The organism is Kitasatospora sp. NPDC029312 (genome assembly GCF_055569215.1).
The window spans coordinates 1-54,215 of record NZ_JBVHXY010000002.1 but is presented as its reverse complement, the minus strand read 5'-3'; the positions used below and the strand labels follow the sequence as shown (position 1 = coordinate 54,215).

Annotated in this window: 54 protein-coding genes (1 of these 54 running past the window's edge); 26 read left to right on the top strand and 28 right to left on the bottom strand. The window is 73.7% G+C overall.

Annotation, left to right across the window (positions count from 1 at the left end; translation table 11 throughout):
- Both ACZ4WV_RS01810 and ACZ4WV_RS01805 read right to left on the bottom strand, forming a co-directional pair.
- Positions 1-741, bottom strand: partial view of a DUF3492 domain-containing protein gene (locus tag ACZ4WV_RS01810; protein WP_465741752.1) — the beginning only. Its footprint begins 1,335 nt before the window's first position; only the first 741 of its 2,076 coding nucleotides appear in the window; its start codon is at positions 739-741; the stop codon falls past the left edge of the window.
- 145 nt (positions 742-886) lie between these two features.
- A complete protein-coding gene (locus ACZ4WV_RS01805; protein ID WP_465741750.1) occupies positions 887-1,789 on the bottom strand; it encodes an alpha/beta fold hydrolase in 903 nt (300 codons plus the stop codon).
- Between the two features lie 221 nt (positions 1,790-2,010).
- Here ACZ4WV_RS01805 and ACZ4WV_RS01800 point away from each other — a divergent pair, with 221 nt between their 5' ends.
- The 3 genes from ACZ4WV_RS01800 (at position 2,011) to ACZ4WV_RS01790 (ending at position 3,497) form a co-directional block, all read left to right on the top strand.
- A complete protein-coding gene (locus ACZ4WV_RS01800; protein WP_465741748.1) occupies positions 2,011-2,670 on the top strand; it encodes a TetR/AcrR family transcriptional regulator in 660 nt (219 codons plus the stop codon).
- A 135-nt stretch (positions 2,671-2,805) separates the two neighbouring features.
- Entirely contained in the window at positions 2,806-3,033 is a 228-nt protein-coding gene (locus ACZ4WV_RS01795; RefSeq protein WP_465741746.1) for a DUF3107 domain-containing protein, read from the top strand.
- Between the two features lie 137 nt (positions 3,034-3,170).
- Entirely contained in the window at positions 3,171-3,497 is a 327-nt protein-coding gene (locus ACZ4WV_RS01790; RefSeq protein ID WP_465741744.1) for a hypothetical protein, read from the top strand.
- A 6-nt stretch (positions 3,498-3,503) separates the two neighbouring features.
- Here ACZ4WV_RS01790 and ACZ4WV_RS01785 read toward each other — a convergent pair whose 3' ends face one another.
- Positions 3,504-4,241 carry a ferritin-like fold-containing protein gene (locus tag ACZ4WV_RS01785; RefSeq protein ID WP_465741742.1) on the bottom strand — a complete coding sequence of 246 codons (738 nt, stop codon included), beginning with the start codon at positions 4,239-4,241 and terminating at the stop codon, positions 3,504-3,506.
- A 709-nt stretch (positions 4,242-4,950) separates the two neighbouring features.
- Between ACZ4WV_RS01785 and ACZ4WV_RS01780 the strand changes: the two genes are divergently transcribed.
- The 5 genes from ACZ4WV_RS01780 (at position 4,951) to ACZ4WV_RS01760 (ending at position 10,450) form a co-directional block, all read left to right on the top strand.
- Positions 4,951-6,942, top strand: coding sequence for a DEAD/DEAH box helicase (locus ACZ4WV_RS01780; protein WP_465741740.1), 1,992 nt, complete (start codon positions 4,951-4,953; stop codon positions 6,940-6,942).
- A gap of 178 nt (positions 6,943-7,120) precedes the next feature.
- Positions 7,121-7,999, top strand: coding sequence for an alpha/beta fold hydrolase (locus ACZ4WV_RS01775; protein ID WP_465741738.1), 879 nt, complete (start codon positions 7,121-7,123; stop codon positions 7,997-7,999).
- Between the two features lie 432 nt (positions 8,000-8,431).
- Positions 8,432-8,590 (top strand): hypothetical protein, encoded by a 159-nt coding sequence (locus ACZ4WV_RS01770; protein WP_380615731.1) that lies wholly within the window; start codon positions 8,432-8,434, stop codon positions 8,588-8,590.
- A 308-nt stretch (positions 8,591-8,898) separates the two neighbouring features.
- Positions 8,899-9,537: a DUF6758 family protein gene (locus ACZ4WV_RS01765; RefSeq protein WP_465741736.1), complete on the top strand. Its 639-nt coding sequence runs from the start codon at positions 8,899-8,901 to the stop codon at positions 9,535-9,537.
- Between the two features lie 52 nt (positions 9,538-9,589).
- Positions 9,590-10,450 (top strand): PHP domain-containing protein, encoded by an 861-nt coding sequence (locus ACZ4WV_RS01760; RefSeq protein ID WP_465741734.1) that lies wholly within the window; start codon positions 9,590-9,592, stop codon positions 10,448-10,450.
- Positions 10,451-10,611: 161 nt separating this feature from the next.
- On the opposite strand, the gene ACZ4WV_RS01755 is transcribed toward ACZ4WV_RS01760, so the two are convergent.
- Positions 10,612-11,253: a suppressor of fused domain protein gene (locus ACZ4WV_RS01755; protein ID WP_465741732.1), complete on the bottom strand. Its 642-nt coding sequence runs from the start codon at positions 11,251-11,253 to the stop codon at positions 10,612-10,614.
- A 427-nt stretch (positions 11,254-11,680) separates the two neighbouring features.
- On the opposite strand from ACZ4WV_RS01755, the gene corA reads away from it, so the two are divergent.
- Entirely contained in the window at positions 11,681-12,802 is a 1,122-nt protein-coding gene (gene corA / locus ACZ4WV_RS01750) for a magnesium/cobalt transporter CorA (protein ID WP_465741730.1), read from the top strand.
- 49 nt (positions 12,803-12,851) lie between these two features.
- Here the strand turns inward: corA and ACZ4WV_RS01745 are convergent, their stop codons facing one another.
- Positions 12,852-13,790 carry a DMT family transporter gene (locus ACZ4WV_RS01745; protein ID WP_465741728.1) on the bottom strand — a complete coding sequence of 313 codons (939 nt, stop codon included), beginning with the start codon at positions 13,788-13,790 and terminating at the stop codon, positions 12,852-12,854.
- A 139-nt stretch (positions 13,791-13,929) separates the two neighbouring features.
- On the opposite strand from ACZ4WV_RS01745, the gene ACZ4WV_RS01740 reads away from it, so the two are divergent.
- The 4 genes from ACZ4WV_RS01740 (at position 13,930) to ACZ4WV_RS01725 (ending at position 17,768) form a co-directional block, all read left to right on the top strand.
- Positions 13,930-14,469, top strand: coding sequence for a hypothetical protein (locus ACZ4WV_RS01740; protein WP_465741726.1), 540 nt, complete (start codon positions 13,930-13,932; stop codon positions 14,467-14,469).
- A 170-nt stretch (positions 14,470-14,639) separates the two neighbouring features.
- A complete protein-coding gene (locus ACZ4WV_RS01735; RefSeq protein ID WP_465741724.1) occupies positions 14,640-15,926 on the top strand; it encodes a magnesium transporter MgtE N-terminal domain-containing protein in 1,287 nt (428 codons plus the stop codon).
- 37 nt (positions 15,927-15,963) lie between these two features.
- The gene (locus tag ACZ4WV_RS01730) at positions 15,964-16,551 is read left to right on the top strand and encodes a DUF1003 domain-containing protein (protein ID WP_465742158.1); all 588 of its coding nucleotides are present in this window, start codon (positions 15,964-15,966) and stop codon (positions 16,549-16,551) included.
- 56 nt (positions 16,552-16,607) lie between these two features.
- Complete coding sequence (locus ACZ4WV_RS01725; RefSeq protein ID WP_465741722.1) at positions 16,608-17,768, top strand: Mrp/NBP35 family ATP-binding protein; 1,161 nt, start codon at positions 16,608-16,610, stop codon at positions 17,766-17,768.
- A 96-nt stretch (positions 17,769-17,864) separates the two neighbouring features.
- Here ACZ4WV_RS01725 and ACZ4WV_RS01720 read toward each other — a convergent pair whose 3' ends face one another.
- The 4 genes from ACZ4WV_RS01720 to sigE all read right to left on the bottom strand — a co-directional run bounded on the left by ACZ4WV_RS01720 (position 17,865) and on the right by sigE (position 21,028).
- On the bottom strand, positions 17,865-18,545 hold the full coding sequence (locus ACZ4WV_RS01720; protein WP_465741720.1) for a hypothetical protein: 681 nt from the start codon (positions 18,543-18,545) through the stop codon (positions 17,865-17,867).
- Between the two features lie 221 nt (positions 18,546-18,766).
- A complete protein-coding gene (locus ACZ4WV_RS01715; RefSeq protein ID WP_465741718.1) occupies positions 18,767-19,204 on the bottom strand; it encodes a sec-independent translocase in 438 nt (145 codons plus the stop codon).
- A gap of 127 nt (positions 19,205-19,331) precedes the next feature.
- Complete coding sequence (locus ACZ4WV_RS01710; protein WP_465741716.1) at positions 19,332-20,300, bottom strand: anti-sigma factor family protein; 969 nt, start codon at positions 20,298-20,300, stop codon at positions 19,332-19,334.
- Entirely contained in the window at positions 20,297-21,028 is a 732-nt protein-coding gene (gene sigE, locus ACZ4WV_RS01705; protein ID WP_465742156.1) for an RNA polymerase sigma factor SigE, read from the bottom strand. The genes ACZ4WV_RS01710 and sigE overlap by 4 nt, the downstream gene beginning before the upstream one ends.
- A gap of 286 nt (positions 21,029-21,314) precedes the next feature.
- On the opposite strand from sigE, the gene ACZ4WV_RS01700 reads away from it, so the two are divergent.
- On the top strand, positions 21,315-21,947 hold the full coding sequence (locus ACZ4WV_RS01700) for an O-methyltransferase (RefSeq protein ID WP_465742154.1): 633 nt from the start codon (positions 21,315-21,317) through the stop codon (positions 21,945-21,947).
- A 108-nt stretch (positions 21,948-22,055) separates the two neighbouring features.
- Here ACZ4WV_RS01700 and ACZ4WV_RS01695 read toward each other — a convergent pair whose 3' ends face one another.
- Positions 22,056-22,223, bottom strand: a complete 168-nt coding sequence (locus tag ACZ4WV_RS01695) for a DUF3117 domain-containing protein (RefSeq protein WP_014137929.1) — start codon at positions 22,221-22,223, stop codon at positions 22,056-22,058.
- Between the two features lie 294 nt (positions 22,224-22,517).
- Here ACZ4WV_RS01695 and ACZ4WV_RS01690 point away from each other — a divergent pair, with 294 nt between their 5' ends.
- The gene (locus ACZ4WV_RS01690) at positions 22,518-23,318 is read left to right on the top strand and encodes an enoyl-CoA hydratase-related protein (RefSeq protein ID WP_465741714.1); all 801 of its coding nucleotides are present in this window, start codon (positions 22,518-22,520) and stop codon (positions 23,316-23,318) included.
- Positions 23,319-23,321: 3 nt separating this feature from the next.
- On the opposite strand, the gene ACZ4WV_RS01685 is transcribed toward ACZ4WV_RS01690, so the two are convergent.
- Together ACZ4WV_RS01685 and ACZ4WV_RS01680 are read right to left on the bottom strand one after the other, a co-directional pair.
- The gene (locus ACZ4WV_RS01685) at positions 23,322-23,912 is read right to left on the bottom strand and encodes a DNA-3-methyladenine glycosylase I (protein WP_465742152.1); all 591 of its coding nucleotides are present in this window, start codon (positions 23,910-23,912) and stop codon (positions 23,322-23,324) included.
- A 77-nt stretch (positions 23,913-23,989) separates the two neighbouring features.
- Positions 23,990-24,415: a DivIVA domain-containing protein gene (locus ACZ4WV_RS01680; RefSeq protein ID WP_465741713.1), complete on the bottom strand. Its 426-nt coding sequence runs from the start codon at positions 24,413-24,415 to the stop codon at positions 23,990-23,992.
- 180 nt (positions 24,416-24,595) lie between these two features.
- On the opposite strand from ACZ4WV_RS01680, the gene folP reads away from it, so the two are divergent.
- Positions 24,596-25,408: a dihydropteroate synthase gene (folP, locus tag ACZ4WV_RS01675; RefSeq protein WP_465742150.1), complete on the top strand. Its 813-nt coding sequence runs from the start codon at positions 24,596-24,598 to the stop codon at positions 25,406-25,408.
- A gap of 43 nt (positions 25,409-25,451) precedes the next feature.
- Here folP and ACZ4WV_RS01670 read toward each other — a convergent pair whose 3' ends face one another.
- Both ACZ4WV_RS01670 and dapE read right to left on the bottom strand, forming a co-directional pair.
- Positions 25,452-26,261 carry an LOG family protein gene (locus ACZ4WV_RS01670; RefSeq protein ID WP_465741711.1) on the bottom strand — a complete coding sequence of 270 codons (810 nt, stop codon included), beginning with the start codon at positions 26,259-26,261 and terminating at the stop codon, positions 25,452-25,454.
- A 110-nt stretch (positions 26,262-26,371) separates the two neighbouring features.
- A complete protein-coding gene (dapE, locus tag ACZ4WV_RS01665; protein ID WP_465741709.1) occupies positions 26,372-27,448 on the bottom strand; it encodes a succinyl-diaminopimelate desuccinylase in 1,077 nt (358 codons plus the stop codon).
- A gap of 145 nt (positions 27,449-27,593) precedes the next feature.
- Here dapE and ACZ4WV_RS01660 point away from each other — a divergent pair, with 145 nt between their 5' ends.
- Together ACZ4WV_RS01660 and ACZ4WV_RS01655 are read left to right on the top strand one after the other, a co-directional pair.
- Positions 27,594-28,664, top strand: coding sequence for a VldE C-terminal domain-containing protein (locus ACZ4WV_RS01660; RefSeq protein WP_465741707.1), 1,071 nt, complete (start codon positions 27,594-27,596; stop codon positions 28,662-28,664).
- A gap of 308 nt (positions 28,665-28,972) precedes the next feature.
- A complete protein-coding gene (locus ACZ4WV_RS01655; RefSeq protein WP_465741705.1) occupies positions 28,973-29,782 on the top strand; it encodes a hypothetical protein in 810 nt (269 codons plus the stop codon).
- A gap of 135 nt (positions 29,783-29,917) precedes the next feature.
- On the opposite strand, the gene dapC is transcribed toward ACZ4WV_RS01655, so the two are convergent.
- Both dapC and fdxA read right to left on the bottom strand, forming a co-directional pair.
- Positions 29,918-31,066 carry a succinyldiaminopimelate transaminase gene (gene dapC / locus ACZ4WV_RS01650; RefSeq protein WP_465741703.1) on the bottom strand — a complete coding sequence of 383 codons (1,149 nt, stop codon included), beginning with the start codon at positions 31,064-31,066 and terminating at the stop codon, positions 29,918-29,920.
- A 20-nt stretch (positions 31,067-31,086) separates the two neighbouring features.
- Positions 31,087-31,413, bottom strand: coding sequence for a ferredoxin (gene fdxA / locus ACZ4WV_RS01645; RefSeq protein ID WP_030287402.1), 327 nt, complete (start codon positions 31,411-31,413; stop codon positions 31,087-31,089).
- Positions 31,414-31,547: 134 nt separating this feature from the next.
- Here fdxA and ACZ4WV_RS01640 point away from each other — a divergent pair, with 134 nt between their 5' ends.
- Together ACZ4WV_RS01640 and ACZ4WV_RS01635 are read left to right on the top strand one after the other, a co-directional pair.
- On the top strand, positions 31,548-32,558 hold the full coding sequence (locus ACZ4WV_RS01640; protein WP_465741701.1) for a GNAT family N-acetyltransferase: 1,011 nt from the start codon (positions 31,548-31,550) through the stop codon (positions 32,556-32,558).
- Positions 32,559-32,589: 31 nt separating this feature from the next.
- The gene (locus tag ACZ4WV_RS01635; RefSeq protein ID WP_465741699.1) at positions 32,590-33,498 is read left to right on the top strand and encodes a transglutaminase family protein; all 909 of its coding nucleotides are present in this window, start codon (positions 32,590-32,592) and stop codon (positions 33,496-33,498) included.
- Positions 33,499-33,502: 4 nt separating this feature from the next.
- Here the strand turns inward: ACZ4WV_RS01635 and ACZ4WV_RS01630 are convergent, their stop codons facing one another.
- A complete protein-coding gene (locus ACZ4WV_RS01630) occupies positions 33,503-34,132 on the bottom strand; it encodes a response regulator (RefSeq protein ID WP_465741697.1) in 630 nt (209 codons plus the stop codon).
- Positions 34,133-34,241: 109 nt separating this feature from the next.
- Between ACZ4WV_RS01630 and ACZ4WV_RS01625 the strand changes: the two genes are divergently transcribed.
- Positions 34,242-34,745: a GNAT family N-acetyltransferase gene (locus tag ACZ4WV_RS01625; RefSeq protein ID WP_465741695.1), complete on the top strand. Its 504-nt coding sequence runs from the start codon at positions 34,242-34,244 to the stop codon at positions 34,743-34,745.
- Between the two features lie 54 nt (positions 34,746-34,799).
- Here ACZ4WV_RS01625 and ACZ4WV_RS01620 read toward each other — a convergent pair whose 3' ends face one another.
- The 5 genes from ACZ4WV_RS01620 to ACZ4WV_RS01600 all read right to left on the bottom strand — a co-directional run bounded on the left by ACZ4WV_RS01620 (position 34,800) and on the right by ACZ4WV_RS01600 (position 40,504).
- Positions 34,800-35,150, bottom strand: a complete 351-nt coding sequence (locus ACZ4WV_RS01620) for a hypothetical protein (RefSeq protein WP_465741693.1) — start codon at positions 35,148-35,150, stop codon at positions 34,800-34,802.
- Between the two features lie 60 nt (positions 35,151-35,210).
- A complete protein-coding gene (locus tag ACZ4WV_RS01615) occupies positions 35,211-36,476 on the bottom strand; it encodes a sensor histidine kinase (protein WP_465741691.1) in 1,266 nt (421 codons plus the stop codon).
- An 8-nt stretch (positions 36,477-36,484) separates the two neighbouring features.
- Complete coding sequence (locus ACZ4WV_RS01610; RefSeq protein ID WP_465741689.1) at positions 36,485-37,207, bottom strand: ABC transporter permease; 723 nt, start codon at positions 37,205-37,207, stop codon at positions 36,485-36,487.
- Positions 37,204-38,169 carry an ABC transporter ATP-binding protein gene (locus tag ACZ4WV_RS01605; RefSeq protein WP_465741687.1) on the bottom strand — a complete coding sequence of 322 codons (966 nt, stop codon included), beginning with the start codon at positions 38,167-38,169 and terminating at the stop codon, positions 37,204-37,206. Before ACZ4WV_RS01605 ends, ACZ4WV_RS01610 begins: the two co-directional genes overlap by 4 nt.
- A gap of 181 nt (positions 38,170-38,350) precedes the next feature.
- Complete coding sequence (locus tag ACZ4WV_RS01600) at positions 38,351-40,504, bottom strand: S9 family peptidase (RefSeq protein ID WP_465741685.1); 2,154 nt, start codon at positions 40,502-40,504, stop codon at positions 38,351-38,353.
- A gap of 313 nt (positions 40,505-40,817) precedes the next feature.
- Here ACZ4WV_RS01600 and ACZ4WV_RS01595 point away from each other — a divergent pair, with 313 nt between their 5' ends.
- The 5 genes from ACZ4WV_RS01595 to ACZ4WV_RS01575 all read left to right on the top strand — a co-directional run bounded on the left by ACZ4WV_RS01595 (position 40,818) and on the right by ACZ4WV_RS01575 (position 46,886).
- Positions 40,818-41,012 (top strand): DUF2304 domain-containing protein, encoded by a 195-nt coding sequence (locus tag ACZ4WV_RS01595; protein ID WP_465741683.1) that lies wholly within the window; start codon positions 40,818-40,820, stop codon positions 41,010-41,012.
- 31 nt (positions 41,013-41,043) lie between these two features.
- Positions 41,044-41,997 (top strand): N-acetyl-1-D-myo-inositol-2-amino-2-deoxy-alpha-D-glucopyranoside deacetylase, encoded by a 954-nt coding sequence (gene mshB / locus ACZ4WV_RS01590; protein ID WP_465741682.1) that lies wholly within the window; start codon positions 41,044-41,046, stop codon positions 41,995-41,997.
- A complete protein-coding gene (locus ACZ4WV_RS01585; RefSeq protein ID WP_465741680.1) occupies positions 41,994-42,449 on the top strand; it encodes a DUF6113 family protein in 456 nt (151 codons plus the stop codon). The genes mshB and ACZ4WV_RS01585 overlap by 4 nt, the downstream gene beginning before the upstream one ends.
- 238 nt (positions 42,450-42,687) lie before the next feature.
- Entirely contained in the window at positions 42,688-45,033 is a 2,346-nt protein-coding gene (locus ACZ4WV_RS01580) for a peptidoglycan binding domain-containing protein (protein ID WP_465741678.1), read from the top strand.
- 134 nt (positions 45,034-45,167) lie between these two features.
- On the top strand, positions 45,168-46,886 hold the full coding sequence (locus tag ACZ4WV_RS01575; RefSeq protein WP_465741677.1) for an ABC transporter family substrate-binding protein: 1,719 nt from the start codon (positions 45,168-45,170) through the stop codon (positions 46,884-46,886).
- Between the two features lie 28 nt (positions 46,887-46,914).
- Here ACZ4WV_RS01575 and ACZ4WV_RS01570 read toward each other — a convergent pair whose 3' ends face one another.
- The 6 genes from ACZ4WV_RS01570 to ACZ4WV_RS01545 form a co-directional block, all read right to left on the bottom strand.
- Positions 46,915-47,964, bottom strand: a complete 1,050-nt coding sequence (locus ACZ4WV_RS01570) for an ABC transporter ATP-binding protein (protein ID WP_465741675.1) — start codon at positions 47,962-47,964, stop codon at positions 46,915-46,917.
- A 178-nt stretch (positions 47,965-48,142) separates the two neighbouring features.
- Positions 48,143-49,267, bottom strand: coding sequence for an ABC transporter ATP-binding protein (locus tag ACZ4WV_RS01565; protein ID WP_465741673.1), 1,125 nt, complete (start codon positions 49,265-49,267; stop codon positions 48,143-48,145).
- Positions 49,257-50,309 carry an ABC transporter ATP-binding protein gene (locus tag ACZ4WV_RS01560; protein WP_465741671.1) on the bottom strand — a complete coding sequence of 351 codons (1,053 nt, stop codon included), beginning with the start codon at positions 50,307-50,309 and terminating at the stop codon, positions 49,257-49,259. The genes ACZ4WV_RS01565 and ACZ4WV_RS01560 overlap by 11 nt, the downstream gene beginning before the upstream one ends.
- 16 nt (positions 50,310-50,325) lie before the next feature.
- On the bottom strand, positions 50,326-51,240 hold the full coding sequence (locus tag ACZ4WV_RS01555; protein ID WP_465742148.1) for an ABC transporter permease: 915 nt from the start codon (positions 51,238-51,240) through the stop codon (positions 50,326-50,328).
- Positions 51,241-51,316: 76 nt separating this feature from the next.
- Positions 51,317-52,243, bottom strand: a complete 927-nt coding sequence (locus ACZ4WV_RS01550) for an ABC transporter permease (RefSeq protein ID WP_465741669.1) — start codon at positions 52,241-52,243, stop codon at positions 51,317-51,319.
- A gap of 156 nt (positions 52,244-52,399) precedes the next feature.
- A complete protein-coding gene (locus ACZ4WV_RS01545) occupies positions 52,400-54,025 on the bottom strand; it encodes a peptide ABC transporter substrate-binding protein (protein WP_465741667.1) in 1,626 nt (541 codons plus the stop codon).
- Positions 54,026-54,215: the final 190 nt, after the last annotated feature.

The window sequence follows — 54,215 nt, the reverse complement described above, 5'->3', positions numbered from 1 at the left end:
CCCCGGTGGGGAAGACGGTGGCAGCACCCCCGCCCCCGAGGGTTGACCGACACAGGGGCGTGGGGGGCCTGGTTTCCTTCGGTTGGGGGTTCCCCCCCCCCCCCCCCCCCAGGTCCGCTCCAGGATCCGCCGGGCGTGGCCGGAGGCGAGGAAGGCGGGGAGCGTGCCGTCCTCCCGGGCCAGCGCGGCCAGCCGGTACAGGCCGGGGCCGAAGGCGGCCCGCTGCCCGGGCAGTACCAGGGCCCGCAGGAGTTCCTCGTACGCCGCGGCGTACCGGCGTCTGCGCCGGGCGCCCGGAGCCCGCCCGCGCGGGGGGCGTCCCCACAGCGCCAGGTCGTGCGCCCCGTGCCAGGCGGGCGAGAGCCGCTCGGCGTGGTCGAGGCCTTCGGGGCCGGTCAGCAGGTACAGCTCGAACTCGTGCTCCGGCAGGCCCTCGGCCAGCCGGTCGCACCAGGCTCCGGCACCACGCCTCGGATGCGGTCGGGCACCCTCGGTGAGCAGGGCGACGCGCACGGAAGACCTCCTTCTGCCTCGGAGAGGGGCGGCGACGGCGGCCCCCGTCTGGGCCGGCCGTCCCCTCGCACCGCTGGGGCGCCCCTCGGGAAGGGGCCGCGGGAGCCGCGGGGCCGTACGCCGGGACGCTCGCCCGGGCCGTACGCCGCGTGCTCCGGCGTCAGCGCCCCTCCCCCACACCTGTTCGGTCCGGCAGCAGAAAGGTAGGACCGGCCCGGGGCGATCCATCGGTCACATGCCTGGCTGCCACCTGAACGAGTGAACCACCGTGACCTCGCCCCGAATCGGGGCGTTACGAGGCGCTATACGGGCGCGCCCCGGCGCGTCGGCAGGCGGGGGGCCCGTGCGTTGGCAAGCAGGGTTACCTCCCGCGTCAGCGGCCCGCGTGCGCGATCAGCTCGCGGACGGCGCGGGCGACCGCGTCGGGGTGCTCCAGCATCGCCACGTGGCCGGAGTCGGGCAGCACCAGCAGCCGGGCGTCCGCGAAGGCGGCGCAGGCGCGCCGGGCCGAGCGGTAGCCGACGAGCTTGTCGCGCAGCCCGTACACCAGCAGCACCGGCGCCTCGACCTGCTCGGCCTGCCGCCACAGCGCCTGGTCGCCGCGCTCGGTGTAGGCCGAGACGATGCCGCGGGCCGAGCCGATCAGGGCCGGCATCGCGTGCGGCAGCTCCAGCCGGCGCCGGTACTCGGCCACCGCCTCGGCCCGGGCGGCCGGGCTGAGCGCGGCCGGGTCGCCGTAGACCAGCCGCAGCAGGTCCTCGGTGGCCGCCTCGACGCCGTGCCGGCCGGCGGGCATCCGGCGCAGCAGGGCGGGCACGCCGGGCAGCGCGAGCAGGCCGGTGGACCAGGCGGAGCGCTGCGGGGGCAGTTCGGGCAGCGCGGGCGAGACCAGCGTGAGGCTGCGGACCAGGTCGGGGCGCAGGGCGGCGAGGCGGACGGCGACGGCGCCGCCGAGCGAGTTGCCGAACAGGTGGACGGGGCCCCGCCCGGCGGCCTCCAGGTAGCCGATGACGGCGCGGACGTGGCCGGAGAGGCTGAGGTTGCCGTCGGCGGGCGGCTTGGAGCGGCCGAAGCCGGGCAGGTCGACGGCCTCGCCGTCGACGAGACCGCTGAGCCGGTCCATCAGCGCGGTCCAGTTGGCGGCCGAGCCGCCCAGGCCGTGCACGAAGAGTCCGGGCTCACGCCCGTCCGGGCCCGCCGTCTCGGCGGGGCGGTGCACCGCGAGCACCGCGCCGGGGACCTCGACCGTACGTACCTGCTGCTCAGCGCTGCTCATGGTGGACGATGGTAATGAGCCCCGGCCGGGGGCGGCGGGGGGTGGTCCGGCCGTTCCGTGCCTCGTCACACCCCTGCCGAGGCCGAGGTCAGCGCCGTATTGTGGGCTCCTGACAAGCGGGTCGAGCAGCTTTTCTCGCCTTCGCCGAACGCGGGCGCGGTTACCGAAAAGTAGAATCGGCCCTCTTGCCAGCCCCGAACAACCCCGAAGTGAGGAGCGCCGTGACGGCCATCCAGGAGGCGCAGGAGCGCCCGCGCGGTGCCCGCCTGCCGCGAAGCGCCCGCCGTGAACAACTGCTCGGTGCCGCCCAGGAGGTGTTCGTCGCGCAGGGCTACCACGCGGCCGCCATGGACGACATCGCCGACCGCGCCGGGGTCAGCAAGCCGGTGCTCTACCAGCACTTCCCCGGGAAGCTGGAGCTGTACCTGGCGCTGTTGGACAAGCACTGCGACGCCCTGGTCGAGTCCACCCGCGAGGCGCTGGGGACGACCACCGACAACAAGCTGCGGGTGGCCGCGACGATGGAGGCGTACTTCAACTACGTCTCCAGCGAGTCGGGCGCGTTCCGGCTGGTCTTCGAGTCGGACCTGACCAACGAGCCCGCCGTCCGCGAGCGGGTCGAGCGGGCCTCGGAGGCCAGCGCGACGCTGGTCAGCCAGGTGATCCAGGAGGACACCGACCTGCCGGAGTCGGAGTCCAAGCTGCTGGCCGCCGGGGTCTGCGGGCTGGCCCAGATCACCGCCCGGTACTGGCTTTCGCAAGGGCTGGAGATCCCTCGCGACGAGGCGGTGCGGCTGGTCGCGAGCCTGGCCTGGCGCGGGCTGAAGGGCTTCCCGATGCATCCGGGCGACCAGGCCGGGGAGGCCTCCGCGCAGCGGTGACGATCCGCTGACCTTCGCCTGGCCGGTGATCGGGTGCTCTATGGTGAAGCCGTACGGCGCGGTCGCCGCGAACGCCTGTCCCAGGTGGTCTTGGTGCCCGCGCGTGGAGGCTGCAACCCCGGAGGGACGGAAGCCGTGGAGGTCAAGATCGGCGTGCAGAACGCGCCGCGCGAGATCGTGATCGAGAGCTCGCAGACTGCCGATGAGGTCGAGAGCGCGGTCGCGAAGGCGCTGGAGGGCTCGACCAAGCTCTTCTCGCTGACCGATGAGCACGGCCGTCGCGTCATCGTCCCGGCCGAGCGCCTGGCGTACGTGGAGATCGGCGAGCAGGCCGTTCGGAAGGTCGGCTTCGGCACCCTCTGAGGCGCCGACCGAGCAGGTCGTCCCGGTGCCCCGTTCCCGTCAGGGAGCGGGGCACCGTCGCGTGTACGGCCGGGTGGGCCGGGGTACGGCGACAGGTGCGGCGCCGGTGCCGCGCACCCGTCCCCGGGGAGGCTGCCTTGCTGGTCGAGTCGCTCGTCTTCGCCCTCGTCGGCCTGGTCACGGGCGCGACCGCGGTGCTGGGCCTGCCCGGCTACTTCCGGGCGTCCCGTCCGCTGGTCACCGGCACGGCACTGGCGGCGGCGCTGTTCGGCGGGGTGCTCGCGCACTTCTGCCTGGACGCGCGCTACCCGGTGGTCGCGGTGGCCTTCTCGGCGCTGGCTTCGGGCGTGGTCACCTCGCTGCTGGCCCGGCCGGACCTCGCTCCCGGGCGGGCTCCGGCGCACCGGCACCGCCCGCACCGGGCCCGCGCCCACCGTGCGCCGCGGCGGCACCGGCCGGCCTGACGGCCGTCAGGAGGCGAGGCCGAGCGCGGCCATCCGCCGGGTGTGGGCCTCGGTGATCCGGTTGAACATCTTGCCGACCTCGACCAGGTCGAAGCCCTGCACCTGGACGCCGCCGACCAGCAGGTTGGACAGCGCGTCCCGCTCGGCGACCACCCGCTGGGCCTGGCTGAGCGCCTCGCCCATCAGCCGTCGGCCCCAGAGGGCGAGCCGCCCGCCGGCCCGCGGGTCGGCCTCGATGGCCTGGCGGACCTTGTCGACGGCGAACTGGGCGTGGCCGGTGTCGGACATGACGCCGAGGACCAGCTCGCGGGTGTCGTCGTCCAGCCGGACGGCCACCTCGCGGTAGAAGTCGGTGGCGATGGCGTCGCCGACGTAGGCCTTGACCAGGCCCTCCAGCCAGTCCGAGGGGGCGGTCATCCGGTGGAACAGCTCCAGCGGCTCGACGAAGGGGCGCATGGCCTCCTGCGGGTCGGCGCCGACCTCGGCGAGCCGGTCGTGCAGCCGCTGGTAGTGCTGGAACTCGGAGGAGGCCATCCGGGCCAGGGCCGCCTTGTCGGCGAGGTCCGGCGCCAGCTTCGCGTCCTCGGCGAGCCGCTCGAAGGCGCTCAGCTCGCCGTACGCGAGGGCGCCGAGCAGGTCCAGCACCGCCGCCCGGTAGCCCGGGTCGGCCGAGCACGTCGCCCAGTCGCCGATCGAACCGGCCGCGCCGGCCGCGCCGTCCTGCGTCTCACCATGGGTCTCCATGACCCGCCACCTTAGTGCGGGCCGGGCGCCCGCCCCACCACCCGGCGCAGCCGGGTGACCGCCCGCCGGGCCCGGTCAGGGGCCCGCGCCCGGGGGTGGTGCCGGGGGCGATGTCAGACTCGTCACGTGTTCGAGTCGTCGCCTGACTGTATGGTGGTACGGAGCCCCGTCGTGCTCGCTCGGTCCCACCGCCGTCTCGGTGGCCCGCGCAAGCCCGCTCCCTAGCGTCACCGTCCCTCGGACGTGTCCGCACCGGAGGCACGGGTACTCACGTACGCGGATGCCCGGTCGGAGAGCCGATCGGCTCCGACCATGGCTTGGACTTCAAGCCTTGGCACCGCATCAGTGGCCGAGCGAGGGCCGCCGAGACCACGCCCGCAGGCGCAGGTCCCGCGCAGGTCCCTCACGGGAACCCTCCCCGACGCCGCCGGCGACGCGCCCCGCACCGGGCCGCGCGCACCGGCCGGCCGCAGGGACCGGCGCGGTTGTGCGTCCGCGCAGCTGTCATCAGGGCCGCCAAAGGCCCGTACGCAGCCGCGCGGCTGCCCGCCCGCCGCTCGCTCTCGGCCCCTCCGAAAACGGAAGAGGCAGCACCCTGTCCACCACCGCTGAACCCATCAAGACGACGTTCCGGGACCTGGGGATCCTCCCGGAGACCGCCGAGGCGCTCGAGGCCGTCGGCATCGTCCATCCCTTCCCGATCCAGGAGATGACCCTCCCGGTCGCCCTGACCGGCCACGACGTCATCGGCCAGGCCAAGACCGGCACCGGCAAGACCCTCGGCTTCGGCCTCCCGCTGATCGAGCGGGCCGTCGTGCGCGCCGACGTGGACGCCGGCCGGGCCACCGAGGAGCAGCTCACCGAGTTCCCGCAGGCGCTGATCGTCGTTCCGACGCGTGAGCTCTGCACCCAGGTCACCAACGACCTGCAGACCGCCGGCAAGGTCCGGAACGTGCGCGTCTTGGCCGTCTACGGCGGCCGCGCGTACGAGCCGCAGGTCGAGGCGCTCGCCAAGGGCGTCGACATCGTCGTCGGCACCCCCGGCCGACTGCTGGACCTCGCCGGGCAGAAGAAGCTGAACCTGTCGCAGGTCCGCGCGCTGGTCCTGGACGAGGCCGACGAGATGCTCGACCTGGGCTTCCTGCCGGACGTCGAGAAGATCATCACCATGCTGCCGGCCAAGCGGCAGACCCTGCTGTTCTCGGCCACCATGCCGGGCCAGGTGATCAACCTCGCCCGCCGGTACATGAGCCAGCCGACCCACATCCGGGCGACCGCCCCGGACGACACCGGCACGACCGTCGCCAACATCGAGCAGCACATCTTCCGTGCCCACTCGCTGGACAAGGTCGAGATGGTCTCGCGCATCCTGCAGGCCGACGGCCGCGGGCTGGTCATGATCTTCTGCCGCACCAAGCGCACCGCCGCCGACGTCTCCGACCAGCTGACCCAGCGCGGCTTCGCGGCCGGCGCGGTCCACGGTGACCTCGGCCAGGGCGCCCGCGAGCAGGCCCTGCGGGCCTTCCGCAACGGCAAGGTCGACGTGCTGGTCTGCACCGACGTCGCGGCCCGCGGCATCGACGTCGAGGGCGTCACCCACGTCATCAACTACCAGTGCCCCGAGGACGAGAAGACCTACCTGCACCGGATCGGCCGCACCGGCCGGGCCGGCGCCTCCGGTACGGCCGTCACCCTGGTCGACTGGGACGACATCCCGCGCTGGCAGCTGATCAACAAGGCGCTCGACCTGCCGTTCAACGAGCCGGAGGAGACCTACTCCACCTCCGCGCACCTGTACGAGCTGCTGAAGATCACGCCGGGCATCAAGGGCGTGCTGCCGCGTTCGGAGCGCACCCGGGCCGGGCTCGGCGCGGAGGAGATCGAGGACCTCGGCGAGACCGGCGGACGGGGCGCCCGCTCCGGCCGCGGTCGCGGCGGGCGGGCCGACTCGGGCCGCCCGGCGGTCGAGACCCCGGCGGAGGAGAAGCCGCGCCGCACCCGTGAGCGCCGCCGCACCCGCCGCGGCGACACGGTCGGCGCCGAGGGCGAGGCCGCTCAGGTGACCGAGGGCGCCGCCACCGGCGCGTCCGTCGAGGCCGCCGAGGGCGAGGCCGCGCCGCGCCGTCGTCGCCGCCGTTCCCGCGGGGGCGCCGCCGCCGCCGAGGGCGCCGTGCCGGCGACCGAGGCCGTGGCCGAGGCCGCCCCGGCGGCTGCGGCCGTGGGGACCGTCGCGGCGGTCGAGGCCGTCGCGTCCGTTGCCGAGCCGGTCACCGCACCGGTCGCCGAGGAGAAGCCGCGCCGCACCCGCACCCGCAAGCCGAAGGCGGAGGCCGTCGAGGCCGTCGTCGAAGCGGCCGTCGAGGTTCCGGTCGAGGCCGCTCCGGCGGAGAAGCCGGCGACCCGCACCCGGACCCGCAAGCCGAAGGCGGAGGCCGCGGAGGCCGCCGTCGAGGTTCCGGTGGAGGAGAAGCCCGCCACCCGGACCCGCTCTCGCAAGCCGAAGGCCGAGACCGTCGAGGCCGCTGCCGAGGCCGTCGAGGCCCCGGCCGAGAAGCCCGCGACCCGGACCCGGACCCGCAAGCCGAAGGCCGCGGCGGAGATCGCCCCCGAGGCTCCGGCCGTCGACGCCCCGGCCGCCGAGGTCCCGGCTCCGCGCAAGCGCACCCGCACCCGCAAGGCCGCGGTCACCCCGGAGAGCTGACCGACCCACCCCCGAGGGGGCGGCCGGGCCCACCACGGCCCGCCCGCCCCCTCGGGCGTTCGCGGCCGCACCTCGGGGCACCGGGGCCCGGCGACGCGCAGGTCCGCGCTGGTGCGGCGGGCGCCGGTGTCCGCCTTAAGCTCGGGGTTGTCGGCCTGTCCTGGGAGGGAAGCGATCCATGAGCACTCCGCCGTTCCTCACGTTGCCGGCCTGTGCGCGGGCCGAACGGATCACGACGCCGCGGGGGGAGTTCGCGGCGCTGCGGGCGGAGCCGGGCGGGGCGGTGCGGGGGTCGGCCTTGCTGGTGCCGGGGTTCACGGGCAGCAAGGAGGACTTCATCGGGCTGCTGGAGCCGCTCGCCGCCGCCGGGTACCGGGTGACGGCCGTGGACCAGCGCGGGCAGTGCGAGACCGGCGGGCCGGACGACCCGGCCGCCTACGAGGTGGCCGCGCTGGGCGCGGACGTGCGGGCGCTGACCGGGGTGCTGGCGGCCGAGGGCGGACCGCTGCACCTGCTGGGGCACTCCTTCGGCGGCCAGGTGGTGCGGGAGGCGGTACTCGCGGCCGCCGGGCAGGGGCCGCTGCCCTGGCGTTCGCTGACCCTGCTGTCCACCGGTCCGGGCGCGATCGACCCGGCCGAGGCGGCCCGCACCAAGCTGCTGCTGGACGCCCTGCCGGTGCTGAGCCTGGAGGAGATCTGGCAGGTCATGCGGCAGATGGACGAGAGCAGCGGGGAGCCCAAGGCCGCCCTGCCACCGGAGGTCGCGGAGTTCCTGCACCGCCGCTGGGTGGCCAACGTGCCCCGCGCGCTCGCCGTGACCGGCGGGCACCTGGTGGCGGCGCCGGACCGGGTGGAGGAGCTGGCCGCGGTGGTCGCCGGGGTGCTGCCGGTGCTGGTGCTGTCGGGAGTGCGGGACTACGCGTGGCCGGTGCCGGAGCAGTCCGGGATGGCGGAGCGGCTGGGCGCCCGCCGGGTGATCATCGCGGACGCGGGCCACTCCCCCAACGCGGAGCAGCCGGCCGCCACCGCCGAGGCGCTGGTCGCGTTCTGGGCCTGAGCCGCGTTCCGGGCCTGAACCGAGTTCCGGTCTGAGCCGCGCTCTGCCTGGCGCGGGGCCCGGCTGACCAGGCTTGGCGAAGTGGTATGAACCACTTTCGGAAGTCCGACCGTCTTCAACGCGGGACAAAAGTCGTTAGTTACGGTAATCTTTGATTCTGTCCGGGAATCATCGCCGGTGCTCTCACCGGAGCCGATCAAACGAAACCCGGACGTTACGGACGGGCAACGGCCCAGTAGCACCGCCACGACACCGTGGCCGCACCAGGCAATGGACGCACCGCGCAAGCAGGGGGAGCACTTGCCGCAGCAGGCCGCCGCACGCACCACGCGACCGATCCGGCAGTTCCGCCGGATCCGCACGACCCCGAAAGAGCTGATACCGACTCAGCCGCAATCGCCCCGCCCGACGGGGCCAGGAAAGGAGACGCCCATGACCAAGCCCATGCGCTTCGAGATCCTCCGACTGGACGACACCGACGGCTCCGCCACCGACCGGCTGATCGCCGACGCCGAGACCGTCCGCGAGTACGTCGAGGCCGCCGCCCGCACCGGCGAGCGCCTGCTCATTCGCCCGTGCCCGACCGTCTGACCCAGCGCGGCGCCTCTGACCGAGAGCCCTCACCCGCCGCCGACGAGCCGGGCACGTCCGACCCCGAGGTCCCGATACCCGACTGACGCCCCGTCACCGAATTCGCCGTTGACGGGGCGTCAGTGCGTCCGGGCCTGACCGCGGGGACGTTTGCCGCCGCCCGGGACGGGACATCCCCCAACGGGAACCGCTCGCGCCGCGCCCACTCCGCGTCGGCCGGGAGTCCGCCACCGACAGGTGCCGCCGTGGCCGTCCGTACGGGTGATCGTCCTTGACGCGGCGGTCCGGAGGGAGGAGCGTTGTCGGCTATGAGGGGCGAGCCAAGTTGCCCGAGGTGCGCCGGTCGGGTCCGCGCCCCCGGTCTGTTCTCAGACACCTGGCAGTGCGACCGGCACGGAGCCGTTCACCCGATGCAGCCGGTGCTGCCCCCCAGTGTGGAAGCCCTGGGCGTGGCCGTCGCCCGCTCGCAGGTCCCGGTCTGGCTGCCCTGGCCGCTCCCGGTCGGCTGGCTCTACACCGGCATCAGCCACGTCGGCGACGACGTCTCGGGCGCCCGGGCCACCGCCGTCGCCTGCTCGGGACCGGCGCCGCTCGGCGGCTTCGGCGAACTGGTGCTGGTCGCCGAGGAACTGGGCGTCGGGCTCGGCGCCCGTTACGCCGGACTGCCCGGGCCGGACCCGGGCGACTCGGTCGGCCTCTACAAGCCCGCCGACGCCAAGCTGATGGCCGCCGGGCGCCCCACCCCCATGTTCCACGTCCCGGACGCCCCGGCCGACCGCGCGGTGTTCGTCGGCGAGGCCCGCGGGCTCTGGCTCTGGGCGGTCGCCTGGCCCGAGCAGTCCGCCCTGGTGATGTACGACGAACTGGTGATCACCGACCTGCGCGAGGCCGGCGCCGAGCTGGACCTGCTGCCCTGCGGGGCGCTCTCCCCCCGGCTGCTCGGCTGAGCGGCCGCAGTCCTATCCTGGGCGGCACCCACGAGCCTCAGGAGTCCGCCCCGTGCGCATCGACCTGCACGCCCACAGCACCGCCTCCGACGGCACCGACAGCCCGGCCGAGCTGGTCGCGGCGGCGGTGGCCGCCGGCCTCGACGTGGTGGCGCTCACCGACCACGACACCGTCGCCGGCCACGCCGAGGCCGCCGAGGCGGTGCACGCGCTGCCGGACGCCACCCGGCTGACCGTCGTCCCGGGCGCCGAGCTGTCCTGCGTGGTGGACGGCATCAGCATGCACCTGCTGGCGTACCTGTTCGACCCGCAGGAGCCGGAGTTCGCGCGCGAGCGGGAGCTGGTGCGCACCGACCGGTTCCGGCGCGGGCGCGCGATCGTGGAGCGCTGCCGCCTACTCGGCGCGGACATCAGCTGGGAGCAGGTGCAGCGGATCGCCGGGGCCGGCTCGGTCGGGCGCCCGCACATCGCCAGCGCGCTGGTCGAGGCGGGCGTGGTGGCGACCGTCTCGGACGCCTTCACCCCGGAGTGGCTGGCCAACGGCGGCCGGGCGGACGTGCGCAAGCACGAGACCGACCCGGTCGAGGCGGTCCGGCTGGTCCGGGCGGCCGGCGGAGTGCCGGTCTTCGCCCACCCCGGCGCGGACAAGCGCGGCCGGACGGTCCCGGACCGGGTGATCGCCGACCTCGCGGCGGCCGGGCTGGCCGCCCTGGAGGTCGACCACACCGACCACGACGAGGACACCCGGCGGCGGCTGCGCGCCCTGGCGGGCGAGCTGGGCCTGCTGGTCACCGGCTCCAGCGACTACCACGGCAGCCGCAAGACCGTGCGGCTCGGCGAGTACACCACCGATCCGGCGGTGTACGAGGCGCTGCTGGCCCAGGCCACCGGGGCCAAACCGATCGAGCACTGAGCCCGCGGGGCACTGAGCCCGCGGGGCGCCGGGCTGGCGAGGCGCTGGCTCGGCGGGGCGCTGGGCGGCCGCCCGCGCGACCGGCCACCACGCCGCGCTCCGGCGTACCGGTGCGCGGGGCGGGCACCCGCAGCCGCCCGCACGCCCCTCCTGAGCGGTCGTCAGTCCAGCCGGACGCCGCGCCGGTCCGGATCGCGCAGGTCGGTGCCCTGGTCCAGCCAGCGCTCCCGGAGCGCGGCCGCGCCGTGCACCCGCTTCCAGCCCGCCTCATTGGGCGTCATCGGCAGCAGCGGCAGGAAGCGCACCGGCTCGGCGGGCTCGGCCAGTTCGAGGTCCTCGATCAGACCGCCCGGCTCGGCGGCCAGCACCGAGGTGAAGGGGGCGCCGTCCCAGAGCGGGGCGCCGAGGTCCAGCGAGCCGCCCGGGGCCACCACGAGGCCCTCGACCTGCGGGGTCGCCGCGAAGGTGGCGAGGCTGCGCAGCACGCTGTCGTGCCCGCCGCGCACGGTCAGCACCAGTTCGACCCGCGGTCCGCGCACCTGGTCGGCGACCGGCGCGGTCGGGTCGGCCATCGGCGCGGCGGACATCCCGAGCGTGGCGTAGCGGACCAGGCCGTCGGCGTCCGGGCCGAAGCGCAGCACCTCGATCCGGTCGGCGCCGAGGAAGGTGACGGCGGCACGGCCGCTCGGCTCGCCGAAGGTGGAGATCAGCCGGGCCTCGACGGCGGCGAGCACCGCCTCCCGGGAGAGTTCCGGGGAACTGCCGCCGTGGGGGCCGCCGAAGGACGGGAAGTCATGCGCCATGCCGGTGAGCGTAACCCGCCGGGGTGTCCGGGTTTCGTGGGGGCGGTGCGGTGGGCCGTGCCGCCAAGGACCGTAAAGGGCGGTGGAACGGCGGGGCGCCGATGCCCGGTCAGATGTTAGGGTGAGCGACTGGCCACCGGGATCGTTCGTTTCCCGGGGCGGCGGCGCGAAGGAGGTGGTTGCGGTGGATACCGGCCGACCATGCAGTACCGGCAGCTCTGCCCGGCCCCGACTTCCCCGTATTCCCCGCCTCGCGGGCCCCACCGGCTGATCCAGCCGTAGTGGCCCCGGGCGCGGACCGACGGCGGACGGACCGGCCGGGAGAGCACCCTCGTCCCTTCACCGGTGTTCCTCGCCGTCGCACCACGGCCCTGCTTCCCGCGTTCCCGTGCCGCCGTGCGACGGCTCCTGCCCCAGGGAGCCTGCCATGTCGATGATCAACAGCCTGCGTGCCGCCGTCCGGACCAACCGCCGTCGGGACGTCGTCGGCCCATACGACGCCGTGCCGGAAGGCGGCAGCTCGGCGATCGTGGACTGCGCGGTGTACCAGCACGGCCGGCGCCATGGTGAGACGTGCAGTCCGCGCGACGCCGCTCGCCGGGTCAAGGCGGCGCACCGACTCCCGGACACGGTGGGCTCGTTCAGCTGGATCGGGTTGCACGAGCCGACCGAGGCGGAGTTCGAGGGCATCGCCCAGCGGTTCGGGCTGCACCCGCTCGCGGTGGAGGACGCGGTGCACGCGCACCAGCGGCCCAAGGTGGAGCGCTACGACGACGTGCTCTTCGCCGTCTTCAAGACCATCCGCTACGTCGAGCACGACCAGCTGACGCCCACCAGCGAGGTGGTGGAGACCGGTGAGCTGATGGTGTTCGCCGGGCGGGACTTCGTGATCACCGTCCGGCACGGCGGCCACGGCTCGCTGCAGGAGCTGCGGCACCGGCTGGAGGCGGACGCGGACGAGTCCGGGCTGCTGGCCAAGGGGCCGTCCGCGGTGCTGCACGCGATCGCCGACCACGTGGTGGACAACTACCTGCTGGTCGCCGAGCGGCTGCAGAACGACGTGGACGAGATCGAGTACGGCGTCTTCTCGGCCAAGGGCGGGCGCAGCGCCGATGTCGGCCGGGTCTACCAACTCAAGCGCGAGGTCCTGGAGTTCAAGCGCGCGGTGGTGCCGCTGCTGCGTCCGATGCAGCAGCTGTCGGAGCCGCTGCAGAGCCTGGTGGGCCCGGACATCCAGAAGTACTTCCGGGACGTCGCGGACCACCTGGCCCGGGTGACGGAGCAGGTGCACGGCTTCGACGAGCTGCTGAACTCGCTACTGCAGGCGAACCTGGCGCAGGTGTCGGTGGCGCAGAACGAGGACATGCGGAAGATCACCGCCTGGGCGGCGATCTTCGCGGTGCCCACCATGATCACCGGTGTGTACGGGATGAACTTCGACTACATGCCGGAGCTGCACAGCCCGTACGGCTACCCGACGGTGCTCGGCGCGGTCACGCTGATCTGCGTGGGGATGTACCAGGGCTTCCGGCGCAACGGCTGGCTGTAGCGCTCGCCGAGGCGGACGCCGCCGCGCCCGACCGCTGCCGTCCCGACCGCTACCTGCGCCCGCCGCGGGCGACCAGCACCAGCCCGAGCAGGATCAGCACCACCGCCGGGTAGGCGGCCGCCGGGGGCCACTGGCCGAGCCAGAGGGCGGCGATCAGGGCGGCGCCCGGGGTCTCGAGCAGGATCGCGGTGGAGGTGATCGACGGGCCGAGGTTGCGCACCACCCGGTTGCTGAGCGAGTGCCCGAGCAGTTGGGCGGTGGCCATCAACAGCACGATCTGCCACCAGGCTCCGGCCGACCAGCCGGACAGCGACGTCCCGGTGACCAGGCAGATCGCCAGCAGGCCGACCGCCGTGGTGGCGTAGCAGACCAGGGTGTACCCGGTGGTGCTGACGGTCTTGCGGACCTCGGCGCCGAGCAGCATGTAGCCGGCCGCGGCCAGCCCGGCGGCGAGGGCGAGGGCGTCGCCGAGCAGGGCGCGCGGGGAGAGCGAGAGGTCCACGCCGGTGAGCACCAGCACGCCGGCGAAGGCGACGACGGTGCCGAGCCAGACCATCCGCGGGGCGCGGACCCCGAACAGCCGCATCAGCAGGATGGTCCACAGCGGGGTGGTGGTCACCAGGGCGGTGGCGGAGGCCACCGAGGTCATCCGCAGGCTGGGCATCCAGAGCGCGAAGTGCACGGCGAGCAGCGCGCCCGCGGCGATCGCGAGCAGCAGCGCCCGTCGGCCGATGCCGCGCAGTTCGGCGCGGTGGCGCAGCAGCGCGTAGGGGCCGAGGACTCCGACGGACATGACGTTGCGCCAGAAGGCGATGGCCAGCGCGGGCGCGGCGGTGGCGCTGATCAGCGGGCCGGAGAGTGAGATGCCGCCGATGGAGACGGCGAGCAGCAGCAGGTCGACGGTGGGCAGCGGGTGCGCCGGCCGCGGGTCGGCGGCGGTGGGCGCGGGGGTGGCAGCAGGGGCGGTCGCGGGCCGGGCGGCGGGCACGGCGCTCCTTCGGGGGTCATGGGGGCGGGCGCTCATACGGTAAGGCCCGTGGCGCCGCAATGGAACTGTCTCCCGGGGGCTGAGACGCCTCGTGGACGCGGCGGGACGAGGGCCGCGGTGAAGCCGTACGCTGTCCGCCATGGACCGTACGCCCGCCCCCGCGACCGCCGACGACTTCCTCGACCAGGCCCTGCTGGAGGAGGCCGCGAAGAAGTCCGGGCTGCTCTGGGTGCGCGCGGACGGCCAGGAGCACGCCCGTCCGCTCTGGCACGCCTGGCACGACGGCGCGGTGGTGGTGGTCGGCGGGGGCGCCGAGCAGCCGCTGCACGGCCTGACGCCGGGCGCCGGGGCCGTGGTCACCGTACGCAGCAAGGACAAGGGCGGCCGGCTGACCGGCTGGGGCGCCGTCGTGGTCGAGCTCGCACCGGGCAGCGAGGCCTGGCTGGGCGCCGTGGAGGAGCTCAAGGGCAAGCGGCTGAACGCGCCCGACACCGACACCATCGCCGAGCGCTGGGCCCGCGAGTGCCGGGTGCTGCGGCTGGAGCCCGCCGGTGCGCTGACCGAGCGCCCGGGGGCGATGCCGGACGGCTCGCACGCGGCCCGGCCGATGCCCACCGGGGCGACCACCCGCCGCCCGATCCCGGCCGGTCTGCCCAAGCTGCTGTTCAAGCGCCGCTGACGGGGTTCGAGCGCCGCTGACGGCTCACCGAACCGTCGGCGGGAGTTGTCGTCCGCGATGCCCGCGGCCGCTACCGTGCCTCAGCGGGCCCGGTCCCCGGCACGCGGGTAGCCTTGGCCGCGGGCGTGCCGGGCACGCCTGACCAGGCGTCGAGCGATCAGAGGGAGTTCATGGCAGGGCCAGGGACCCGGGTCTTCATCTCCCACCTCTCCGCCATCGCGGTCTTCGACCCGAACGGCGATCAGGTCGGGCGGGTCCGGGACGTGGTGGTCTCGCTCCGGCTCGGCGGCCGCCCGCCGCGGGTGCTCGGCCTGGTGGTCGAGGTCGTCGGCCGGCGCCGGATCTTCCTGCCGATGACCAGGGTGACCAGCCTGGAGTCCGGCCAGGTGCTCACCACCGGCCTGATCAACCTGCGGCGCTTCGAGCAGCGCCCGTCCGAGACCCTGGTGCTCGCCGAGCTGCTGGACCGCACCGTCACCTGGATCAAGACCGGGGAGGAGGTCACCGTGCTGGACGTCGGCATGGTGCAGACCCGGCTGCGGGAGTGGGAGATCAGCAAGGTCTTCGTCCAGGTCGGCCGGGCCGGCCGGCTGCGCAAGGCCAAGGGCGAGCGGCTCACCCTGGACTGGCAGGACGTCACCGGCTTCGCGCTGCCCGAGCAGGACCAGGGCGCGGCCAATCTCCTCGCCACCTTCGAGCAGCTGCGCCCGGCCGACCTCGCCAGCGTCATGCACCACCTGTCCGCCAAGCGCCGCGCCGAGGTGGCCGCCGCGCTGCCGGACGAGCGGCTCGCGGACGTCATGGAGGAGCTGCCCGAGGACGACCAGGTCGAGATCATCGGCAAGCTGAAGGACGAGCGCGCCGCCGACGTCCTCGAGGCGATGGACCCGGACGACGCCGCCGACCTGCTCTCCGAGCTGCCCGGCGACGAGGCCGAGCGGCTGCTCCAGCTGATGGAACCGGACGAGGCCGAGCCGGTGCGTCGCCTGCTCTCGTACGAGGAGGACACCGCCGGCGGTCTGATGACCACCGAGCCGATCGTGCTGGAGCCGGACGCGACCGTCGCCGAGGCGCTGGCCCGGATCCGGGTCAGCGACCACAAGCCCGCGCTGGCCGCGCAGATCTTCGTCTGCCGCCCGCCGAACGAGACCCCGACCGGCCGCTACCTGGGCACCGTGCACTTCCAGCGGCTGCTGCGCGAGCCGCCGTACGTCCTGGTCGGCTCGCTGGTGGACGACGACCTGGACCCGCTGCCGCCGGACACCCCGCTGTCCCTGGTCACCAGCTACCTGGCGACCTACAACCTGGTGGCGGCGCCGGTGGTCGACGAGGCGGACCACCTGCTGGGGGCGGTGACCGTCGACGACGTGCTCGACCACCTGCTGCCCGAGGACTGGCGCGACGCCGCCCAGCACGCCCGCGACGACGAGAACGAGGAGGCGCCCGGTGGACGGTGACCGCAACGGACGGACGGACGACTCCGCCCGCCGCCGCCTGCAGGGCGAGCTGCGGGAGCTGCGCCAGCTGCGCGAGCTGCGCACCCGCGAGGGCGGCGGCCGGGACCGCCTGGAGACCGCGCCGATCACCGGCTCCGGCCGCACCCGGCTCGACCAGCCGCGCACCGCCCGGCCCGGCCTGCTCTCGCTGCCGTCCTACGACCCCGAGGCCTTCGGCGTGCTGTCCGAGCGGATCGCCCGCTTCCTCGGCACCGGGCGGTTCATCGTCTGGATGACGGTGGTGGTCGTCCTGTGGATCGGGTGGAACACCCTGCTGCCGGCCGCCGTGCGCTTCGACAAGTACCCGTTCATCTTCCTCACCCTGGCGCTGTCGCTGCAGGCCTCCTACGCGGCGCCGCTGATCCTGCTGGCGCAGAACCGCCAGGACAACCGGGACCGGGTCAACATGGAGCAGGACCGGGCCCGCAGCGACCGCAACATCGCCGACACCGAGTACCTGGCCCGCGAGGTCGCGGCGCTGCGGCACGGGCTCGGCGAGGTCGCCACGCGCGACTTCATCCGCTCGGAGCTGCAGTCCCTGCTCAGGGAGATGGACGAACGGCGGGACCCCTCCGGGACCTTGTGACGGGCGGCACGCTACCGACCGGTTAACGGGTTCACCCGGAGCCGTACCATCAAGGCATGGCCAACGAGACAGAGGTCGCGGCAGGCGTCACGGAGGAGTCCGTACGCGAGGCCCTGGCGACCGTCAACGACCCGGAGATCAACCGCCCGATCACCGAGATCGGGATGGTGAAATCGGTCGAGATCGCCGAGGACGGCGCGGTGCGCGTCGCGGTCTACCTGACCGTCTCCGGCTGTCCGATGCGCGACACCATCGTCACCCGCGTCCGCGAGGCGGTCGGCAGGGTGCCGGGCGTCACCGGCGTCGAGGTCGAACTCGACGTGATGAGCGACGAGCAGCGCAAGGAGCTCTCCCAGCTGCTGCGCGGCGGCGCGCCCGAGCGGGAGATCCCGTTCGCCAAGCCGGGCACGCTGACCCGCGTCTACGCCGTCGCCTCCGGCAAGGGCGGCGTCGGCAAGTCCTCCGTCACGGTGAACCTGGCCGCGGCGATGGCCGCGGACGGCCTGAAGGTCGCCGTGGTGGACGCCGACATCTACGGCCACAGCGTGCCGCGCATGCTGGGCGTCGAGGGCCGGCCGACCCAGGTCCAGGACATGATCATGCCGCCGCAGGCGAACGGCGTGAAGGTCATCTCGATCGGGATGTTCACCCCGGGCAACGCCCCGGTGGTCTGGCGCGGCCCGATGCTGCACCGCGCGCTGCAGCAGTTCCTCGCCGACGTGTGGTGGGGCGACCTGGACGTGCTGCTGCTGGACCTGCCGCCCGGCACCGGCGACATCGCGATCTCGGTGGCCCAGCTGGTCCCCAACGCGGAGATCCTGATCGTCACCACCCCGCAGATGGCCGCCGCCGAGGTGGCCGAGCGGGCCGGCACCATCGCGGTGCAGACCCACCAGAAGATCGTCGGCGTGATCGAGAACATGTCCGGGATGCCGTGCCCGCACTGCGACGAGATGATCGACGTCTTCGGCACCGGCGGCGGCCAGACCGTCGCGGACGCGCTCACCCGCACCGTCGGCGCGACCGTCCCGGTGCTCGGCTCGATCCCGATCGACGTCCGGCTGCGCGAGGGCGGCGACGACGGCCGCCCGGTCGTGCTCGCCGCCCCCGACTCCCCGGCCGCCGCCGCCCTGCGCGCCGTGGCCGGCAAGCTCGGCGGCCGCCAGCGCGGGCTGTCCGGCATGTCGCTCGGCCTGACGCCCAAGAACAAGTTCTGACGGGACGGCCGAGCGGGCACCCGAGCGCAGACGGACGACGGCCGAGCGGAACCTTCCGCTCGGCCGTCGTCGTGTCGTCGTCGCGTGGGCCCGGCCCTACGGGCGGGTGTAGCCGCCCAGGTCGGCCACGGTGGCGAAACCGACGCCGTAGGCGCTGACGCCGCGTCCGAAGGCGCCGAGCAGGACGCCGGGGGCCTCGCCCGCGAGCACCCAGCCGTACTCCGATTCGCGGTAGCGGAAGGACTGCGGCAGGCCGTTGACCGGCAGGCTGAGGGTGGACCAGGCGGGGCCGCCCAGGTCGTCGGCCAGGTCCCAGGCCAGGGAGCTCTGCTGGTCCAGCCAGTCCTGGCGCAGCGCGCGGTCCAGCTGGCCGGGCCAGGTCGCGGCGAGCAGGCCGGAGCCGGCCAGCCAGGCGGCGGAGGAGGCGGAGGTGGCCTCCAGGGTGCCGGTGTTGTCGGCGCTGCGGCGGCTGTCCCGGCGGGCCACCGTGACCACGACCGCGAACTTGCGGATGTCGCGCGGCTCGTACTGCTTGGCCGGGTCGTCGCCGTGCCCCAGGGTCCCGTAGTCGACGCTGCCGCCCGCCGCCCCGGCCCGGGGGCCTCCGGCGCCCGCCTGCATCAGGTACCGGCGGCCGGTCCACCCCTCGTCCAGCCCGTACCAGGGGAAGTCGGCGGACAGGTAGGGCAGCAGTGGGTCCGCCGGCCCGGCCTGCCCGCCGACCACCGGGCCGCCGGCCGTGGCCGTCGCCCCTCCCGCCTGACTCGTCGCGTCCATCCCCGGGCCTCCTCAAACGCACGTGTGCCTGCCGTGGCGCGCTCCCATGGTGGCGTACCTCGGCGTTCCCGGGGGCCGTTCCTGGTCCGCGGTGGCGCTGATGTGACGGACGGCTCAGCGGGAACAATCAGCACAATAGCGGCGCGGACGCCGCCGCCCCGCTCAGCCGGGCGGCCGGGCGGGGCGGGAGGCCACGTCGTCGCGGGGCGCGCGGGCGGCGCTCAGGTGGCGTCGGGGTCGAACGGGGGCCGCTCGCCGGTCTGGAGCGGGGCGCCGGTGGCGGCGGCCGCCGGGGCGGCGGTCTTCTCGAAGCTGACGCTGCCCGACCGGCCGTTCACGGGCGTCGCGGGCCGGTCGTCCAGGACGGAGCGGATGTCGAGCGAGTCCTTCATGTCCTTGAGGCCCAGCGGGTCCTCCTGGCCGCCCATGAGCTGCTTGCGGACGAAGGTCTTGGGGTTGAGGTCCTCGAACTCGAAGTCCTTGAACTCGGGGCCCAGCTCGCTGCGGATGTCCTCCTTCGCGTTGTCGGCGAAGGAACGGATCTTGCGGATGAAGCCCATGGTGTCCTGGATCAGCTTCGGCAGCTTGTCCGGGCCGAAGATGATGATCGCCATCACGATGAGGGTCAGGATCTCCAGCCCGCCTACGTCGCTGAACACCTTTGCTCCCTAGCTCGCCGGACGACCGTTCCTCCAGAGTAATGGCCACCGGTGGGTCCCTGGCCCACGCTGCGATGAAGCCGTGGTAAAGACCAGCCGGTGGCCGGGCCCCGAGACGGGCATGGGGCTACCGGATCTGCTGGCGCAGGGCCGCGACGCTGCCCGGGTAGCGCTCGGGCGGGGAGGACGGGCTCGCCCCGCGGGTGACGGCGACCGGGTGGGCCTGGAAGTCCACCGGGACCTGCACCGTCATCGGGACCAGGCCGCCGTGGCCGCCACCGCTGACCGGGCTGACCGTGGTGCCGTGCTGGTCCTCGCCCTGGGCGAGGCCGCCGACGCCGCCCAGCGTCACCGCGGCGACGGAGAAGGCGCCCGCGGCGGCGAAGACCAGGCGGCGCCCGCGCGCGGAGGGGCGGACGGCGGCTGCGGCGGGCTCCGGACGGGCGGCGGGCTCCGGACGGCCGGTGCGCCGGCCCATCAGCGGCCGCAGCATCGAGCCGCGCCCGAAGGCCCGCGGATCGACCCCGGGCACCGGGGAGCCGGCGCCGAGCGCGCCCGCGCCGAAGGAGGCGCCGGCGCCGCGGCCGAAGGAGCCGCCGGTGAGCCGGCTGCCGCCGAGCGTGCCGGTGGCGGCGACCCCGCCGCCGGGCAGGTCGTCGTCGTCGTGCCAGCCGGCGTCCGCCGGGCCGTCCTCCGGGAGGTTGCCGACGGCCATCAGCCGGGCCATCAGCGCGGCGGAGGGGCCGGGGGTGTCGGTGCGGGTCAGCAGGTGCTTGATGGCGCGGCCCTCGTCGGCCTCGGCCAGGCACTGGGGACAGGTGGCCAGGTGCGCCTGGACCCGCTCGCGCGAGTCGTGGCCGAGCTCGCCGTCCAGGAACGCGGACAGCCGCTCGCCGAGGTGGTGCTCCTCCGCGGCGGGCTCGACGGGGCGTACGGGCACCGCGCGCAGCGCCGTGTCGCCCGGCAGCGGGACGGCGGGCGGCAGCGGCTCGCCCGGGTCGTCACCGGCCCGGCGGCCCAGCGTCCAGCTCCGCCGGGTCTGGGCGCGGTCGGACGACTCCGACCGCTCCGGACCGGACCGGCTGGTTCCGCTCACCATCGCCTCCGTCCGCGCCCACCCGGCGCGGCCGCGACCTCGGCGGCCACGGCGCCGACCGGCACCGGCTCCTCCGAGCCGCCCCGGCGCTCACGCCCGGGGGCCTGGCCGGGGGCGCGGTGCTTGAGCGCGGCGCGCAAGTGCGAGCGACCGCGGTGGATGCGGCTGCGGACGGTGCCGAGCTTGACGCCCAGGGTGGCGGCGATCTCCTCGTAGGACAGGCCCTCGATGTCGCAGAGCACCACGGCGGCGCGGAACTCCGGGGCGAGGGTGTCCAGGGCCTGCTGCACGTCGGCGTCGAAGTGGGTGTCGCTGAAGTGCTGGGCCGGGCTGGGCTCGCGGGAGGCGAGGCGCTCGGCCGCGTCCTCGCCGAGCGCGTCGAAGCGGATGCGCTGGCGGCGGCGGACCATGTCCAGGAACAGGTTGGTGGTGATCCGGTGCAGCCAGCCCTCGAAGGTGCCGGGGGTGTAGGTGGACAGCGAGCGGAACACCCGGACGAAGACCTCCTGGGTGAGGTCCTCGGCGTCGTGCTGATTGCCCGTCAGGCGGTAGGCGAGGCGGTAGACGCGGGCGCTGTGCGCCTCCACGATCTCCTCCCAGGTGGGCGGAGTCCAGGTCTGCGCGTCGGGGCCTTCGGCGAAGGTCGCGAGGGCGGGGGCCTCGGTGGTACCGGCGGCCGGCGTCTCGGCGGCGGGCTGGTCCAGGTCGGAGTGCGCAGGCTGGTTCATCACGGGCTTCGGCGTACGGGCCGACGCGGTGCCGCGGAAGTGCCGCCGCACGGGGACGTCGCCCTCGGCCACACCTCCTCGGTCGGCTCTTCTGCCCAGCAGGGCCACCACCATATCCACCTCACCCGTCAAGCCCGGATAAAAGTGCCCGGGAGGTCTTCCGCACCCGGTCACGATGACAACGGCCCGCCGCAGTACGCGGTTCCCGCCCGGCCAGTAATCTGTGGCAGGAAATATCGACATCCCCGGCACCGGGCCGCCGCCCGGGGCTCCGAAAGAGGCAGCCATCAGCGAGTTCGGGCCCGCGCACGCGGCCCTCGCCGACACCTACGTGGGCGAGGACGCCGTGCTGACCTACGCCCGGGCACAGTCCGCGCGGACCGGGATACGGGCCATCGGCCCGAGCGGCGGCGCGTGCCTGCGGCTGCTGGCCGCGGCGCTCGACGCCAAGGCGGTCGCCGAGATCGGCACCGGCACCGGGGTGTCCGGCGTCTACCTGCTGCGCGGGATGCGGCCGGACGGCGTGCTCACCACGGTGGACTCGGAGCCGGTGCGCCAGCAGCTGGCCCGCGAGGCCTACCAGGCGGCCGGGTTCGCGGCCAACCGCTCCCGGTTCATACCGGGCCGGGCGCTGGAGGTGCTGCCCCGGCTCGCCGACGGCCAGTACGACCTGGTGTTCTGCGACGGCGATCCGGCCGAGTCCCGGGAGTACCTGCTGGAGTCGCTGCGACTGCTGCGCCCCGGCGGGATGGTCTGCTTCGAGGGGGTCTTCCAGGAGGGCCGGCTGGCCGAGCCGGAGCTCCAGGACCCGCAGACCGGCGCGGTGCGCGACCTGGTCCGGGACGTCCGGGAGAGCGAGGCGCTGGTGCCCGCGCTGCTGCCGGTCTCCGACGGGCTGCTGTGCGCCGTGAAGCGCTGAGACGGGCCGACGCCGCGGCCGGTCCGGGAACGCGCGGGCCCGGGCCGACGTGACGTCGTGCCCGGGCCCGGCGGTACGTCTCCAGGAGACGGCGACCACCCGCTGCGGTCAGCCGCAGGCCTTCTTCAGGGCTTCGCCCAGGGCGTCGGCCTCGTCAGGCGTGAGCTCCACCACGAGGCGTCCGCCGCCTTCGAGCGGAACGCGCATGATGATGCCCCGCCCCTCTTTGGTGACTTCGAGCGGGCCGTCACCCGTCCGCGGCTTCATGGCCGCCATGCTCGTTCCCCTTCCTGCAACCGCTCAGCTACGCACCGGCAGTCCGTCCACCGCCGGTATCGAACGCATTGATCGGAAGCCATTATCCCGCATGCCACGGCCTGATGACCAACATCACTCTCGGTGCAACCTCGGCCGGACCGGCTCCAACCGCCCCAATTGGCGTCATAAGCCCCGGCGCGGCGGCGGTGGCGACACCGCGGGAAGGTGCGATACCTCACACTCCCCAGCCCGCCCTCCGCTCCGGCATCCTGGCACGACCACCACGCGACGATCGCTGAGGAGCCCTCGCCCATGTCCGATTCCGTCCTGTACGAGCTGGACGGCGGCCTCGCCGTCATCACCATCAACCGCCCGGAGGCGATGAACGCGCTGGACGTCGCCACCAAGGTCGCGCTGCGCGACGCCGTGACCGAGGCGGCCGCGGACCGGGCGGTGCGGGCGGTGCTGCTGACCGGCGCGGGCGACCGGGCGTTCTGCGTCGGCCAGGACCTCAACGAGCACCTGGCGATGCTGAAGCGGGCCGACGAGACCGGCGAGGGCGCGCTGCGGACCGTCGCCGAGCACTACAACCCGCTGACCCGGGCGCTGGCCGGGATGCGCAAGCCGACCGTCGCCGCGGTCGGCGGGGTGGCGGCCGGCGCCGGCGCCTCGCTCGCCTTCGCCTGCGACTTCCGGATCCTGTCCGACCGGGCCGGCTTCAACACCGCCTTCGCCGGGATCGGCCTGACCGCCGACTCGGGCGCCTCCTGGACGCTGCCCCGGCTGGTCGGACACGCCAAGGCCACCGAGCTGCTGATGCTCCCCCGGACGGTCAAGTCCGCCGAGGCGATGGAGCTGGGGCTGGCCACCAAGGTCGTGCCGGCCGAGGAACTCGCCGCGACCGCGCGGGTCTTCGCCCGCGAGCTGGCCGAGGGCCCGACCGTGGCCTACGGCGCCATCAAGGAGTCGCTGGCGTACGGCGCTTCGCACTCGCTGGACGAACTGCTCGACAAGGAGGACGAGCTGCAGACCCTGGCGGGCGACAGCGAGGACCACCGGATCGCGGTGCGCGCCTTCATCGCCAAGGAGAAGCCGAAGTACGTCGGGCGCTGAGGCTCAGCGCCCCCGCCTTCCGCCGGTGCGGACGTGGCAGTCCGCCAGGTGGTCGTCGACCAGTCCGCAGGCCTGCATCAGGGCGTAGGCCGTGGTCGGGCCGACGAAGCGGAAGCCCTCCTTCTTCAGCGCCTTCGCCAGCGCCGTCGACTCGGGCGTGACGGCCGGTACCTCCGCCAGGGTGCGGGGGGCCGGCCGGTCAGGGTCGGCGGCGAACCGCCAGATCAGCGTGTCCAGCCCGCCGTCCAGGTCGCGGGCGGCCCGGGCGTTGGCGATCGCCGCGTCGATCTTGGCCCGGTTGCGGATGATGCCGGTGTCGGCGAGCAGCCGCTCCCGGTCGGCCTCGCCGAACTCGGCGACCTCGGCGATCCGGAAGCCCGCGAAGGCGGCCCGGAAGCCCTCGCGGCGGCGCAGGATGGTCAGCCAGGACAGGCCGGACTGGAAGGCCTCCAGGCAGACCCGTTCGAACAGGGCGTCGTCGCCGTGCACCGGCCGGCCCCACTCGGTGTCGTGGTAGACGCGGTAGTCGTCGGTCGAGTCGCCCCAGCCGCAGCGGCGCAGGCCGTCCGCGCCGAGCACCGCGCCGACGGGCACCTCGGCCGTCCCGGCGATCCCGGCGATCCCGGCCGTCTCGGCGGTCCCGGTCGTCTCGGCGGTCCCGACGCTGTCGGTCACCGGTCCGCCCCGGGCTCGGCGTCCTCGGGGGCCGCCTCGGCGGGCGCCGCGGCCGGCTGGACCACCTTGGCGAACTCCTCCAGGCCGGGCAGCGGTTCCGCGGCCGGGTCGGGGGCGGTGGTGGCCTCGACCGCGCCGCGCAGGTGGGCGGCGGCCTCCAGCTCGGCGATCCGCGCGTCGCGGTAGGCGAGCTCGGCGCCGAGGCGGTCCAGGACGTCGTCCACCTCGTCCATCCGGTAGCCGCGCACGGCCATCGGCAGGCGGAGGTCGTCCACGTCCGTCTTGCTCAGCGGGCGGTCCTGCGGCAGCCGCGCGGACAGGCGGTCCGGCACCGCCTCCGGCATCGAGCCGCCCCCGCCCAGCGCCACCAGCGCGGCGCCGCCGACCACCACGGCCATGGCGACCACGATCACCCAGAACACGAGCTGTCCTCCCGAACTCCCGGCCGGTCCTCGATCAAGTGCCGGGGAACCAGACTGATCATGACAGCATGGTCCCCAGTGAGGCCGGGGGCCATCATCGCACCCGCAGCAGCTGTGGAGGAGACATCGGTGGCACTGCGCCTGGGACCGCGCGAATTCGGTGACGACGAGCTGGTGATCATGGCGATCGTGAACCGGACGCCGGACTCGTTCTTCGACCGGGGCGCGACCTTCGCCGACGAGGCCGCGTTCGCCGCCGCCGACCGCGCGATGGCCGAGGGCGCGGCGATCCTGGACATCGGCGGGGTGAAGGCCGGCCCCGGTGAGGACGTCACGGTCGAGGAGGAGCTGCGGCGCACCGTGCCCTTCGTGGCGGAACTGCGCAGGCGCCACCCCGACGCCGTGATCAGCGTGGACACCTGGCGGCACGAGGTCGGCGAGGCGGTCTGCGAGGCGGGCGCGGACCTGCTGAACGACGCCTGGGGCGGGGCTGACCCCGAGCTCGCCGAGGTGGCCGCCCGGTACGACGTCGGGCTGGTGTGCACCCACGCGGGCGGCGCCGAGCCGCGCACCCGGCCGCACCGGGTCGGGTACCAGGACGTGATGGCGGACATCCTGCGGGTGACCGTCGGGCTGGCCGAGCGGGCGGTGGGGCTGGGCGTCCGCCGGGACGCGGTGGTCATCGACCCGGGGCACGACTTCGGCAAGAACACCCGGCACTCGCTGGAGGCCACCCGTCGGCTGCCGGAGATGACCGCGACCGGCTTCCCGGTGCTGGTCTCGCTCTCCAACAAGGACTTCGTCGGCGAGACCCTGGACAAGCCGGTGGACGAGCGGCTGCTCGGCACGCTGGCCACCACGGCGGTCTCGGCCTGGCTGGGCGCCCGGATCTACCGGGTGCACCAGGTCGCCCAGACCCGCCAGGTGCTGGACATGGTCGCCTCGATCCGGGGCACCCGCCCCCCGGCGGTCGCCCGCCGGGGGCTGGCGTGAACGGCCGCCGGGCCCCGTTCGACGGCCGCTGGACCGCGTCCGCCTAGATCTCGTTCACCGGCCGTCGGGCGTCGGCGAGGATCTTCATGACCTCGTCGATCTCGTCGGTGATGTGGAACAGCTCCAGGTCGTGCGGGGCCGCCTTGCCCTGGGCGACCAGGGTGTCCTTCAGCCACTCGTACAGGCCGCCCCAGTAGGCGCTGCCGAAGAGGATCACCGGGAAGCGGGTGACCTTCTTGGTCTGCACCAGGGTCAGCGCCTCGAACAGCTCGTCCAGCGTGCCGAGTCCGCCGGGCAGGACCACGAAGCCCTGGGCGTACTTCACGAACATCGTCTTGCGGACGAAGAAGTAACGGAAGTTCAGCCCGAGGTCGACGAACTCGTTGAGGCCCTGCTCGAAGGGCAGCTCGATGCCGAGCCCGACGCTCATCCCGCCGGCCTCGGAGGCGCCGCGGTTGGCGGCCTCCATGGCGCCCGGTCCGCCGCCGGTGATCACCGCGTAGCCGGCCTCGGCGAGGGCCCGGCCGATGGCCACCCCGGCCTCGTACTCGGGTGAGTCGACCGGCGTCCGGGCCGAGCCGAAGACGCTGATGGCGGGCGGGAGTTCGGCGAGCGCGCCGAAGCCCTCGACGAACTCCGAGGTGATCCGCAGCACCCGCCAGGGGTCGGTGTGCAGCCAGTCCGTGGGACCGGTGGTGTCCAGCAGGCGCTGGTCCGTGGTGCTCGTGCCGACCTGGTCCCGGCGCACCAGCACCGGGCCCTTCTGCTTCTCGGGCCAGGCCTTCGTCTTCCGCGGCACGCCGACCTGCTCGGGGCCGTGTCCGTAGTGCTTGTCGTCTCCTGTGCCTGTCATGACGAAACCCTACGTCGACCTCCCCCCGTTTTCAGCCAACGGGGAGAGGTCGATCGGGAGACCGGAAGATGGCGTTCAGCCGCTCGTCGGATCAGCCGTCGATCCGGGGATCAGCTGGTCAGCCAGGCGCGCAGCCGGGCCTCGGTCTCGGCGATGGCGCTCAGCGAGCAGTGCTCGTCCCGCTTGTGGGCGAAGTTCGGATCGCCGGGGCCGTAGTTGACCGCCGGTACGCCGAGCGCGCTGAACCGGGCGACGTCCGTCCAGCCGAACTTGGCCCGGGCCTGGCCGCCGGTGGCCGCCAGGAAGGCCTGCGCGGCGGGCTGGGAGAGGCCGGGCAGGGCGCCCGGGGCGAAGTCGGTCACGGTCAGCTCGAAGCCGTCGAAGACCTCGCGCACGTGCTTCTCCGCATCGGCCTCGCTGCGGTCCGGCGCGTAGCGGAAGTTGACCGTGATCACGCATTCGTCCGGGATGACGTTCCCGGCCACGCCACCGTCGATCCGCACCGCGTTGAGGCCCTCGCGGTACTCCAGGCCGTCGATCTCCACCCGGCGGGGCCGGTAGTCGGCGAGCCGGGTGAGCACCTCGGCGGCGCGGTGGATGGCGTTGTCGCCGAGCCAGCTGCGGGCCGCGTGGGCGCGCACGCCGGTGAGCCGGACCTGCGCCCGCAGGGTGCCCTGGCAGCCGCCCTCGACCACGGCGCCGCTGGGCTCCATCAGCACCGCGAAGTCGGCGGTCAGCCACTGCGGGCGGTCCTTGGCGAGGTGGCCGAGGCCGTTGCGGTGGGCCTCCACCTCCTCGCAGTCGTAGAACACGTAGGTGAGGTCGCGGTTGGGCTCGGTCAGAGTGGCGGCCAGGCGCAGCGCGACGGCCACGCCGGACTTCATGTCCGAGGTGCCGCAGCCGTAGAGCAGGTCCCCGTCGACGTACGAGGGCAGGTTGTCGGCGATCGGCACGGTGTCCAGGTGGCCGGCCAGCACGACGCGCTCGCCGCGGCCCAGGTGGGTGCGGGCGACGACGTTGTTGCCGTGGCGGTCCACGGTGAGGTGCGGGTAGCCGCGCAGGGCGGCCTCCACGGCGTCGGCGAGCGCCTGCTCGTCGCCGCTCACCGAGGGGAAGTCGACGAGTCGGGCGGTCAGCGTGCCGCCGTCGAGGGTGAGGTCCAGGGGCGTCGGGTTCGGGCTGCTCATGGCGCCAGCCTAGTGGTGCGGGCGGGCGCTCCCCGGGGTCGCGCTGTGAGGCGGACGGTACCGGGTTCGGCAACCGGGGTGCGCCGCACACCCGTCCGAGTGGGTACGGTGTCGGATCAAGACGGCGGGCGCGAGAGGGGCGAGGGTGGCCAGGAGAAGGCGCGGCGAGGAACGGGACGCGGAGCAGGGCGACGAAGTGGCGCCCCGCCGTCGCGGTCCGGTGCGCGCGCTGCTGCTCGTGCTGGTCGGGCTGCTCGGCCTGGTGATGGTCGCGGGCCTGGCGGTGGTCGGGATCTGGTGGTTCGGGTTCCGGCCGGGTGTCTCCGAGGAGTGCTCGGTGAAGACCGCGGACGGCAGTGGCACGCTGGAGCTCCCGCAGGCCGCCAACGCCGCGACGATCGCCGCGGTGGCGCGCTCGCGCGGGCTGCCGGACCGGGCGACGGCGATCTCGCTGGCGACCGCCATGCAGGAGTCCAAGCTGCGCAACCTGGCGGGTGGCGACCGGGACTCGATCGGCCTGTTCCAGCAGCGGCCCTCGATGGGCTGGGGCACCCCGACGCAGATCGCGGACCCGGTGTACGCGACCAACAAGTTCCTGGACGGCCTGGTCAAGGTCCCCGGGTACACCCGGATGCCGCTGACCGACGCGGCCCAGGCGGTGCAGAAGAGCGGCTACCCGCAGGCGTACGCCAAGCACGAGACCAAGGCGACGCTGCTGACCTCGGCGCTGGCCGGGCGCGAGCCGGCCTCCTTCAGCTGCGTGGTGCACGACTACGCCAAGCCGGACCCGGGCGACTCGGCCTCGCCGACGGCGAGTGCCTCGGCCGCCCCGGCTGCCGCGCGGCCGGACCGCGCCCAGGTGCTGTCGGACCGGGTGCGCCGGGAGTTCGGCCGGACCGTCACCCCGGCCACCGGCTACACCTCGACGATCAAGGGTGCCGAGAACGCCGTCGCGCTGACCCCGGACCCGGCCGCCGCGGCGCTGACCTCCTCGGCGGACGGCGGAGCCGACGCCGGGGCGAACGCGGAGCGGGCCAGCGGCTGGGAGGTGGCCCACTGGGCGGTCGCCCAGGCCCAGCAGCTGGGCATCGCGACGGTCGCCTACGACGGGAGGATCTGGCGCAAGTCCAAGTCCGAGGACGGCTGGCAGACCCAGACCTCGGGGACGTCGACCAAGCTCGTTCAGGTCACCCTCGCCCCGTACGACAAGAGCTGACGCACTGAAGTTCGGGTTGCCGCCGGACGGGTGATTCCGGTCAACTTCGGTGGACTGACCGCCCGTTCCGGCGAACGGGGGTGGAGAACCGTCACTCCCCTTGGCCGGCGCCGGTCCGAGGGCGTACGGCGGGGCCCGCAGCCCCTTCCCCTGTGGTCATACGATCCGATGGTCGGCCAGGAACGTTCCTTGCACCGGCCGAAACCTTCTGGCTTCTCAAGCGGTAACAACACCGTCCGCCCGGTCCCGTCCAGGCCCGGTCGTCCACCCGGTGGACGGGACGGACCCAGACCCCTTCGAGGAGCCCCATGTCTCACCCCCTCACGCGCCGGATCGCCCAGGCCGCGCTCGTCGTGGCCGCCGGCGCGACCCCGCTGGTCGCCGCCGGCTCCGCGTCCGCCCTGGGCGGGGACGCCCTGCTTCCCAAGAGCGACCTCGCGGCGCCGCTGGGCCAGCTGACCAACACCGACACCGGTTCCACCCTCCAGCACACCACCCACCAGCTCGGCCAGGCGGCCGGCACCACCGGCGCGGCCACCGTCGCCGCGGGCGTGCCGGCCTCCGCCGACGCCGCCGGCAACATCGTCGCCCACCAGCTCCCCGAGGCGAACGAGAAGGCCAGCTCGCTGACGGCCCCGGTCGACCAGACCGCCGCCACCACCGGCCAGCTCTCCGCCGTCACCCCCAAGGTCGCCGCGGCGCTGGCCGGCAAGCTCGGCGAGGCCGTCACCGGCAAGGGCATGGGCACCCGCAGCGCCGACGCCGGCGCCAGTGCCAGCCCGGCCGGCGGGCTCGGCCAGGCGGGCTCCGTCGCCCACGCCGTGCCCGGCGCCGACAAGCTCTCCGGCGCCGTCCCCAGCACCAACGCCGTCACCGACGCGCTGCCGCTCAGCTCGGTGGAGCGCGCGCTGCCGCTCGGTCCGGTCGAGCACGCCCTGCCCGGCGGCCTGCCCGGCACCGACGTCCTCGGCCTCGCCGAGCACGGCTCCGCCAACCGCCTCGGCGGCGCCGACCTCGGCCCGAACAACCCGCTGTCCGGCCTGACCAACTCGCTCGGCCCGGTCGGCGGCGTGCTGGGCGGCGTCAACGGCGGCAGCATCAGCGGCCTGCCGGTGTAGTCCGGTAGTCCGGTAGTCCTGCTAGTCCGCGCACGCGGAAGGGGCCGGTGTTCCGAGTGGACACCGGCCCCTTCGACGTCGCGTCAGCGCGGCCGCACCGTCGGCCCGACCGCGCCGGTCAGCTCCGCCGCGCCGTCAGCGCGCCGCGCGCAGCCGCTCGACGGCCGCGGCGACCCGCTCGTCGGTCGCGGTGAAGGCGACCCGGACGAAGCGCTCACCGGCCGGCCCGTAGAAGTCCCCGGGCGCCACCAGGATGCCCAGGGCGGCCAGCTCGGCCACGGTCTCCCAGCACGGACGGTCCTGGGTCGCCCACAGGTAGAGGCTCGCCTCGGAGTGCTCGATGCGCAAGCCGTACGCCTCCAGCGCCGTCCGCAGCGCCGAGCGCCGGGCCGCGTACCGCTCCCGCTGCTCGGCCACGTGGGCGTCGTCCGCCAGCGCCGCGGCCGCCGCTGCCTGGACCGGCGCCGGCACGATCATCCCGCCGTGCTTGCGCACCTCCAGCAGCTCCTTGACCACCACCGGGTCTCCCGCGACGAAGGAGGCGCGGTAGCCGGCCAGGTTGGAGCGCTTGGAGAGCGAGTGGACGGCCAGCAGGCCCTCGTGCTCGCCGCCGCAGACGTCCGGGCGCAGCACGGAGATTGGGTCGGCCTCCCAGCCCAGCTCCAGGTAGCACTCGTCGCTGACCAGCAGTGCCCCGTGCTCCCGGGCCCACTCGACGGCGCGGCGCAGCTCCTCCGCGCCGAGCACCCGGCCGGTCGGGTTGGACGGCGAGTTCACCCAGAGCAGGCGCACCCGGGAGCCGTCCAGCTCGTCCACCGAGTCGTACTCGACCGGCTCGGCGCCGCACAGCCGGGCGCCGACCTCGTAGGTCGGGTAGGCGAGCCGCGGGTAGCCGACCTGGTCGCCCGGGCCGAGGCCGAGCTGGGTCGGCAGCCAGGCCACCAGCTCCTTGGAACCGACCGTGGGCAGGACGGCCTGCGGGCCGATCTCGGCGCCGCAGCGGCGGTTCAGCCAGCCGGCGATCGCCTCGCGCAGCTCCAGCGGTCCCCAGACGGTCGGGTAGCCGGGCGTGTCGGTGTGGGCGGCCAGCGCCTTCTGGATCACCTCGGGGACCGGGTCGACGGGGGTGCCGACGGAGAAGTCGCAGAGGCCGCCCGGGTGGGCGAGGGCGGTGGCCTTGTAGGGCTCCAGCTTGTCCCAGGGGAACACCGGGAGCCGGTCGGAAACGCGGCGCGCCGCCCCCGGGTGGCCCGGAAGCGGCGCGCGCGTGCTGTTCGTGCTCACAGCTCAGTAGCCACCGATCGTCAGTGGTCGGCGTTCTGCGGCGGCAGAGCGGCGATGAACGGGTGGTCCCGCTCGATGAGGCCGAGCTTCGAGGCGCCGCCGGGCGAGCCCAGGTCGTCGAAGAACTCGACGTTCGCCTTGTAGTAGTCCTTCCACTCCTCCGGAGTGTCGTCCTCGTAGAAGATCGCCTCGACCGGGCAGACCGGCTCGCAAGCGCCACAGTCGACACACTCATCCGGGTGGATGTAGAGGGACCGCTGGCCCTCGTAGATGCAGTCAACCGGGCACTCTTCGATGCACGCCTTGTCCTTCACGTCGACACAAGGCTGCGCGATGACGTAGGTCACGCTGTCGTTCCTCCTCGGAAGGGCCCTGGCGGCCCGTTCTGTTCTGCTCGCGTGCGCGGTGAGCGCGGCGTCGTCGATGCCCGCCCCTAGTATCGCGGGTCGGAGACCGCAAATGCACAGGAGGTGGCCGGATCATGACTCGGGACCCGCTGGAGAGCCGTCCGGAAGTCCGGATAGATCGCTCTGACGTGGGACGACGCGTGTCCGTGCGACGCGTGTCGGAGTTCGTGGACGCCCGCCCGGTGTTTCGCGATGTGATCGGCGTGCTCACATCCTGGGACGATCATGGTCTCACCGTGGCCCCGCGCTCGGGCGAGCCGGTCTCCTTCGCGGAGAAACTGCTGGTCGCGGGCAAGGTCGTCCCGCTGTTCCCGGCCCGTCGCGCGCCCCTGCCGAGCGCCACGCCCGTCGAGCTCCAGCGGATCGCCGGACGCGGCTGGCCGGCCGTCGAGCAGCAGCCGCTCGGCGAGTGGACACTGCGGGCGTCGGCCGGGTTCACCCGGCGGGCCAACTCCGTCCAGGCACTCGGCGACCCGGGCGTGCCGCTGCCCCGGGCGCTGGCCGCCGTTCGGGACTGGTACGCCGCGCGCGGCCTGCCCGCGTACGTCGAGGTGGTCAGCCCCGGCTCGCCGGAGGCGCTGCGCGGCGAACTCGACCGGCTGGGCGCCGGGTACGCGCCCACGCTGGTGCGCACCGCTCCGCTGGCCGGGCTGACCCGGCTCGGCACCGGGCACGACCGGGTGCGCCTCTCACGGACGGCGGGGCCGCAGTGGATGTCGCTGTACCGGCGGGTGAGCGGGGACGCGGCGCTGGAGGAGGCGGCCCGGCGGGTGCTGCACGGCGGCCCCTCGGTCTGGTTCGCCACCGTGCCGGGCGCCCCCGGGCAGCCGCCGCTGGCCATCGGACGCTGTGTCATCGACGGGCTCTGGGCCTGCTTCGGCGCGATCGAGGTCCAGCCGTACGCCCGCCGGGCCGGACTGGGCACCGCGGTCATGGCGGTGCTAGCCGCCCGGGCGGCCGAGGAGGGGGCGAGCGGCGCGTACCTCCAGGTCGAGGCGGAGAACGCCGGTGCGATCGCGCTCTATGACGGACTCGGCTTCACGACCAGTCACACTTACCACTACGCGCTTCTTCCCCAGGAGTAGCCGCCCGCCCTTTTCGTCCCCGTTTGTCCGCTTGTCCGTCCGTCGCACGAAGGCCGCCGTCGTCACCGTGACCGAGCAGAGCAGAGACCGCTTCCGGACCGCCGCCCGCGCCGAGCAGCCCGACCCGGTGCTGCTCTGCCTGCTCGCCGCCGCCGAACACCACCCGGTCCTCGACCCCGGCGACCTCGTCGAGCCGCCGGGCGTGGACGCCCTGCTCGCCGCCTGCGAGGCCGCGCTCGACCGGCACGCGGCCGCCGTGCGGCTCGCGGTGGCCGAACGCTCACCCAGCGGGCCGGAGGAGACCGCCGCCCTGCTCGCCGCCGTCCTCGGCGGCCGGGAGCGGTTCCACGGGCGGCAGTCCGACTACCGGCGGCTGGAGTCCTCGCTGCTGCCCGAGGTCCTGCGGCGCCGGCGCGGACTGCCGATCATGCTGTCGCTGGTGTGGATGGCGGTCGGACGGCGGGCCGGGCTCACCGTCCACGGCGTGGCGCTGCCCGGCCACTTCATCGTCGCCGTCGGCGGCCCGGCCGGCGGCGACGACTACGTGCTCGCCGACCCCTTCCACGGCGGCCGGCTGCTCGACCCGGTCGACGTCGAGCAGCTGGTCGCCGCCGCGGGGTACGACTTCAGCCCCGCCCTGCTCACCCCCGCCCAGCCGCTGGACATCGTGCTGCGGGTGCTCGGCAACATCCGGGTCTGGGCCGCCGACCGGCCCGAGCACGCCCGCACCCAGCTGTGGGCCACCGAACTCGCCCTGCTGCTCCCCCGGCACCCCGCCCAGCTGCGCCTGGAGCGGGCCGAACTCCTGGTACGCATGGGGGACTTCCTCGGCGGCTCGGCGGAGATGGACGCCTACGCGCAGATCCTGGACACCTTCGACCCGGACACCGCCGCCAAGGTCCGGCAGGAGGCCCGGGCGGCCCGGCACCGGCTCAACTGAACCGTCAGAGCCAGCCCTTCTCCCGGGCGATCCGGACCGCCTCGGTGCGGTTGCGGGCCTCGGTCTTCTGGATCGCCATCGACAGGTAGTTGCGGACCGTCCCCTCCGACAGGTGCAGCCGCCTGGCGATGTCCGCGTTCACCGCGCCGTCGGCGGCCGCGCCCAGCACGTCCCGCTCGCGCGGGGTCAGCGGATTGGCGCCCTCGGCGAGTGCGGCCGCCGCCAGCGCCGGGTCGATCACCCGCTCGCCGCGCAGCACCCGGCGGATCGCCTCGGCGAGCTCGGAGGCGGGCGCGTCCTTCACCAGGAAGGCGTCCGCGCCGGACTCCATCGCCCGGCGCAGGTAGCCGGGGCGGCCGAAGGTCGTCGCGATCACCACCTTCGTCGACGGCGCCCGGCGGCGCAGCTCGGCGGCCGCCTCGATGCCCGTCATCCCCGGCATCTCGATGTCCAGCACGGCGACCTGCACGTCGTTCGCCAGCACCGCCGCCACCACCTCGTCGCCGCGGCCCACCTGCGCGACGACGTCGATGTCCCCCTCCAGCCCGAGCAGCGCGGCCAGCGCCTCGCGGACCATGCCCTGGTCCTCGGCGAGCAGCACGCGGACCGAGGGGCTGTTCTCAGTGTTACCCATGGCCATGACCTTAGAGGGGGGCGGGTCTGACTCTCCGGCAGGGGAGGCCGGCCGGACCGCGCGGGGTATTCGAGTGGTTCGCCGAGGAGTTGCGCGCCAGACTGGCCGGATGCTGACCCTGGAGCCGCTGCGACCCGACCACGCCGACGCCGTACTCGCCTTCGAACTCGCCAACCGGGCCTGGTTCGCGCGTACCGTTCCCGACCGCGGCGACGCCTACTTCGCCGGGTTCGCCGACCGCCACGCCGCGCTGCTCGCCGAACAGGCCGAGGGCATCTGCCGGTTCCACGTCGTCCTCGACGACGACGGCGCCCTGGTCGGCCGGGTCAACCTGATGGACCTCGTGGACGGCACCGCCGAACTCGGCTACCGGATCGCCGAGTCCGCGGCCGGCCGGGGCGTCGCCAAGGCGGCCGTCGCCCAGATCTGTCGGCTCGCTGCCCAGAGCTACGGGCTGCGGTCCCTGACCGCGGCCACCACGCTCGACAACCCGGCCTCCCAAACCGTCCTCACCCGCAACGGTTTCACGGTCGCCGGCGAGTTCCTCCTCGACGACCGCCCCGCCCTCTCGTACCACCGCAGCCTGGCCACCACCCCCCGCCCCACGGAGTAGGAAGTCGGCCGGGCCGACTTCCCACGCTTGAAACCGGTCACTTGCACCGGGGCGCTACAGCCAGCGCTGGGCGGCCTCGACGCTGTCGGCGCCGCTGGTGTTGAAGGCGATGGCGGCCCGCGGGGCGTGGCGGCGGATGAGGTTGACGACGAGTTCGAAGAAGGGCAGTGCCGGTTCGGGCTTGCGGATGCCGCCGCCGACCACGACGACGTCCCAGTCGCGGTCGGCCAGGGCGGCGGTGATGGCGCCCTCGGCGGTTCCGTCGGGGGCGACCAGGGTCATCGATGCATCGAGACCGTGCTCGGCGAAGCGGGCTAGTTCGGCGTCGAGGACGGCCCGCATGCCGTCGCCGTCCATGCCGGGGATGGCGTGCGGGTCGAAGCCGAGGATCAGAACGGTGGCCATGCCCGGAAGGACGGTCAGCGCGGCCGCTCGGGTTCCCGGGGGCGCGGGCGGTGCGGAGGGTCAGGAGGGCGTGGCCGGTGCGGCCGGTGCGGCCGGTGCGGCCGCCGTCCGCAGCGGCACCGAGGCCCGCAGGCGGTAGCCCTTGCCGCGCTCGCCCGGCCCGGTCTCCAGGCGCCCGCCGACCAGCGCGAGCCGCTCCTCCAGCCCGGACAGTCCGTTGCCCGGCTGGGACTTGCCCGGCCCGCGCCCGTTGTCGGCGATCTCCAGGACGGCGTACCGTTCGCCGCTCGCCTCCCAGCTCTCGTCCGCCGTGACGGTGCAGACGGTGGCGCCCTCGCCGTGCCGGAGGATGTTGGTGACGGCCTCGCGCAGTGCCCAGGCCAGCGCGCCCGCCTCCTCGCCGGCCAGCGACGGCCAGGCGTCCACCAGTTCCGGCGCGGCCTCCAGCCGGACCTGCGCGGCGGACAGCGCGGTACGGGCGGCGGCCAGTTCGACCGGCAGGGTGGGGCGGCGGAAGCCGGTGACCGCCTCCCGGACGTCGATCAGCGACTGCCGGGCGACCTGCTCGATGTCGGCGACCTGCGCCCGCGCCGCCTCGTCCTTGCCCGCGTCCATGAACCGGCCGGCCAGCTCGCTCTTCAGGGTGATCAGCGACAGTGAGTGCCCGAGCAGGTCGTGCAGGTCGCGGGCGAGCCGCAGCCGCTCCTCGGAGGCGGCCAGGTGGGCGACGGCGGCCCTGGCCTCGCGCAGCTCCTTCATGGTGGCGATCAGCCGCTGCAGGCCGGTCATCGCGACGCCGGAGAGGAAGGCGCTGAACGCGAAGGTGGTGACGTTGTCGCTCCCGGCGTGGATCAGCACGCCGGTCGCGGCGGTGAGCACGGCCATGCCGACCAGCGCCCGCAGCGCGTGGTTCAGCGGGATGATCACCGCGAGGCAGACCGAGGCGTAGATGAACATGGTCAGGAACGCGCCGCCGAGCGCGAAGGAGGAGCCCACCGCGAGCGCGATCATCGTCCCGACGATCACCTGGCAGGCCCGCGGCTTCATCCCCGCCTGCGAGCGGAAGAACACCAGCAGCACGTAGGCGACCACGAAGACCGCCAGGCAGACCCAGCCGAGCGCCTGCCCGGTCGGGCTGTGGCCACCGTTGACCAGGTCGCTCGCCGGGTACGCCAGGTAGATCATCCACAGCAGCATCCAGGCGACCTTGACCATCAGCTGCCGCCGGGTCTCGACGGGGGCGCCGGGGGCGTTCATGAACGACACGCCCGCCGGACCCGCCTCCGTCGGCTCGTCGGGGCGTTGGGTCCGGCGCTCGTCACTCATGTGGATCATCATGCCTGGCGGGTGTCACGCCGGTACAGGACCGTGGCGGCGGCCACGAACACCGCGAAGAAGGCGACCAGCCCGGAGACGGCGGCCAGGTCCAGCGAGTGGCCGGGCTGGGTGAAGGTGGCCAGCTTGTTGTACAGGAACACCGGGTTGAACCGGGCGAACTTCTCCAGCGAGCCGCTCACCGGGAACCACGTCCCGCCGAGCAGCGCCATCGCCATGTAGGCGATCATCACGATCGGCTGCACGGCGTCCGGCGCCGCCGCGTACCCGAGCGCCACCCCGAGCGCGGCGAAGACGAAGCTGCCCAGCCAGAGCGCGGCCACCAGCCCGAGCCACTGCGGCGCGCTCAGCGAGACGCCCTGGCTCGCGCCGACCGCGAAGACCACCAGGATCGCCGGCAGCGTGGTCACCGCGGTCGCCGCGATCTTGCCCACGGTGTACGCCCGGCCGGGCAGCGCGGTCAGCCGCAGCTGGCGCACCCAGCCGCTCTTGCGCTCCAGCGAGATCCGCTGGGCGCTGCCGGTCAGCACCGCGCCGACCGCACCGAAGGTGGCCATCGAGACCATGAAGTAGGTCTTCACCGGCAGGCCGCCGGCCTGGCTGGTGGAGCCGTAGGCGTTGATGAAGAAGACGTACATCAGCGCCGGGTAGAGCACCGTGAAGAACAGGTAGCGCCGGTTGCGGAGGGTCCGCAGGATCTCCAGCTTGATCAGAGTGGTCATCGCACGCTCTCCTTCGCGGCGTCGGCCTCGCGGTCCAGCTCGCCGGTGATGGTCAGGAAGGCCTGCTCCAGGCCCAGGCCGGTGACCTCCAGCCCGCGCGGGTACAGGCCCGCCCGGTAGAGCCCGGCCACGCTCGCGTCGGCGTCCGCGGTGCGGATCCGTACCGTCCGCACCCCCGGCACGCGGGCGGTGACGTCCAGCGACTGCACGCCCGGCAGGGAGCGCAGCACCGCCTCGTCGAACGGCTCGGCGGTCGCGGCGAAGTCGGCGTCGTGGAGTTCGAAGGCGATCCGGCGGGCGCCGGCCCGCGCCTTGATCTCGGCGGAGCTGCCGTCGGCGATCAGCCGGCCCCGGTGCAGCACCAGGACGCGGTCGGCGATCGAGTCGGCCTCCTCCAGGTAGTGGGTGGCGAACAGCACCGTGCGCCCGGCGTCGGCCTGCGCCCGCATGCTCGCCCAGAACGCCTGCCGGACGCTGACGTCCATGCCGGTGGTGGGCTCGTCGAGCACGATCAGGTCGCTGTCGCCCGCGATCGCCAGGGCGAAGCGGACCCGCTGCTCCTGGCCGCCGGACAGCTTGTCGACCCGGCGGTCGGCGATCTCGGTGATCCCGGCGTCGGTCAGCACCCCCGTGACCGACCGACCGCTCGGGTGCACCTTGCAGGCGAGTTCGACCAGCTCGCGCACCTTGACGTCGGTCATCAGCCCGCCGCTCTGCAGCATCGCGCCGACCCGGCCGGCGGCGATCGCCGCCCGCGGGGTGCCGCCGAACAGCGTCACGCTGCCCTGGTCGGGCTCGCGCAGGCCGAGCAGCAGGTCCAGGCTGGTGGACTTCCCGGCGCCGTTCGGGCCGAGCAGCGCGACGGTCTCGCCCGGCCGCAGCACGAGGTCGAGTCCGTCCACGGCGCGCACCCGCCCGTAGCTCTTGCCGACGCCGCGGAAGGCGGCCACCTCGGTAACCATCGCCCGGCTCCTCTCACCCGATGGTGTCGCGTGCGGGGCTGCCCGCACCACCTCAGGGTCCCGCGCGGGCGGGTGCCGGCGGCAGTGTCGGCCGTCGTGGCTTCGGTATGACGGATGTCATGCCGGCGGCCGGTACCCGTGTCAGGGCACCGGCCGCCGGGAGGCCTGGACGGAGGGGCTCCTACTGGCCCAGTGCGCGCTTCAGGAAGTCGACCTGGAGCAGCAGCAGGTTCTCCGCGACCTCCTCCTGCGGCGTCATGTGGGTGACGCCGGACAGCGGCAGCACGGTGTGCGGGCGCCCGGCCGCCAGCAGCGCAGAGGAGAGCCGCAGGGTGTGGGCGGCCACCACGTTGTCGTCGGCGAGGCCGTGGATGATCATCAGCGGCCGCTCCAGCCCGGCCGCGTAGCCGGTCAGCGAGTTCGCCGCGTACACCTCGGGCCGCTCGGCCGGGTGGCCCAGGTAGCGCTCGGTGTAGTGGGTGTCGTACAGCTCCCAGTCGGTCACCGGCGCCCCCGCCACCGCCGCGTGGAACACGTCGGGGCGGCGCAGCACGGCGAGCGCGGAGAGGTAGCCGCCGTACGACCAGCCTCGGATGGCGACCCGGTCGAGGTCGAGCGGGAACTCCCCGGCGAGCGCCCGGAGCGCGTCGACCTGGTCGTCCAGGGTCGCCCCGGCGAAGTCGAAGGCGATCGACTTCTCCCAGGCCGGCCCCCGCCCGGGGGTGCCGCGGCCGTCGGCGACGATCACCGCGAAGCCCTGATCGGCGAACCACTGCGAGTTGAGGTGCGGGTTGTGCGCCTGGACGACGCGCCGGCCGTGCGGGCCGCCGTACGGGTCCATCAGGACGGGCAGCAGGCCGTCCCGCTCCCGGTCGTAACCGGTGGGCAGGAAGACCGCGGCCGGGATGCGGCGCTCGCCGGCGAAGCGGAAGACCGGACGGGCGGTGATCACCGGGGTCTCGGCGTACGAGGCGATGACGGCGACGTCGTCGACCACCACCCCCTCCGGCAGGTCGCGGGCGACCTGCACCAGCGAGCCCGGCAGGTCGGGCTCGGCGGTGGCCCGCACGGTGATCCCGCCCGCGTGCACCGCGCTGGTGACGGAGGTGAACGGACGGCCGTTGGAGGACTCCCAGGCCAGCCGCTTGCCGTCGTGGCTGATCCGGCCGACGGCGATCCAGCCGGGCTCGGGGTCGGCCTCCGCGGCGCCGCCGGAGGCGCTGAAGAACACCTCGTCCTCGGTGACCGCGATGACCGACCGGACGTGCAGGTCGGGCCCGGTGACGGCCTGGTCGCCGACCACCAGCGCCCGCGTGCCTCCCTCGTCGGAGATCCGGACCAGCTTGCCGTCCGGGGTCCAGGCCGGCACGCCGGGGAAGGCCTCCAGCCAGGCGTCGTCGTGCTCCTCGACCAGCACCTCGGTGGCGCCGGTGGCCACGTCCACGCCGAGGATCCGCTGGGTGCGCTGGTCGCGGGACTGGACGAGCAGCAGCGGCATGCCGCCACTGGACCAGTGCACCCGGGCCAGGTACGGGAAGGCTTCGCGCTCCCAGGTCACCTCGGTGCGCCCGCCCTCCAGGTCGAGCACCCAGAGGCCGACCTCGGCGTTGGCGGTGCCGGCCGCCGGGTAGGCGACCTCGGCGGGTGCGCGGTCCGGGTTGGCCGGATCGGCGATCCACCAGCGGCGCACCGGGCTGTCGTCGGCGCGCTCGACGAGCAGCCGGTCGCTCTGCGGGGACCACCAGAAGCCGCGGTCGCGGTCCATCTCCTCCTGGGCGATGAACTCGGCCTGCCCCCAGGTGACGTTCGGGCCGTCCGGCTCGGCGAGCGCCCGGTCGCCGCTGCCGTCGGTGCGGGTCAGCCGCAGCTCGCCGGCGGTGTTGGCGTAGGCGACGTGGGTGCCGTCCGGGGCGGGCCGCGGGTCCAGCAGCGGGCCGCGGGCGGGGAGTTCGGCGGTGGCGCCGGTGGCCAGGTCGGCCGTGAAGAGCCGGCCGGACAGGGCGAAGGCGGCGAGCCCGCCGTCCCCGTCCAGGGCGTAGCCGACGATGCCGGCCGAGCCCTCGCGGCTGCGCTCGCGGCGGGCCTGCTCGGCCGGCGAGAGGTCCTCCTCGCCGCCGCCGAGCAGGACGGCCGGGTCGGCGGCGATCCGCTCCTCGCCGGTGGCGGTGTCGAGGGTCCAGAGCAGGTTGGCCCGGTCGCCGCCCGAGCGGGAGCGGAGGAAGACGACCCGGGAGCCGTCCGGTGCGACGGAGAAGGAGCGGGGCGCGCCGACGGTGTAGCGCAGGGTCCGCGCGTACTGCCGGGGGAAGGTGTCCGCAGGGGTGTGGGAGGTCATGGCACCAGACCCTACGACGGCGGACTCCCACGCCCGGGTGACGGCTGATCACTCGTTCGGAGCATCGTTCCGGAGTACGCCCGGACGGCCTCCACACCGGCTCCGACCGGCCCATGCGCCCCACGAGTGCCCCGATGCCCCGGCGCGCGAGGACTCACTGAATGTAATGCTCCCCTTACCCATCGGGTATGACTGGTCAGGCGAGTGATCGTCGGGCCCGTCCCGGCCCATCGGTCACCCGGCCCCGATTCCCGTAAGGTCCCACCGCCGCCCTCCCCCGGGGTCGGCGCCCGAGAAGGGGTATGAAGCCGTCATGGCCATGAACATCTCCGCAGCCGTGCTGATGCTGGTGATCGTGGTGGTGCTGATCCGCCGCTCCGGCCTGAAGCTGGCGCACGCCATCGTCTGCTCGCTGCTCGGCTTCTACCTGGCCTCCAGCTCGATCGCCCCGTCGATCAGCCAGGTCACCAGCAACCTCGCCGGAATGATCAACGGCCTGAAGCTCTGACCGCCGCGGGCCGGTGGTTAGGCTTCCTCTCATGACCGCGACTACCGGCCGCAGCCTCCTGCTGGTCCACGCCCACCCCGACGACGAGTCGATCGGCAACGGCGCCACCATGGCCCGGTACGCCGCCGAGGGCGCCCGGGTGACGCTGGTGACCTGCACCCTCGGCGAGGGCGGCGAGGTGATCCCCCGTGACCACGCCCGGCGGACGGCGACCGGGCAGGAGTACCCCCGGCCGGAGGCGGGGGGCGACGCCCTCGGCGCCTACCGGATCGGTGAGCTGACCGAGGCGATGGGCGTCCTCGGGGTGACCGACGTGCGCTTCCTCGGCGGCCCGGGGCGCTACCGCGACTCGGGAATGATGGGCGTGCCCGACAACGACGCCCCCGGTTGCTTCTGGCGGGCGGACGTGGACGAGGCGGCCGACCACCTGGTCGCGGTGATCCGCGAGGTGCGGCCGCAGGTGCTGGTCACCTACGACGAGAACGGCGGCTACGGGCACCCGGACCACATCCAGGCGCACCGGGTCGCGATGCGCGCGTACGAGCTGGCCGCCGACCCGGCGCACCGTCCGGAGCTGGGCGGTGCCTGGCGGATCGCCAAGGTCTACTGGAACCGGATGCCCCGCTCGGTGATCGAGGCCGGCCTCGCCGAGACCGCCGCCAAGGCACCCTTCCCCGGCGTCGCCCGACCCGCCGACGTGCCCGGGGTGGTGGCCGACGAGCTGGTCACCACCGTGCTGGACGGCGCCGCGTACGCCGGGCGCAAGGCCGCCGCGATGGCCGCCCACGCCACCCAGATCACCGTGGACGGCGCCTTCTTCGCGCTCTCCAACGACCTCGGCCAGCCGCTGTTCGCCACCGAGTACTACCAGCTGGTACGCGGTCAGGTCGGCCCGGAGCGGCCCGAGCGCGACCTGTTCGCGGGCCTGGACGACCGCACCGCGACCGCCACCGCGACCGCCACCCCCGAGGAGAGCGCCCGATGACCGCGCCCGCCACCCGCCAGCGCCGCTCGCTCGCGGCGACCGTCCTCGGCACCCAGAAGGAACGCCTGGCCGAGCCTCAACCCCCGCGCCTCGTCCGGATCGCGGTGTATGTCCTGTTCTTCCTGCTGGGCATCGCGGTGTCGGTCTGCGGATCCTTTGTGCAGGCCCTGTGGCCGCCGGTGGGGGTTCTGCTGGCGCTCGCCGCGAGCGTGGCGACCTTCTACGCCGGTCTGCGGATCACCGGCACCCGGCTCGGCGCCGCGATGCCCGCGGCCGGCTGGTTCCTGGCGATGCTGCTGCTGATGGTGCCCCGGCCGGAGGGCGACAACGTGCTCTGGTCCAACGCCACCTCGCTGGCCTGGCTGTTCGCCGGCTCGGTGCTGGGCGTGATCTGCGCCACCCTGCCCACCCGCGGCAGCTGGTTCCCGGGCGCGCCCAACCCGCGGCGCTGATCCGGCCCGCGAGCGGGTACCGCACCGCGCACGACGCGCAGTCAGGACCACACGGCCGTACTCTCATACCGGAGGAACCGGACGTATCAGGATCTGTCCGAAGCCGTTCACCGCTCAGTCCTTCCCAGTATGGTGGTCCCGCAGTACGTCGAACCCGACCGCCGTTTGCCCCAGGCCCGGCGACCACGAACCGCGGTCGCGCCGCACGGCCCGCCCGCGAACCCGGAGCAGAGCAGCATTGAGCAGCCGCGAATCTGACAACGCCAACCCGACGCCCCGGCGTACGGGTCCGGACGCCTACCCGTCGGGCACGCCGCCCTACGGCACCCCGGGCCCCGGCGGCGACCGGGCTGCGGCCGGTGCCGACCAGGGCGCCGCGTCGGGCGGCGAGGACGACGGTCCGAGGACCGAGACCACGCTGACCACCCGGGTCCGGATCAACATCCCCGGCTCGCGCCCGATCCCGCCGGTCGTCGTCCGCAGCACCGTCAAGAACGAGGACGGCCCGGGCGACCATTCCCCGGGCGCCGCCGAACCGAGCGGTCCGCGGCACCGCTCCGCCCCCGCCTCGCCCGTCCTCGGCGTGATGGACGGCGGCGGGCACACGGCCACGCCGCCCAACCTGCCGCCGGAGTGGCAGGTCCCGCCGATCCCGCCGGCGACCTCCGAGGCCGAGTCCACCGGCGCGTGGTTCCGGCCGCGGCAGAAGAGGGCCCAGGGCGCCGAGCCCGCCCCGGCCGCCGTGCCGGCCGGCGCCCCGAGCGCGCCGGAGGCCGCAGCCGCCGAGTCCCGTCCGCAGGGTGCCCCGAACGGCTCCCGCCCGGCCGCGGGCCGCCCGGTGCCCGCCCAGGGCACGGCGCCGAACCGGGCCTCCGCGCCGTTCGGCGCGGAGGCGCCGGCCGAGGAACCCGGCGTCTACGAGGCCGCCGACCCCTTCGCGCCGGTCGCCGGCCCGTACGCCACGGCCGGCCCCGACGCCGCCGCGCGCGGCTCCCGCGGTGGCCGCCCCCAGCAGCAGGGCCCCCGCCGGCAGGCCCCGCAGCCGAACGGACCCCTGCCCAACCGGCAGCGCCCGGACGGCCCGCAGGGCGCACCGGGGCTGAACGGCCGTCCCCAGGGCCCGGCCGCCGCCGAGCCCGGCCCGGAGGACACCTCCGTGGACGGCTTCGCGCCGATCCGCGAGAACACCCCGCCGGCCGCCATACCCGGCGCGCCCCGCAACGGCGCCCCGCGCGGCGCCGACGGCCACCCGCAGCCGGGCCTGTTCGCCTCGGCGCCGACCGGCACGGACCCGTTCGCCACCCAGCGCCCGGTCGCCGCCGGCCAGGACCCGTTCGGCTCATCGGCCGCGCCCGGCGGGCTGTTCCCGGGCACCCCGCAGTCCGCCCCGGGCGGCTCGCGGCCGGCCGGTCGCGACCCGGAGGCCACCGAGGTCACCCCGCTGCCGGCCCCGGGCTCCGGCGCCGAGGCCGGCCGGCCCGGGCCCTCCGGCCCCGCCGGGGCGGCGCCTTCTGGTGCCGCCGGGCAGCCCGGTCCCGGTCCGGCCCCCGCCGCGGCCAAGGCCGAACCGGCCGCTCCCACCAACGGCAAGGGCAAGCGCAGCGGCAAGGGCACGGCCAAGTCGAAGGGCGGCGGCGCCAAGAAGCTGGTCAAGCTCGGCGTCTACGCGTTCGGCGCCGTGCTCTTCCTCGGCGCCGCCGCGTACGGCACCGGCCTGATGCTCAACCAGTCGGACGTCCCCAAGGGCACCGTGGTGCTCGGCACCGACATCGGCGGCAACGGCCGGGACCAGGCGATCCACGCGCTGGACGAGTCGGTCGGCAAGGCCGGGCAGCAGCCGCTCAAGCTGAAGATCGGCGACCAGAGCGTCGACCTCGACCCGACCGTCGCCGGGCTGACCTTCGACACCACGGCCACCGTGGACGGCCTCGCCGCCCACAGCTACAACCCGGTGGACGTGATCAAGTCGCTCGAGGGCGGCACCAAGGCGGTCGCGCCGGAAGTCCGGGTCGACCGGGCCAAGCTCAAGGCGGCGCTGGACTCGCTGGCGGCCGGCTCGGGCCAGGGCCTCCAGGAGGGATACGTCAAGTTCGGCGACAACGGCGACCCGGTCGTGGTGCCCGGCAAGGCCGGTCAGGCGGTGGACTCCAACGCCGCGCTGGACGTGATCGAGCAGGCCTACCGCGACCGCGCCGACGGCAAGCCGGACCAGCCGATCGCGCTGGCCGTCGCGGCCGCCCAGCCCAAGGTCTCCACCCAGGCGCTGCAGGCCGCCGCCGACAGCCTCGGCAAGCAGGTCGTCAGCGGCAAGATCACCATCGTGGCCGGCACCAAGTCCTGGAGCTTCGGCAAGCTGACCGCCGCCAAGGCGCTCACACTGGTCCCGGACGCCTCCGGCAAGATCGCGCCCAAGTGGGACCTCGACGCGCTGAGCACCCAGCTGGGCGGCGTCTTCGAGAAGGTGAAGATCAAGAAGAACGGCCAGACCGCCACGATCACCCCGCAGGACGTCGCGGACGCCGTCGGCTCGCTGTTCGACAAGACCGGCGACAAGGACCGCACGTTCAAGTTCACCGTCGCCTGACGGACCGGACACGAACGAGGGGCGGGGCCGCTGCCGCACCGCCGGCACGCGGTCCCGCCCCTCGACAACTCCCCTCCCGGTCAGCAAGATGTGACGCCACACCCTCCGTCACAGCAATCCCGGGAGTCACACCGATGGGTCGCCGCCTCCAGCACCACCGGACGGCACTGCTCGCCGGTCTCACCGTGCTCACCCTCTCGCTCGCGCTCTGCTCCTGCGCCTCCGGACAGGGCGGCGACGCCGCGGACGCGGCGCCGGGCGCCGCCGGGATGCCCAAGCTCACCTCGATCGACGTCAACCCGCACGACCGCGCCCAGCTGCGCCGGGGCGGCACCCTGAACCTGGCGATCACCCAGTTCTCCCACCAGTGGTCGCCGATCCACACCGACGGCAGCGAGTCCTCGACCATCGACGTCACCAAGCCGCTGCTGCCGACCTTCTTCCGCTCGGACGCGGCCGGCACCCAGACCGCCAACCCGGCCTACCTGCAGGAGGCGCACGCCGACGTCAGGGACGGCCGGCAGGTGGTCACCTGGACGCTCAACCCGAAGGCGCACTGGTCCGACGGCACCCCGATCACCTGGCGCGACATCGAGGCGAACTGGCGCGCCCTGAACGGCAGGAACCCGGCCTTCCGGCCCGCCAGCACCACCGGCTTCGAGCTGGTGTCCTCGGTCGAGCGCGGCAAGGACGACTTCCAGGCCGTGATGACCTTCGACCAGCCGTTCTCCGAGTGGCAGTCGATGTTCAACGGCGCCGCCAACGCCCCGCTGCTGCCGGCCGCCGCGGTCTCCACCCCGCAGCTGTTCGACTCGGCCTACCTGGACGCGATCCCGATCACCGCCGGCCCGTTCAAGGTCGAGCGCCTGGACCCGGCCGCGCAGACCGTCACCCTGGTCGCCGACCCGGCCTGGTGGGGCGACAAGCCGGTGCTGGACCGGATCGTCTTCCACGCCATGTCGCCCGCCGCGATGGGCCCCGCCTTCGCCAGGGGCGAGATCGACCTGTTCGACAACGGCCCGGACCCGGCCGGTTACCGGGTCATCAAGAACACCAAGGGAGCCGCCGTCCGCCGGGCCGGCGGCCCGGACTTCCGGCAGATCACCCTGAACGCCCGCACCCCCGCGCTCGGCGACTCGGCGGTGCGCCAGGCCGTGTTCCAGGCGATCGACCGGGACGCCCTGATCCGCTCCGACCTCAACGGCCTGGACTGGCCCGCCGTCCCGCTCAACAACCACCTGCTGGTCGCCAACCAGAACGGCTACCGCGACAACTCCCTCGGCCTGTCCCGCTTCGATCCGGCCGAGGCCGCCCGCAAGCTGGACGCGGCCGGCTGGAAGCTCGACGGCGGCGTGCGGAGGAAGGACGGCCACGAGCTGAACCTGCGGATGGTCATCCCGGCCGGGGTGCCGGTGGCCCGGAGCGAGGCCACCGGCGTCACCCGGATGCTCAAGGACGTCGGGATCGAGGTCACCACGGTGACCGCCGCCGCCGACGAGTTCTTCGACAAGTACGTCGACCGCGACGACTTCGACCTGACCGCCTTCGCCCTGATCGGCACCCCGTTCCCGGCCAGCGGCAGCCGGGCCGGCTTCGCGCAGAACGGCGGTGCCAACCACGTCGGCGCCGGCAGCGCGGCGGCGGACGCCGCGCTCGACCGGGCCGCCGCCGCGACCGATGCCGCCACCGCCTCCGAGGCCGTCAACCAGGCCGACGGCGAGCTCTGGAAGGTGGCCGGCGTGCTGCCGCTCTACCAGCGCCCGCAGCTGTACGGGGCCCGCGCCGACCTCGCCAACATCGGCGCCCAGGGCCTGTCCGACATCGTCTGGGAGAACGTCGGCTTCACCAAGTGAGCCCGCCGCCGGTCAGGGCGGGCGGCGCTCAGCCGTGCAGCGTCTCCCGCCAGTAGTGGCAGGCACTGCGCCGGCCCGGCAGATCGGCGCCGTCCTCGTCCAGCACCGGTACCAGCCGCGGGAGTTCGGTCAGGCAGCGGTCCCGCACCCGGTCGCAGCGCGGGTTGAAGGCGCAGCCCGGGGGGATGCGCAGCAGGCTAGGCGGCAGGCCCTTGATGGCGTGCAGGTCCTGGCCCTTCTGGTCCAGGCGCGGGATCGAGCGGAGCAGGCCCTGGGTGTACGGGTGGGCCGGCCGGGCGTACAGCTCGTGGACCGGCGCGGTCTCGACGATCCGGCCCGCGTACATCACCGCGATCTTGTCGGCCACGTCGGCGACCACGCCGAGGTCGTGGGTGATCAGGATCAGGCCCATGTTGAACTCGGCCTGGAGGTCCGCGAGCAGGTCCATCACCTGCGCCTGCACCGTCACGTCCAGCGCGGTGGTCGGCTCGTCCGCGATGATCAGGTCCGGCTCCAGCGCCAGCGCCATGGCGATCATGATGCGCTGGCGCATGCCGCCCGAGAACTGGTGCGGGAAGTCACCGACCCGCTGCCGGGCGGCGGGGATGCGCACCCGCTCCATCAGCTCGACGGCCTTCTCCCGGGCCTCCTTGCGGGTGAGTCCCTGGTGCACCCGGAACATCTCGCCGAGCTGGTAGCCCACGCTGAGCACCGGGTTGAGGGCGGACAGCGCGTCCTGGAAGATCATCGCGATCCGCTGGCCCCGGACGGCCCGCCGGGCCCCGGGATGCATGGTCAGCAGGTCGTCGCCGCGGAACAGGATCCGCCCCGAGGTGATCCTTCCGGGCGGCATGTCCAGGATGCCCATGATCGCCTGGGCCGTCACCGACTTGCCGGAGCCGGACTCGCCCAGCACCGCCAGCGTCTCCCCCGCCGACACCGAGTAGCTCACCCCGTTGACGGCGCTGGCCACGCCGTCCCGGGTGTGGAACTCGACGTGCAGGTCCTCGACCTCCAGCAACGGGGTCCCGGGCACCGGGCTCGGCCGGCCGCCGCCGATCATCTCCACCGCGTCCATGTGAGCAGTCCTCCCTCAGCGCAGCAGCGACCATCGACAGGCGCCTTGCAACTATCAATGACCGGAGTGCACTTGGGGAGAGCGCGGCAGATCTCGGTTCCATCACGGCCCCTGGTACGCCCGAAGGCGCGCCCTCGCTCGCAGGACGCGCCCCGGGGCGGCGGAGCCGGCCGCTGCGCTAGCCCGTCTCCGTACGCCCCGTGGCCGGCCCGTCCGCCCGCTCCGCCGCGAAGTGGCAGGCCGAGTCGTGGTACGCCGCGCCCTCCAGCCAGCTCGGCGGGGCCAGCAGCGGAACCTCGACCGCGCAGCGCTCCTCCGCCTTCCAGCAGCGGGTGCGGAACCGGCACCCGGAGGGCGGGTTGGCCGGCGAGGGCACGTCCCCGGTGAGCACGATCCGGTCCCGTGACTCGCGCGCCGTCGGGTCCGGCACCGGCACCGCGGACAGCAGCGCCTGGGTGTACGGGTGGGTCGCGTGGTCGTAGATCTCCGCGTCGGTGCCGATCTCGACCACCTTCCCCAGGTACATCACTCCCACCCGGTCGGAGATGTGCCGGACGATGGAGAGGTCGTGGGCGATGAACATGTACGACAGGTTGAACTCCCCCTGGAGCTGCTCCAGCAGGTTGATCACCTGCGCCTGCACCGACACGTCCAGCGCCGAGACCGGCTCGTCGCAGATGATGATCTCCGGCTTGAGCGCCAACCCCCGGGCGATGCCGATCCGTTGACGCTGCCCGCCGGAGAACTGGTGCGGGTACCGGTTGATGTACTCGGGGTTGAGCCCGACCACGTCCAGCAGGTCCTGGACGGCCTTGCGGCGGTCGCCCTTCGGCGCCACCTCGGGGTGGATCTCGAACGGCTCCCCGATGATGTCGCCGACCGTCATGCGCGGGTTGAGCGAGGTGTACGGGTCCTGGAACACCATCTGGATGTTGCGCCGGACGGCCTTCAGCCCGGCCCCGGACAGCCGGGAGATCTCCTCCCCCTTGTAGCGGACCGAGCCGCCGGTGGCGGGCTCCAGGTTCATCAGCACCTTGGCCAGCGTGGACTTCCCGCAGCCGGACTCGCCGACGATGCCGAGCGTCTCGCCCTGGATCAGGTCGAAGCTGACCCCGTCCACCGCCTTGACCGCGCCGACCTGCCGCTTGAACAGCACGCCCCGGGTGAGCGGGAAGTGCTTGACCAGGTCCCGGACTTCGAGGATCGGCTCGCCGCGCGGCACCTCCTGCTCGAACACCGCCTCCTCCGGCACCGCCGCCCCCGGCGCGCCGGCCCCGCCGGCACCTGCCCCGTCAACGGTCATGGAGGGTCTCCTTCCAAAAGAAGCAGGCGCTGCCGCGCCCCTCCAGCGGTGTGCCGTCCTCCTCGGTGACCGCGAACAGCTCCGGCACCTCGGCCCGGCAGACGTCCTGCGCCCGGGGACAGCGCGGGTTGAACGCGCAGCCCGGGGGGATCCGCAGCAGGTTGGGCGGCAGGCCCTTGATGGCGTAGAGCTCCTGGCCCTTCTGGTCCAGCCGCGGGATGGAGTCCAGCAGCCCCCGGGTGTAGGGGTGGGCGGGGCGCGCGTACAGCTCGTGCACCGGCGCGGTCTCGACGATCCGGCCCGCGTACATCACCGCGATCTTGTCCGCGACGTCGGCGACCACGCCGAGGTCGTGGGTGATCAGGATGAGCCCCATGTGGAACTCGGCCTGGAGTTCGGCCAGCAGGTCCATGACCTGGGCCTGCACCGTCACGTCCAGCGCGGTGGTCGGCTCGTCCGCGATGATCAGGTCCGGCTCCAGCGCCAGCGCCATGGCGATCATGATGCGCTGGCGCATGCCGCCGGAGAACTGGTGCGGGTAGTCGTTCACCCGCTGCTTGGCCGCCGGGATGCGCACCCGGTCCATCAGCTCGACGGCCTTCGCCCGGGCCTGGGACCGGGAGGCCCCGTGGTGGGCCCGGAACATCTCGCCGAGCTGGAAGCCCACGCTGAGCACCGGATTGAGGGAGGACAGCGCGTCCTGGAAGATCATCGCGATCTTCCCACCACGGATCCTCCGCCGCTCCTCCTTGCCCATCTTCAGCATGTCCTGGCCGCGGAAACGGATCTCACCGCGCGGGATCCTGGCCGGCGGCATGTCCAGGATGCCCATGATCGCCTGGGCCGTCACGGACTTGCCGGAGCCGGACTCGCCCAGCACGGCCAGCGTCTCCCCGGCCCGGACGCTGTAGGTGACCCCGTTGACGGCCTTGGCCACGCCGTCCCGGGTGGCGAACTCGACGTGCAGGTCCCGCACGTCGAGCAGCGGCCCTTCGAACGGTGTCTGCCGCTCGCGCTTGGTGGTGTCGACAGCTGTGCTCACGATGCGCTCCCCTCGCTCAGCGAAGCTTCGGGTCGAGGGCGTCGCGCACCGCGTCGCCCAGCATGATGAAGGCCAGCACGGTGACGGAGAGCGCCGCGGCCGGGAAGAACAGCACGTACGGCGCCGTGCGGATCACCTTCTGGGCGGAGGAGATGTCGATGCCCCAGGAGATGGTGGGGTCCTGCAGGCCGATGCCGAGGAAGCTCAGCGTCGCCTCGGTGGCGATGTAGCCGCCCAGGGCGATGGTGGCGACCACGATCACCGGGGCGACTGCGTTCGGCAGGATGTGCCGGAACATCAGCCGCCCCGTGCCGGCGCCGAGCGCCCGGCCGGCCACCACGAAGTCGGACTGCTTGACGGTCAGCACCGCGCCGCGCATCACGCGGGCGATCTGGGTCCAGCCGAGCACGCCCAGCGCGACGACCACGCTCCACACCGTGCGGGTGGTGAAGGCGTTCAGCAGCACCAGGGCGCCGAGCAGCAGCGGGATGCCGAAGAAGATGTCGATGACCCGGGAGATCACCGCGTCCACGGCGCCGCCGAAGAACCCGGCGACCATGCCGGTCAGCCCGCCCAGCAGGGTGACCGCGGCGGTCACGAAGATGCCGACGGTGATCGAGGCGCGGGCGCCGTAGATCACCCGGGCGAAGATGGAACGGCCCTGGGCGTCGTAGCCGAACCAGCCGGCCCCGAAGACGTCGCCCCAGTCCGGCCGCCGCAGGTAGTTGTTCACCAGGTCGGCCTTGCGCGGGTCGGCGTCGGTGAACGCCCAGGGGAAGATCGCCATGACGACCAGCAGCAGGATCAGCACCGCCGAGATCAGGAAGATCGGCCGCCGGCGCAGGTCCCGCCAGGCGTCGCCCCAGAGGCTGCGGGCCTCCTCCCGCTTCTCCACGTCCCGCTCGATCAGGGTCTCCTGCTCGACCGCCATGCCCTGCTCTCCGGCGTAGTCGAGGTGCGAGATCCCCGGTTTGGGATGCGGCTGGTACGAGTCCTCGTCGTGGACGTCAGGCATAGCGGATCCTCGGGTCCAGGACCGCGTAGAGCAGGTCGACCAGCAGGCTGGCGACCAGATAGACGATCACCAGGACGGTCACGATGCCGACCACGGTGGGGCCTTCCTTGGTGTTGATCGCCCGGTACAGGACGTTGCCGATGCCCTGCACGTTGAAGATCCCCTCGGTGACGATCGCGCCGCCCATCAGCGCGCCGAGGTCGGTGCCGAGGAAGGTGACCACCGGGATCAGCGAGTTGCGCAGCAGGTGGCGCACGACGATGGTGCGCCGGGGCAGGCCCTTGGCGACGGCCGTGCGCATGTAGTCGGCCCGCAGGTTCTCACCGATCGAGGTCCGGGTGAGCCGGGCCACGTAGGCGAGCGAGAGTGAGCCCAGCACCACCGCGGGGAGCACGAGTTGGGAGAGGTCGTAACTGTCCTGCACGGTCGGGGTGACCCAGCCGAAGTTGGTGGCGAAGATGGTCTGCGCGATGTACGCCAGCACGAAGACCGGGATCGAGATCACCAGCAGGGTCAGCACCAGCACCAGGCTGTCCTGGACGCTGCCGCGCCGCAGGCCGGAGACCACGCCGAGGACGAGGCCCAGGACCATCTCGAAGACGAAGGCCAGCAGCGCCAGCCGGATGGTGACCGGGAACGCGTTGGCCATGATGTCGGAGACCGGCCGGCCGGTGAAGCTGGTGCCGAAGTCGCCCTGGAAGAGGTTCCCCATGTAGTGCAGGTACTGCTTCCAGACCGGCTGGTCCAGGTAGTACTTGTGCTTGATGCTGGCCACCACGGCCGGGTCGGCGGCCTTCTCGCCGAACAGCGCGACCACCGGGTCGCCCGGCAGGGTGTAGACCATCAGGAAGATCAGCAGCGTGGTGCCGAAGAACACGGGGATCATCTGCAGCACCCGCCGCAGCACGTAACTGCCCATCCGAGCCTCCTTCCTAGGTGCCCGGGCGGCCGCGGCCGGCCGGGAGGGCCGGGCCCCGCCCTCCGTGCGGGGAGGGCGGGGCCGCGCGTGGGGCGGGGCCCCGCTCCCCCGGCCTCCGCCGGGGCTTGCCGCCGGCCCGATGCCGGGCCGGAGGTGTCAGCCCTTGACCTCGACCTGGGTCCAGGCGGGGTTGCCGAAGGAGTCGAACTTCACGTTCTGCACCTTGGTCGAGTAGCCCGAGTTGGTGCGGTAGTACCAGAGCGGGATGGCCGGCATGCCGCTCGGCAGCACGGCCTCGGCCTGCTGGTAGCCGGTCACCGTGTCGGAGACGCTGGCGGCCTCGTCGGCCTTGGTGGCCGCGTCGTCGAACTGCGGGCTGCTGTAGCCGAAGTCGTTGGAGGCGGCGCCGGTGCGGTACACGTCGGAGAGGAAGTTGGCGTTCAGCGGGTAGTCCTGCACCCAGCCGGTGCGGAAGGCGCCGTTGAGCTGGTGCCCGGTGATCGCCGCGCGCGAGGTCTTGAAGTCGGGCTTGGGGTCGCCCAGGCAGTCCACGCCGGTGCTCTGCCGGATCGAGTTGCAGACCGCGTCGACCCACTCCTTGTGGCCGCCGTCCGCGTTGTAGGTGATCAGCAGCTTGTTGCCGGGGACGCCGCCGCCGTCCTGGATCAGCTGCTTGGCCTTGGCCGGGTCGAACTTGCAGAAGTCGCCGCAGGCGCCGTCCTTGTAGCCCTCGACGCCCTCGGCCACCCAGGCGGTGGCGGGCTTGCGGGAGCCCTGCAGCACGGTCTTGGTGATGGTGTCGCGGTCGATCGCCATCGACAGGCCCTGGCGCACCTTGGCCTTGTCCGGCGAGGACCAGTCGCCCTGGTAGAGCGTGAAGCCGATGTTCTGGATCGCGCCCTGCGGGGCGTCGACCGCCCGGTCGCCGAGGTCGTTCTTGTACGTCGCCAGCGCGGACGGCGGCACCTGGTCCATCACGTCCAGGTTGCTGGACTGGAGGTCCGCGTAGGCGGCCTCGGACGTGGTGTACATCTTGAAGACGATGCCGCCGTTCTTCGGCTTGTCCACGCCTTGGTAGTCCGGGAAGGCCTTGGTGACCACCTCGGTGTTGTGCGACCAGCTGACGAACTGGTAGGGGCCGTTGCCCACCGGCTTCTGCCCGTACCCGGTCGGGTCCTTGAAGAAGCCGTCCGGCAGCGGCGAGAAGGCGATGTAGCCGAGCTTGTACTCGAAGTACGAGACCTTGTGGCTGAGCTTGACGGTGAAGTGCAGGTCGTCGGTGACGGTCAGACCGGACATCTTGTCCGTGGTCGGCTTCCCGCTGGACGGGTGCACGTCCTGGTAGCCCTCGATGTCGGAGAACCAGGAGCTGTTGATCTGGGCGTTGGCCGGGTTGGCCCCCCAGTTCCAGGCGTCCACGAAGTTCTTGGCGTGCACGGGGGTGCCGTCGTGGAACTTCCAGCCGTCCTTGAGGGTGACGTTGAAGGTCTGGGAGTCACTGGTGTCGATCTTGTCCGCGACCTGCATCCGGATCTTCGCGGTGCCGGGGTCGTAGTCCACCAGGCCCTTGAAGAGGTTCTGGATGATGCGACCACCGCCGACCTCGTTCGCGTTGGCGGGCTGCAACGGGTTCTGCGGCTCGCTGCTCTGGTAGCTGAAGGTCTTGCTGGTGTCCGACGAGCTACTACCGCCTCCGCCACTGCCGCTGCTGCACCCGGTGGCCACCAGGACCACGGACGTCGCAGCGGCGAGGACCAGGCGGGCGCGAGTGGCCACGGGCATGGAGGTCCCTCCTCATGGGTGTGTGTCGCATCACACCCCATGAGAAGCGCGCCCCGGTGACGGCGCGAGCCGGGTGCACCCGGATGGGTGCCGTGACCCCCCTGTCGAGTTGACGGAACGACGGAAGGGGGCGGGGGCCGGATGCAGAGGAGCGGCCGCGCGATGCGCGGGCGGGTAGCGCCGGGCCACT

Excerpts from the sequence above, each read along its gene's own strand:
- ACZ4WV_RS01805 (WP_465741750.1), bottom strand. The coding sequence starts at position 1,789 with ATGAGCAGCGCTGAGCAGCAGGTACGTACGGTCGAGGTCCCCGGCGCG.
- ACZ4WV_RS01785 (WP_465741742.1), bottom strand. The coding sequence starts at position 4,241 with ATGGAGACCCATGGTGAGACGCAGGACGGCGCGGCCGGCGCGGCCGGT.
- ACZ4WV_RS01780 (WP_465741740.1), top strand. The coding sequence starts at position 4,951 with ATGACCCTCCCGGTCGCCCTGACCGGCCACGACGTCATCGGCCAGGCC.
- ACZ4WV_RS01775 (WP_465741738.1), top strand. The coding sequence starts at position 7,121 with ATGAGCACTCCGCCGTTCCTCACGTTGCCGGCCTGTGCGCGGGCCGAA.
- ACZ4WV_RS01770 (WP_380615731.1), top strand. The coding sequence starts at position 8,432 with ATGACCAAGCCCATGCGCTTCGAGATCCTCCGACTGGACGACACCGAC.
- ACZ4WV_RS01765 (WP_465741736.1), top strand. The coding sequence starts at position 8,899 with ATGAGGGGCGAGCCAAGTTGCCCGAGGTGCGCCGGTCGGGTCCGCGCC.
- ACZ4WV_RS01755 (WP_465741732.1), bottom strand. The coding sequence starts at position 11,253 with ATGGCGCATGACTTCCCGTCCTTCGGCGGCCCCCACGGCGGCAGTTCC.
- corA (WP_465741730.1), top strand. The coding sequence starts at position 11,681 with ATGTCGATGATCAACAGCCTGCGTGCCGCCGTCCGGACCAACCGCCGT.
- ACZ4WV_RS01740 (WP_465741726.1), top strand. The coding sequence starts at position 13,930 with ATGGACCGTACGCCCGCCCCCGCGACCGCCGACGACTTCCTCGACCAG.
- ACZ4WV_RS01735 (WP_465741724.1), top strand. The coding sequence starts at position 14,640 with ATGGCAGGGCCAGGGACCCGGGTCTTCATCTCCCACCTCTCCGCCATC.
- ACZ4WV_RS01725 (WP_465741722.1), top strand. The coding sequence starts at position 16,608 with ATGGCCAACGAGACAGAGGTCGCGGCAGGCGTCACGGAGGAGTCCGTA.
- ACZ4WV_RS01720 (WP_465741720.1), bottom strand. The coding sequence starts at position 18,545 with ATGGACGCGACGAGTCAGGCGGGAGGGGCGACGGCCACGGCCGGCGGC.
- sigE (WP_465742156.1), bottom strand. The coding sequence starts at position 21,028 with ATGAACCAGCCTGCGCACTCCGACCTGGACCAGCCCGCCGCCGAGACG.
- ACZ4WV_RS01695 (WP_014137929.1), bottom strand. The coding sequence starts at position 22,223 with ATGGCGGCCATGAAGCCGCGGACGGGTGACGGCCCGCTCGAAGTCACC.
- ACZ4WV_RS01690 (WP_465741714.1), top strand. The coding sequence starts at position 22,518 with ATGTCCGATTCCGTCCTGTACGAGCTGGACGGCGGCCTCGCCGTCATC.
- folP (WP_465742150.1), top strand. The coding sequence starts at position 24,596 with ATGGCGATCGTGAACCGGACGCCGGACTCGTTCTTCGACCGGGGCGCG.
- ACZ4WV_RS01670 (WP_465741711.1), bottom strand. The coding sequence starts at position 26,261 with ATGACAGGCACAGGAGACGACAAGCACTACGGACACGGCCCCGAGCAG.
- dapE (WP_465741709.1), bottom strand. The coding sequence starts at position 27,448 with ATGAGCAGCCCGAACCCGACGCCCCTGGACCTCACCCTCGACGGCGGC.
- ACZ4WV_RS01655 (WP_465741705.1), top strand. The coding sequence starts at position 28,973 with ATGTCTCACCCCCTCACGCGCCGGATCGCCCAGGCCGCGCTCGTCGTG.
- ACZ4WV_RS01640 (WP_465741701.1), top strand. The coding sequence starts at position 31,548 with ATGACTCGGGACCCGCTGGAGAGCCGTCCGGAAGTCCGGATAGATCGC.
- ACZ4WV_RS01630 (WP_465741697.1), bottom strand. The coding sequence starts at position 34,132 with ATGGGTAACACTGAGAACAGCCCCTCGGTCCGCGTGCTGCTCGCCGAG.
- ACZ4WV_RS01625 (WP_465741695.1), top strand. The coding sequence starts at position 34,242 with ATGCTGACCCTGGAGCCGCTGCGACCCGACCACGCCGACGCCGTACTC.
- ACZ4WV_RS01620 (WP_465741693.1), bottom strand. The coding sequence starts at position 35,150 with ATGGCCACCGTTCTGATCCTCGGCTTCGACCCGCACGCCATCCCCGGC.
- ACZ4WV_RS01615 (WP_465741691.1), bottom strand. The coding sequence starts at position 36,476 with ATGAGTGACGAGCGCCGGACCCAACGCCCCGACGAGCCGACGGAGGCG.
- ACZ4WV_RS01610 (WP_465741689.1), bottom strand. The coding sequence starts at position 37,207 with ATGACCACTCTGATCAAGCTGGAGATCCTGCGGACCCTCCGCAACCGG.
- ACZ4WV_RS01605 (WP_465741687.1), bottom strand. The coding sequence starts at position 38,169 with ATGGTTACCGAGGTGGCCGCCTTCCGCGGCGTCGGCAAGAGCTACGGG.
- ACZ4WV_RS01600 (WP_465741685.1), bottom strand. The coding sequence starts at position 40,504 with ATGACCTCCCACACCCCTGCGGACACCTTCCCCCGGCAGTACGCGCGG.
- ACZ4WV_RS01595 (WP_465741683.1), top strand. The coding sequence starts at position 40,818 with ATGGCCATGAACATCTCCGCAGCCGTGCTGATGCTGGTGATCGTGGTG.
- mshB (WP_465741682.1), top strand. The coding sequence starts at position 41,044 with ATGACCGCGACTACCGGCCGCAGCCTCCTGCTGGTCCACGCCCACCCC.
- ACZ4WV_RS01585 (WP_465741680.1), top strand. The coding sequence starts at position 41,994 with ATGACCGCGCCCGCCACCCGCCAGCGCCGCTCGCTCGCGGCGACCGTC.
- ACZ4WV_RS01575 (WP_465741677.1), top strand. The coding sequence starts at position 45,168 with ATGGGTCGCCGCCTCCAGCACCACCGGACGGCACTGCTCGCCGGTCTC.
- ACZ4WV_RS01570 (WP_465741675.1), bottom strand. The coding sequence starts at position 47,964 with ATGGACGCGGTGGAGATGATCGGCGGCGGCCGGCCGAGCCCGGTGCCC.
- ACZ4WV_RS01565 (WP_465741673.1), bottom strand. The coding sequence starts at position 49,267 with ATGACCGTTGACGGGGCAGGTGCCGGCGGGGCCGGCGCGCCGGGGGCG.
- ACZ4WV_RS01555 (WP_465742148.1), bottom strand. The coding sequence starts at position 51,240 with ATGGCGGTCGAGCAGGAGACCCTGATCGAGCGGGACGTGGAGAAGCGG.
- ACZ4WV_RS01550 (WP_465741669.1), bottom strand. The coding sequence starts at position 52,243 with ATGGGCAGTTACGTGCTGCGGCGGGTGCTGCAGATGATCCCCGTGTTC.
- ACZ4WV_RS01545 (WP_465741667.1), bottom strand. The coding sequence starts at position 54,025 with ATGCCCGTGGCCACTCGCGCCCGCCTGGTCCTCGCCGCTGCGACGTCC.